45 protein-coding genes and 8 pseudogenes (1 of these 53 running past the window's edge) are annotated in these 57,671 nt (G+C 34.4%); 10 read left to right on the top strand and 43 right to left on the bottom strand.

Translation table 11 applies throughout. The features are described from left to right. Nucleotides 1-420: 420 nt before the first annotated feature. The gene (locus M014_RS0111935) at nucleotides 421-1,059 is read right to left on the bottom strand and encodes a pyridoxamine 5'-phosphate oxidase family protein (protein ID WP_026591941.1); all 639 of its coding nucleotides are present in this window, start codon (nucleotides 1,057-1,059) and stop codon (nucleotides 421-423) included. Nucleotides 1,060-1,143: 84 nt separating this feature from the next. Here M014_RS0111935 and M014_RS0111940 point away from each other — a divergent pair, with 84 nt between their 5' ends. Then, nucleotides 1,144-1,758: an NUDIX hydrolase gene (locus M014_RS0111940; protein ID WP_026591942.1), complete on the top strand. Its 615-nt coding sequence runs from the start codon at nucleotides 1,144-1,146 to the stop codon at nucleotides 1,756-1,758. Between the two features lie 74 nt (nucleotides 1,759-1,832). On the opposite strand, the gene M014_RS0111945 is transcribed toward M014_RS0111940, so the two are convergent. The 6 genes and pseudogenes from M014_RS0111945 to M014_RS0111970 form a co-directional block, all read right to left on the bottom strand. Continuing rightward, nucleotides 1,833-2,174 (bottom strand): SdpI family protein, encoded by a 342-nt coding sequence (locus M014_RS0111945; protein ID WP_026591943.1) that lies wholly within the window; start codon nucleotides 2,172-2,174, stop codon nucleotides 1,833-1,835. Between the two features lie 170 nt (nucleotides 2,175-2,344). Beyond that, nucleotides 2,345-3,190, bottom strand: a complete 846-nt coding sequence (locus M014_RS0111950; RefSeq protein WP_026591944.1) for a peptidoglycan-N-acetylglucosamine deacetylase — start codon at nucleotides 3,188-3,190, stop codon at nucleotides 2,345-2,347. Between the two features lie 125 nt (nucleotides 3,191-3,315). Continuing rightward, complete coding sequence (locus M014_RS0111955) at nucleotides 3,316-4,188, bottom strand: aminoglycoside 6-adenylyltransferase (RefSeq protein ID WP_026591945.1); 873 nt, start codon at nucleotides 4,186-4,188, stop codon at nucleotides 3,316-3,318. A 195-nt stretch (nucleotides 4,189-4,383) separates the two neighbouring features. Continuing rightward, nucleotides 4,384-4,926, bottom strand: coding sequence for a hypothetical protein (locus M014_RS27570; RefSeq protein WP_051588575.1), 543 nt, complete (start codon nucleotides 4,924-4,926; stop codon nucleotides 4,384-4,386). 29 nt (nucleotides 4,927-4,955) lie between these two features. Beyond that, a pseudogene (locus tag M014_RS0111965) lies at nucleotides 4,956-5,555 on the bottom strand (O-methyltransferase); the annotation flags it as partial. Between the two features lie 373 nt (nucleotides 5,556-5,928). After that, nucleotides 5,929-6,111 (bottom strand): hypothetical protein, encoded by a 183-nt coding sequence (locus M014_RS0111970; RefSeq protein ID WP_026591947.1) that lies wholly within the window; start codon nucleotides 6,109-6,111, stop codon nucleotides 5,929-5,931. A 713-nt stretch (nucleotides 6,112-6,824) separates the two neighbouring features. On the opposite strand from M014_RS0111970, the gene M014_RS0111975 reads away from it, so the two are divergent. Then, nucleotides 6,825-8,597 carry a VaFE repeat-containing surface-anchored protein gene (locus M014_RS0111975; protein WP_026591948.1) on the top strand — a complete coding sequence of 591 codons (1,773 nt, stop codon included), beginning with the start codon at nucleotides 6,825-6,827 and terminating at the stop codon, nucleotides 8,595-8,597. Nucleotides 8,598-8,899: 302 nt separating this feature from the next. Beyond that, on the top strand, nucleotides 8,900-9,247 hold the full coding sequence (locus M014_RS0111980; protein WP_026591949.1) for a hypothetical protein: 348 nt from the start codon (nucleotides 8,900-8,902) through the stop codon (nucleotides 9,245-9,247). A gap of 288 nt (nucleotides 9,248-9,535) precedes the next feature. Here M014_RS0111980 and M014_RS26855 read toward each other — a convergent pair. The 3 genes and pseudogenes from M014_RS26855 to M014_RS0112000 form a co-directional block, all read right to left on the bottom strand. Continuing rightward, nucleotides 9,536-10,683 (bottom strand): annotated as a pseudogene (locus tag M014_RS26855) (IS3 family transposase). A 384-nt stretch (nucleotides 10,684-11,067) separates the two neighbouring features. After that, nucleotides 11,068-11,787 carry a 3-ketoacyl-ACP reductase gene (locus M014_RS0111995; protein ID WP_026591950.1) on the bottom strand — a complete coding sequence of 240 codons (720 nt, stop codon included), beginning with the start codon at nucleotides 11,785-11,787 and terminating at the stop codon, nucleotides 11,068-11,070. Between the two features lie 244 nt (nucleotides 11,788-12,031). Continuing rightward, nucleotides 12,032-13,792 carry an ABC transporter ATP-binding protein gene (locus M014_RS0112000; protein ID WP_026591951.1) on the bottom strand — a complete coding sequence of 587 codons (1,761 nt, stop codon included), beginning with the start codon at nucleotides 13,790-13,792 and terminating at the stop codon, nucleotides 12,032-12,034. A gap of 285 nt (nucleotides 13,793-14,077) precedes the next feature. Here M014_RS0112000 and M014_RS0112005 point away from each other — a divergent pair, with 285 nt between their 5' ends. Then, entirely contained in the window at nucleotides 14,078-14,836 is a 759-nt protein-coding gene (locus M014_RS0112005) for an alpha/beta fold hydrolase (protein ID WP_026591952.1), read from the top strand. Nucleotides 14,837-14,931: 95 nt separating this feature from the next. On the opposite strand, the gene entFM is transcribed toward M014_RS0112005, so the two are convergent. Then, the gene (entFM, locus tag M014_RS0112010; protein WP_026591953.1) at nucleotides 14,932-16,242 is read right to left on the bottom strand and encodes an enterotoxin EntFM; all 1,311 of its coding nucleotides are present in this window, start codon (nucleotides 16,240-16,242) and stop codon (nucleotides 14,932-14,934) included. A gap of 431 nt (nucleotides 16,243-16,673) precedes the next feature. Beyond that, nucleotides 16,674-16,811 (bottom strand): annotated as a pseudogene (locus tag M014_RS30080) (TrmB family transcriptional regulator); the annotation flags it as partial. A gap of 214 nt (nucleotides 16,812-17,025) precedes the next feature. On the opposite strand from M014_RS30080, the gene M014_RS0112015 reads away from it, so the two are divergent. After that, entirely contained in the window at nucleotides 17,026-17,208 is a 183-nt protein-coding gene (locus M014_RS0112015) for a hypothetical protein (protein WP_026591954.1), read from the top strand. Between the two features lie 58 nt (nucleotides 17,209-17,266). On the opposite strand, the gene M014_RS0112020 is transcribed toward M014_RS0112015, so the two are convergent. The 5 genes and pseudogenes from M014_RS0112020 to M014_RS26860 all read right to left on the bottom strand — a co-directional run. After that, entirely contained in the window at nucleotides 17,267-17,866 is a 600-nt protein-coding gene (locus tag M014_RS0112020) for a nitroreductase family protein (RefSeq protein ID WP_026591955.1), read from the bottom strand. A gap of 249 nt (nucleotides 17,867-18,115) precedes the next feature. Continuing rightward, nucleotides 18,116-19,099: a D-alanyl-D-alanine carboxypeptidase family protein gene (locus tag M014_RS0112025; protein WP_026591956.1), complete on the bottom strand. Its 984-nt coding sequence runs from the start codon at nucleotides 19,097-19,099 to the stop codon at nucleotides 18,116-18,118. A gap of 417 nt (nucleotides 19,100-19,516) precedes the next feature. Further along, nucleotides 19,517-19,966 (bottom strand): DUF6376 family protein, encoded by a 450-nt coding sequence (locus M014_RS0112030; protein ID WP_026591957.1) that lies wholly within the window; start codon nucleotides 19,964-19,966, stop codon nucleotides 19,517-19,519. Nucleotides 19,967-20,422: 456 nt separating this feature from the next. Continuing rightward, on the bottom strand, nucleotides 20,423-20,653 hold the full coding sequence (locus tag M014_RS0112035; protein ID WP_026591958.1) for a hypothetical protein: 231 nt from the start codon (nucleotides 20,651-20,653) through the stop codon (nucleotides 20,423-20,425). Nucleotides 20,654-21,272: 619 nt separating this feature from the next. Next, nucleotides 21,273-22,502, bottom strand: a pseudogene (locus tag M014_RS26860) (cytochrome P450); the annotation flags it as partial. Nucleotides 22,503-22,790: 288 nt separating this feature from the next. Here M014_RS26860 and M014_RS28285 point away from each other — a divergent pair. Continuing rightward, nucleotides 22,791-23,075, top strand: coding sequence for a TetR-like C-terminal domain-containing protein (locus M014_RS28285; protein ID WP_231503937.1), 285 nt, complete (start codon nucleotides 22,791-22,793; stop codon nucleotides 23,073-23,075). A 240-nt stretch (nucleotides 23,076-23,315) separates the two neighbouring features. Here M014_RS28285 and M014_RS30620 read toward each other — a convergent pair. From M014_RS30620 to M014_RS0112080, 7 genes and pseudogenes are all read right to left on the bottom strand, one after another. After that, nucleotides 23,316-23,409 (bottom strand): annotated as a pseudogene (locus M014_RS30620) (transcriptional regulator); the annotation flags it as partial. A 111-nt stretch (nucleotides 23,410-23,520) separates the two neighbouring features. Further along, nucleotides 23,521-24,525, bottom strand: a complete 1,005-nt coding sequence (locus M014_RS0112055; protein WP_026591961.1) for a branched-chain amino acid ABC transporter permease — start codon at nucleotides 24,523-24,525, stop codon at nucleotides 23,521-23,523. 1 nt (nucleotide 24,526) lies between these two features. After that, nucleotides 24,527-25,387, bottom strand: a complete 861-nt coding sequence (locus tag M014_RS0112060; protein WP_026591962.1) for a branched-chain amino acid ABC transporter permease — start codon at nucleotides 25,385-25,387, stop codon at nucleotides 24,527-24,529. 25 nt (nucleotides 25,388-25,412) lie between these two features. Further along, nucleotides 25,413-26,117, bottom strand: a complete 705-nt coding sequence (locus M014_RS0112065; RefSeq protein WP_026591963.1) for a branched-chain amino acid ABC transporter ATP-binding protein — start codon at nucleotides 26,115-26,117, stop codon at nucleotides 25,413-25,415. Continuing rightward, entirely contained in the window at nucleotides 26,095-26,868 is a 774-nt protein-coding gene (locus M014_RS0112070; protein ID WP_026591964.1) for an ABC transporter ATP-binding protein, read from the bottom strand. Before M014_RS0112070 ends, M014_RS0112065 begins: the two co-directional genes overlap by 23 nt. A 99-nt stretch (nucleotides 26,869-26,967) precedes the next feature. Beyond that, a complete protein-coding gene (locus M014_RS0112075; RefSeq protein WP_026591965.1) occupies nucleotides 26,968-28,185 on the bottom strand; it encodes a substrate-binding domain-containing protein in 1,218 nt (405 codons plus the stop codon). A 411-nt stretch (nucleotides 28,186-28,596) separates the two neighbouring features. Further along, entirely contained in the window at nucleotides 28,597-29,523 is a 927-nt protein-coding gene (locus M014_RS0112080) for a CobW family GTP-binding protein (protein ID WP_035414962.1), read from the bottom strand. Between the two features lie 442 nt (nucleotides 29,524-29,965). On the opposite strand from M014_RS0112080, the gene M014_RS0112085 reads away from it, so the two are divergent. Beyond that, nucleotides 29,966-30,910: an L-lactate dehydrogenase gene (locus M014_RS0112085; protein ID WP_026591967.1), complete on the top strand. Its 945-nt coding sequence runs from the start codon at nucleotides 29,966-29,968 to the stop codon at nucleotides 30,908-30,910. Nucleotides 30,911-30,982: 72 nt separating this feature from the next. On the opposite strand, the gene M014_RS0112090 is transcribed toward M014_RS0112085, so the two are convergent. The 12 genes and pseudogenes from M014_RS0112090 to M014_RS0112145 form a co-directional block, all read right to left on the bottom strand. Continuing rightward, on the bottom strand, nucleotides 30,983-32,017 hold the full coding sequence (locus tag M014_RS0112090) for an AI-2E family transporter (RefSeq protein WP_026591968.1): 1,035 nt from the start codon (nucleotides 32,015-32,017) through the stop codon (nucleotides 30,983-30,985). A 271-nt stretch (nucleotides 32,018-32,288) separates the two neighbouring features. Further along, nucleotides 32,289-32,417: a hypothetical protein gene (locus M014_RS30335; protein WP_026591969.1), complete on the bottom strand. Its 129-nt coding sequence runs from the start codon at nucleotides 32,415-32,417 to the stop codon at nucleotides 32,289-32,291. Nucleotides 32,418-32,908: 491 nt separating this feature from the next. Then, on the bottom strand, nucleotides 32,909-34,267 hold the full coding sequence (locus M014_RS0112100) for an MFS transporter (RefSeq protein ID WP_026591970.1): 1,359 nt from the start codon (nucleotides 34,265-34,267) through the stop codon (nucleotides 32,909-32,911). A 107-nt stretch (nucleotides 34,268-34,374) separates the two neighbouring features. After that, the gene (locus tag M014_RS30340) at nucleotides 34,375-34,503 is read right to left on the bottom strand and encodes a hypothetical protein (protein ID WP_269321438.1); all 129 of its coding nucleotides are present in this window, start codon (nucleotides 34,501-34,503) and stop codon (nucleotides 34,375-34,377) included. Nucleotides 34,504-34,762: 259 nt separating this feature from the next. Further along, the gene (locus M014_RS0112110) at nucleotides 34,763-36,337 is read right to left on the bottom strand and encodes an AMP-binding protein (RefSeq protein ID WP_026591971.1); all 1,575 of its coding nucleotides are present in this window, start codon (nucleotides 36,335-36,337) and stop codon (nucleotides 34,763-34,765) included. A gap of 16 nt (nucleotides 36,338-36,353) precedes the next feature. Continuing rightward, nucleotides 36,354-37,535, bottom strand: a complete 1,182-nt coding sequence (locus tag M014_RS0112115; RefSeq protein WP_026591972.1) for an acetyl-CoA C-acetyltransferase — start codon at nucleotides 37,533-37,535, stop codon at nucleotides 36,354-36,356. Nucleotides 37,536-37,541: 6 nt separating this feature from the next. Then, complete coding sequence (locus M014_RS0112120; protein WP_026591973.1) at nucleotides 37,542-38,321, bottom strand: enoyl-CoA hydratase-related protein; 780 nt, start codon at nucleotides 38,319-38,321, stop codon at nucleotides 37,542-37,544. A 19-nt stretch (nucleotides 38,322-38,340) separates the two neighbouring features. Beyond that, nucleotides 38,341-39,198 carry a 3-hydroxyacyl-CoA dehydrogenase family protein gene (locus tag M014_RS0112125; protein ID WP_026591974.1) on the bottom strand — a complete coding sequence of 286 codons (858 nt, stop codon included), beginning with the start codon at nucleotides 39,196-39,198 and terminating at the stop codon, nucleotides 38,341-38,343. Between the two features lie 91 nt (nucleotides 39,199-39,289). Next, entirely contained in the window at nucleotides 39,290-41,512 is a 2,223-nt protein-coding gene (locus M014_RS0112130; protein ID WP_026591975.1) for a helix-turn-helix domain-containing protein, read from the bottom strand. 468 nt (nucleotides 41,513-41,980) lie between these two features. After that, the gene (locus M014_RS0112135; protein WP_035414964.1) at nucleotides 41,981-43,402 is read right to left on the bottom strand and encodes an MATE family efflux transporter; all 1,422 of its coding nucleotides are present in this window, start codon (nucleotides 43,400-43,402) and stop codon (nucleotides 41,981-41,983) included. A gap of 22 nt (nucleotides 43,403-43,424) precedes the next feature. Continuing rightward, nucleotides 43,425-43,701: pseudogene (locus tag M014_RS28290) on the bottom strand (aldehyde dehydrogenase family protein); the annotation flags it as partial. A 98-nt stretch (nucleotides 43,702-43,799) separates the two neighbouring features. Then, nucleotides 43,800-45,419 (bottom strand): amidohydrolase, encoded by a 1,620-nt coding sequence (locus tag M014_RS0112145; RefSeq protein WP_026591977.1) that lies wholly within the window; start codon nucleotides 45,417-45,419, stop codon nucleotides 43,800-43,802. A gap of 239 nt (nucleotides 45,420-45,658) precedes the next feature. Here M014_RS0112145 and M014_RS0112150 point away from each other — a divergent pair, with 239 nt between their 5' ends. Continuing rightward, nucleotides 45,659-46,873: a MerR family transcriptional regulator gene (locus tag M014_RS0112150; RefSeq protein WP_026591978.1), complete on the top strand. Its 1,215-nt coding sequence runs from the start codon at nucleotides 45,659-45,661 to the stop codon at nucleotides 46,871-46,873. Between the two features lie 228 nt (nucleotides 46,874-47,101). On the opposite strand, the gene M014_RS0112155 is transcribed toward M014_RS0112150, so the two are convergent. The 3 genes and pseudogenes from M014_RS0112155 to M014_RS0112165 all read right to left on the bottom strand — a co-directional run bounded on the left by M014_RS0112155 (nucleotide 47,102) and on the right by M014_RS0112165 (nucleotide 49,304). Further along, a complete protein-coding gene (locus tag M014_RS0112155) occupies nucleotides 47,102-47,752 on the bottom strand; it encodes a DsbA family oxidoreductase (RefSeq protein WP_026591979.1) in 651 nt (216 codons plus the stop codon). Between the two features lie 115 nt (nucleotides 47,753-47,867). Continuing rightward, nucleotides 47,868-48,299, bottom strand: a pseudogene (locus tag M014_RS26865) (Rrf2 family transcriptional regulator). Nucleotides 48,300-48,434: 135 nt separating this feature from the next. Beyond that, nucleotides 48,435-49,304, bottom strand: coding sequence for a LysR family transcriptional regulator (locus tag M014_RS0112165; protein ID WP_026591980.1), 870 nt, complete (start codon nucleotides 49,302-49,304; stop codon nucleotides 48,435-48,437). Nucleotides 49,305-49,401: 97 nt separating this feature from the next. Here M014_RS0112165 and M014_RS0112170 point away from each other — a divergent pair, with 97 nt between their 5' ends. Then, nucleotides 49,402-50,313 carry a DMT family transporter gene (locus M014_RS0112170; RefSeq protein ID WP_026591981.1) on the top strand — a complete coding sequence of 304 codons (912 nt, stop codon included), beginning with the start codon at nucleotides 49,402-49,404 and terminating at the stop codon, nucleotides 50,311-50,313. A gap of 97 nt (nucleotides 50,314-50,410) precedes the next feature. On the opposite strand, the pseudogene M014_RS0112175 reads toward M014_RS0112170, so the two are convergent. Beyond that, nucleotides 50,411-50,732: pseudogene (locus tag M014_RS0112175) on the bottom strand (copper resistance protein); the annotation flags it as partial. 47 nt (nucleotides 50,733-50,779) lie between these two features. Further along, nucleotides 50,780-52,132, bottom strand: a complete 1,353-nt coding sequence (gene brnQ / locus M014_RS0112180) for a branched-chain amino acid transport system II carrier protein (RefSeq protein ID WP_026591983.1) — start codon at nucleotides 52,130-52,132, stop codon at nucleotides 50,780-50,782. A gap of 487 nt (nucleotides 52,133-52,619) precedes the next feature. Between brnQ and M014_RS0112190 the strand changes: the two genes are divergently transcribed. Further along, nucleotides 52,620-53,813: a nucleoside transporter C-terminal domain-containing protein gene (locus M014_RS0112190; RefSeq protein ID WP_026591984.1), complete on the top strand. Its 1,194-nt coding sequence runs from the start codon at nucleotides 52,620-52,622 to the stop codon at nucleotides 53,811-53,813. 393 nt (nucleotides 53,814-54,206) lie between these two features. Here the strand turns inward: M014_RS0112190 and topB are convergent, their stop codons facing one another. Beyond that, the gene (topB, locus tag M014_RS0112200) at nucleotides 54,207-56,351 is read right to left on the bottom strand and encodes a DNA topoisomerase III (RefSeq protein ID WP_026591986.1); all 2,145 of its coding nucleotides are present in this window, start codon (nucleotides 56,349-56,351) and stop codon (nucleotides 54,207-54,209) included. A gap of 250 nt (nucleotides 56,352-56,601) precedes the next feature. After that, nucleotides 56,602-57,671 carry the 3' portion of an aminopeptidase P family protein gene (locus M014_RS0112205; protein ID WP_026591987.1) on the bottom strand. 214 nt of this gene lie beyond the right edge of the window, so only the last 1,070 of its 1,284 coding nucleotides appear in the window; the start codon falls outside the window, past its right edge; its stop codon occupies nucleotides 56,602-56,604.

Consider the following 57,671-nt stretch of genomic DNA (forward strand, 5'->3'; position numbering starts at 1 on the left):
AGTTCAAAGGTGGTAAGATTATTTTCCGTGTTAGGAAGCTCGCAGCCTATGGCCTCCCTCTCTGCAAACCGTAAAAATAATCTCGTGTCCTTATCGTTACTTTTCGTTCATGTCTATTTGTTAAATTATTATAATTACGACAATTCAAAAAAGCAAGCTCATTTTTGAAAAAACATTCATTTTACTATTTATACATTCTTTACTATATAACATAATTATAGCTTTACTTTATATCTTAAAATAATAATTCCGGCAATGAATGAACCTATTAAAAGATTCCCCATAAAAAAGTGTATATTACATGATAATAACCTATAGAAATATATTCTGGCGCTCAAGCCATACTGAATATCCTTGAAAAAAATGCCTTTACATTAATTATATTTACATACTTTATCCAACGATATACTATGCGATTTTTCAATACAACCTTTTTGTATAACTTTCTTCTAATGAGCGTGCAACTTCTTCTTCATTTGCGTTCACTTTAGCATGATCAACCAGCATTTTTGCCGCTGATGGTAATACTTCTTTTTCTAACCAAGAATCTGGATTCCATAATTCAGAACGTATAAATGCCTTAGCACAATGAATGAAACACTCTTCTATTTCTACAACAATTCCAAGGAGTGGATTGCGTCCATTTACCTGCATCTTTTCTAAAATCTCTTCATCGTTTGTAATAGCTGCACGCCCATTTATTCGTAATGACTCTCCAAGCCCTGGAATGAAAAAAATAAGACCCACCTTTGGATTAGATAAAATATTAAGAATAGAATCCACTCGCCGATTCCCCGGTCTTTCTGGAATTACAATTTGATGTTCATTTAAAACATATACAAATCCAGGTGCATCTCCTCTTGGCGAAGCATCACAATGTCCAAACTTATCTGAAGTGGATATTACAAGAAATGGAGATTTAGATAGAAAATCACAACAATGATGATCAAGTGATGGAATCACTTTCTTTACCGCACGCTCACTTGGATACCCTAAAATATGACGTAATTCTTCTTCCGTTGAAATGAAAGAATTTATTTTTGTTTCCCCCAATCCCATTCAATATACACTCCTTATTTTTCTTTTTTTTCCAAAATTACATATAATTATTGTATACTAAACTATACAGAAAGGGGAATATAAATGACAGAATGGTTAACGATATTTGATCCAGCAGGAAACAACATTGGAAAAAAACTACGTGATGACGTACATCGTGACGGTGATTGGCACGAAACATTCCATTGCTGGTTTGTGGAAAGAGAAAACGAAGACATTTCTTTATACTTCCAATTACGAGCTAAAAATAAGAAAGATTTCCCAGGAAAATGGGATATTACATCTGCTGGACATATTATGCATAATGAAGATGTACGAATAGGTGGTCTTCGTGAAATAGAAGAGGAATTAGGCTTATCCTTTCAAGCTACTGACTTAGAATACAAAGGCATTTTTAAAATCAATCATGAAATTCCGCACTTCATTGACCGTGAAATGTGTCATATGTATTTTCACGCTGTTACAAAATCACTTCCGTTCGCACCAGGTGATGAAGTAGAAGATGTAATGAAAATAACTGCGACTTCTTTTTTACAGCTTTTAAAAAGAGAAGTCACATCTGCAACAGGAATTTCCATTTCAAACAAAAATGCTGAACCTATTACAATAACATTTGCAGATATCTATCCATATGAACTTGAATATTATGAATTTGTCATAGAAAAAAGTCGAGACATATTAAATAACAATAATTTATGAATTCTGATTGACTCCTAGCTTATATAGCATGGGAGTCAGTATTTTTTAATAACAAGATATACGGAATATTCCCATTATTTCTCCAGCGCTTTTAATCTATTCTCCACCCGTATAAATAAGCAAATGATTAATACGATCATAAGACCTAAAATAGCAATCATTGTATGCGGATACCTAAATAGCATCCCTATTAAACTTCCTATTAATATCATTAAAAGTCCATTTTGTTTCATCACTTCCGCACTATATTGATTTCCAACATCCCATAAATCTTTATTTTTCATTGATCGCTTTGTTCGATATCCGTATACTGCGTTTATATCTGTTGGTGGATTTTTTTGCAATATGAGTGCAGCTAGTATAAATATAATACCGATTAATATGCTCATTCCTATATTTATAAGTACATATATCATCTTATCACCTCACATCTCCCTAAACTTTTCCAGTTTACCCCTTTATAATACAACAAAAAGTAATTACAAATCTATATTTTCCATAACAAAAAATACACCACTCTTGCTTAAATGATGTATAAGCTGAATACAGTATTTTATATTCATAGCTCAAACTTATTGTTTTATATTTACTTTCTCTGTTTCGACGTTTGAAACATGCTAGGAAGCGTCACAAATCGTGATCCTTTCGCTTTCAGTTCAGGAATAATTCGATCTAATGAATCTACGGATCCCTGCAAGTTCGCTCCTGGCGTCGAATGTTGTAATACAACACTTCCTGGAAACGCATTACCTAATACAGTATTTGTAATCTTTTCTGCACTTACACCTTTCCAGTCAACTGTATCTACACTCCACTGCACAATCATAAAGTTTTGCTCTGTAGCCCATCCCAGCTGTTTTTCACGTATTTCACCATAAGGTGGCCGTATAAACTTTGGCACATATCCCACCAATTTCTTCAATATCTCTTCTGTTTTTACAATTTGATTTCGGTATTCTTCATCACTCACTTTAGCTAAATTGGGGTGATTGTACGTATGATTCCCGATAATATGTCCCTCATCCGCAATTCGTTTTACTACATTAGGATACCTTTCTGCATTTTCACCTAGAAGAAAAAAAGTACCTTTCACACCATAACTTTTTAACTTATCTAATATTTGCGGGGTAAATACAGGGTCTGGCCCATCATCAAATGTAAGAGCAACTTCAGCTTTATTATAGGGACCTGAAAATGCATAAGCATATTTTTCAACCCATGAAAACGGAGTCCAAGAACCCCTCTCTTCTTCAGCACCTTGAACCTCATTCTCCATACCGATATTTACCAATTCAAGATTCAAATGAGAAGGATTTTGATAATAAAGTACATTTGAATGCGGCACATAAGAATACACATTATAGAAAGGGCTATTACGTTCTGGAGTCCATTGAAAAGGAATAAGCATTTCTGATGGATAAAAATAATACATAATAAAAACCTCCCTTACATTTTATATGCCGTTCATTCAAATTTTGTTAGAAAGATACATATTTACAAACCAAAATAAGACCGCTCCATCATTGGAACGATCTCATTCCTTCCTATCTAAAAAACTTAATAAATAGTTTTACTATCTTGCGGTAAAGACTTCACATGCTTTAAATAACTTGTCACTCTATCATCATCACCCTGTGGATATTCGTAACCACAATAGCTAGCAATTCCGATTGCAATTTCCCTAAATAAATCTCCCATTACAAAGACGGAATTCCAAATCTTTTCATAGTCTGCATTTGAGAATGTATCCATATATTGTTTCCATATGTTATTCTCAAGATATTGTTCAAAAAACTTCCCAAACTTTCCTGCGCTTACTGTAAAATTTGTTTTCATCCCAATATGCCATTCTAGCATTTGTATCAGCATATTTCTCACGGGACCTTCAAGCATCCCTTTCACATAGGATAACTCTTCTCTCCACAATCCCTTTGCGACATTCGTGCTACACCACCAAAACTCATTACAGCAATCCGCAAATTCATTTTCACTTGGTCTTTTTATAAGATAATCTGAATCACTTGCTGGTGGAAACGGCTCAATACATCCATCTTTATCTAGAAGAAGTACACTTAGGCTATCTCTATCAAGAAGCTCATTTACTAATTCTACTGGAACTAAAGTCAAATCGATTCGGTTCCCGTCTATAAACTGCATCAAATACGGAAACCTGCCATCCTCTGCGGGTGGAACTAAAGTACCTTCTTCTGGCATTTGCACAATCATTCTTTCTCCAAATCTATCGATCCAGCTATGATCAGATGTGAATGACTGTATATCTTTCACAACATATATAATATCGTAATCTTGAAAGCAATCTTTCTTCACATTTGGATTCACACGAGATCCATTCATAATAACTACACGAATACGTCCATCTTCTCTCGCTGTATTTAATATGAAATCCATCATTTCTTTTTCGCTTCTCATCTTTTTATAACCTCCAAATTTTATTAATCCACTGTACTCTATTCAATTTGGAGGAGCACGAGAAGAATTCTCTGTCTTACATACACGTTATAACATATCAAACATTTTCTTCATTTTTTCTCCTCCTAATTCTTCATACCTTTTAATTCAGCTCTTTTAAAGGTTGCTGTTGATAATTATCATAAATGTTCTTCTTTACTTCACCTTGTTAAAGTTGTATAAATCTCCATCATCAAATCCTGTTGCAAGTGCAACATCCTTAGCAAATTCCCCTGGATTATTTAGTACATATGTATTCACAAACATAATAGTTGAAGCAATCGTTAAAAATGTTCCTAATACGAGGTTGTTCTCTAACACTCTATATAAATTTTCATAAAGCGTTATACTTGGAGATGTGTCCTCTGGAAAATAATCATTATTACTTGCCCAGCCTTCATCATCGCTGTGCCATTCATTTGAGCCGGAAATATATAATTGAATGCTATTTTCAGTCTCATACAGTCCGAAATTAAAGGCTACTATATCCTCTTGTGGCTTTTCTTTATCCAGCAATTCATTTAACCATTCCTCAAATTGATTATAACTAATTTCAAGTGCAGCTTTATAACTATCAAAATTAAAGACATTTTTAATACTTGCCACATTTGCTTCTATCATATCTTTCCCATTACTTAATGTAGGTGTATTCTTAATAAAATAATTTAATAAATAATCTATTTGTTCTAAATTACTCACAAACTCACCTCTTTGTCAGAGCTCCCCTTCTATTTTTCCGTTTCCTTTATTATACGCGCAATTACAAATTCATCATATCCCTTACTCCCTACTGTTTGAATCGCTGTAGCAGTGACACGCGGTTCACTAGCAATTAATTCATAGAAACGACGTATTCCCAGCACACGTGGGTCATCACTAGAAGCATCAATTACTTCTCCTTCGCGCACTACATTATCGCCAATAATTAAACTGCCTGACTTTGAGAGTTTAAGAGCCCACTCAAAATACACTGGATTGTTTTGTTTATCCGCATCAATGAAAATAAGATCAAATGGCTCATAACCTTCCGTAGCTATTTGCTGTAACGAGTCTATTGCCATTCCTATTCGCACATGAGCCACATCACTCAATTTAGCTCTTTCAATATTAGCACGAGCAATTGCAGCGTGCTTTTCACTTGCTTCAAGCGTAATGAGACGACCACCTGTTGGTAATGCCCTTGCAAGCCATATTGTACTATATCCACCCAAAGTACTAATTTCTAAAATATTACGAGCTCCTTGAATTTGTACAAGTAATTGCAAGAACTTTCCTTGAGTTGCTGAAACATCGTGCGCCGGCAACTCAGCTTCAGCATTCACTTGAAGTTGTTTGATTACAAGAAGGTTGCGGACTAAAATTAATATAAATGCCCATTACAAATGGGCATTCTTTTTTATTATTACAAGATAGTTCTAAACTAATCAGACAATGTTTCATACTTCATTTTACCGTTAATTACAAGATAGTCATGTACTACTTGTTCATACTGTGAATTTAAAATAGAGTCACGATGTTAAAAAAAAGACGCGAAGTTTTGAAAAAAGTTGCGACGTTTCTAAAAAAGATGTGATGCTTTATCCCATTGGTTTGGACGATCAATAACAATGAACTATTTTTATCTAAGGCTATGTTAAATAATGGTGCTGATTTTTATAGTGAAGAAGTACGTGACCTCAATTATTAGGTTACGTACTTTAATCATATACTCTCTTTTGTTGTTTTGATAAACTGCATTAAAATTGCAGTACCTGTGAAATTCAGTACAATGCTTGTTCCAAGTGAAACTGCCCATAATACAGTTGGTAACGATACTGTAAATGATAACAGTAAGAATATAATACCTACTGAAACAAAAGTAAGACCCAAAGACATTTTGTTCAATCTAAACACCTCCATTGTAATTATAGTTTAACAGTATTTACCTTATAATCGCAATTAATATTTGAATATACGTTTTTTACAATGCAAAGGGCTTATCACACGAAAATGCGAGATGTTCGTAAACTCTTGCTTTTTATTTAGTGATAATAGAGTTGTTTTATTTACAATAAAGTCTATTATCACTAAATAATATTGTTTGAAAAAATGGAATAATAATCAGAACCCACGTCATATTTTAATGATTCTCGGTATAATGAAAATAAGAATATTTCGACATTAGTATAGATATGGATATGAAATAAAGTCACGATGTTTATAAGAAAGATGCGAAGTTTTGAAGAAAGGTGCGACGTTTATAAAAAGGATGCGATGCTATATCTTTTCAATTAAAGAATTCTAAATGTGTTTTGATTAAACTTTCTTATAAAAATAAGTTACTAAATATTCCAAAAAGACTTTATTTTGAATGGGATTTTTTCAAAATAAAGTCTTTGTAATTTGGATTAAACTTTATTTCAAACCAACAACCATCAAATATTTGATATGCTTCATGTCACAACAGGTTATTGATAAATCCCTATAATTTAAATTTAAAAAGACTCAATAAAATGTTAAAGTATGTAATTTTTTGTTTTATAATGGAACTGTAGTTCATTACAAATATTTTAGATATTAAAATATTTGTAATCTAAATCAAGCAGGAGGTTGGAAATATGGGGGAAAAATATGTAATTAGGATTCTAGCTTTACTCTCTGTAGTGTCTCTTTTCTTTAACTTAATGTTACCGAAGGCTAACGCAGAGGTTATAGCAAACGAAAAGATTCCATCAATCAAAACAACTGCTACTAACAAAACTGATGGTGGAAAAGAGATTCATTCAAAAGCGGATATCACTATCCAAGACAAGGTAGAATATACTAACTTAGTTGTTGGTAAAGAGTACACTTTAAAAGCTAAACTAATGAGCAAAGCTACTAAAGAACCATTAATAATTGAGGGGAAAGAAGTAACAGCTGAGACTAAGTTTACTGCAAAAGAAAAGAGTGGGTTTGTAACATTAGACATTCCTTTCGTTGGTGCTGAATTACAAGGAATGAACGTTGTTGTGTTTGAAGAACTATATCAAAATGGTGTCTTAGTGGCAAATAACACTGACATTAACGATGTAGGACATACAGTTCGATTCGTGGAACCTTTAATTAAAACAACTGCTACTAACAAAGCCGATGGTGGAAAAGAGATTCATTCAAAAATGGATATCACCATCCAAGATAAAGTCGAATACACTGACCTAATCGTAGGCAAAGAATACGTAGTAAAAAGTAAACTAATGAGCAAAGCTACTAAAAAACCATTAATAATTGAGGGGAAAGAAGTAACAGCTGAGACTAAGTTTACTGCAAAAGAAAAGAATGGGTTTGTAACATTAGACATTCCTTTCGTTGGTGCTGAATTACAAGGAATGAACGTAGTTGTGTTTGAAGAACTATATCAAGATGGTGAATTAGTGGGAATTAACATGTCCCTTGACGATATGGATCATACAGTTCGATTCGTAGAACCTGTAATTAAAACAACTGCTACTAACAAAGCTGATGGCTCTAAAGAGATTCATTCAAAAGAGGATATCACTATCCAAGACAAAGTTGAATACACTGACTTAATCGTAGGTAAAGAATACGTGGTAAAAAGTAAACTAATGAACAAAGTTACTAAAGAACCATTATTAATTGCTGGTAAAGAAGTAAAAGCTGAGACTAAGTTTACTGCAAAAGAAAAGAATGGTTTTGTAACATTAGACTTTCCTTTCGTTGGTGCTGAATTACAAGGAACAGAAGTAGTAGTGTTTGAAGAACTATATCAAGATGGAATCTTAGTGGGAATTAACGTTGACATTGAAGATATGGGTCATACAGTTCGATTCGTAGAACCTGTAATTAAAACAACTGCTACTAACAAAGCTGATGGCTCTAAAGAGTTAGACGCTACAAAATCTGTAACTATCCAAGATAAAGTTGAATACACTGACTTAATCGTAGGTAAAGAATACGTGGTAAAAAGTAAACTAATGGATAAAGCAACACACAAACCGTTACTAGTTGATGGTAAAGAAGTAACAGCAGAATCTAAGTTTACTGCAAAAGAGAAAAATGGTTCTATCACACTTGACTTCACATTTAATGCTTCTGAACTACAAGGTAAAGAAGTAGTAGTGTTTGAAGAACTATATCAAGATGGAATCTTAGTGGGAATTAACGTTGACATTGAAGATATGGGTCATACAGTGAAGTTCAAAGAGAAAAAAACAGAAAAATCACAGCCAGAGCAACCTAAAACAGAGCAACCTAAAACAGAAAAAACATCAAAAGCAGGAACATTACCAGCCACAGGTGGAAATATGTCCTATATGTGGCTCTCAGTGGGTGCTGGTCTTTTGTTACTAATCCTTGGAACTATGTTATTTATTAAACGTAGAAATGCATAATAATTAAATAGTTTTTTTACGTAGAAGGTATGGATATGAAATAAAGTCATGATGTTTATAAGAAAGATGCGATGCTATATCTTTTCAATTAAAGAATTCTAAATGTGTTTTGATCAGACTTTTTTATAAAAATTGAACATCCAGCCACAAAAAGACTCTATTTTGATCAATCTTTTTTCAAAATGGAGTCTTTTTGTGTAACACAGAATGTGGATTTGTAAGAGGGTTTTAATCAAACTTTAGTCCAAAGCTACAATAGTTAAGAAAAGGATAGGAAAATTATCAAAAGGGGAGTTGAATTTATGGCTTTAAATCACGAATTTGGCGTAATTAATGACATCAATTATCAAAAAACTTACGAGAGTTACACTCCAGATGAACATAACTGTATTTCTGTAGATGATCATATCATCGAAAATTTGCTTAAACCCTTATCGACAATGAAAACGTATTTTCATTCGTTAAAACGCCCTGAATACGGTTTAGCGTATTCGAGTATTACAATTATTCCACCTGAATCATTATCTCAATTCTTAGATGTGGTTATATCTTACAAAGATATGAGGCAATCTGTTGATCTTAACGAATTAGCTAAAAAAATTATTCAAGCAAAAGAAGAGAATAAATATATGATTCACTTTGGAATTTAATTTCTGGAATTAAACAACTTTATTATTCCTAAACATCATAGAATTGAAAAAAAACTGTGTTTTTTAAACATCTTTAATAACCATCTGCCAAAGTGATTGATAGATGGTTATTGTATTTCTAAGAATAAAATTAAACAATTTTATTATCTCTACACACTTGTAACGATTATATTAAAGGGAAGTATAAACCTGTATTTTAGGAAAAGTTATGATTCCTACTATGTGAAAGTCATTCTTTATTGAATAAACTGGATTCGAGTCAATATTTTGGACACAAAAAAATTAAATCTAAGCTACTTTTTGGGCTAGATCTTCTATTACTTGGGGTGGGGAGTTTTATAACCAAAGCTACTATGAATCCTCCTGCGGTTATACCATCCCTCGATGTATTCAAATAATGCTAAGTTTGCTTGTCCAAATGTGACATATTTTGTACGATATACTTCTTCTTTCTTTAAAATGGCATGAAATGACTCGATACAAGCGTTATCATACGGGTAGCCTTTCTTACTGAAAGACGGCTTTATTTTATAATTCGCGGGTAAGATTTGAAATTCCTGACTTGTATATTGTGTTCCTAAGTCAGTATGTAGAATGAGCCCTTTTGGTGATTTCTGTGTATAGTAAGCGCTCACTAACGCTTTTACCACAAGATTCGTTGTCATATTTCGTGAAAATGAATATCCAACAATTTTTTTAGAATACAAATCCATGACAGATGCAAGGTAACACCAACCATCTTTTTGCGTGTGAATGTAAGTAATCTCCGCTACCCATTTTTCATTTATTGTCATGGTAGAGAAGTCCTGTTCCAATAGATTTGTACGTTCCTCTATAGTTGATTTTGATAAATGTGGTTTGTATTTTTTTAAGATAACGGAAAGAATATCTTCTTTTTTCATGAGCCGTTGTACACGCTTTATGCTTACTTGTAACCCTTGTTCTAGTAGTATTTGATGAATCTTTGGCGCACCGTAACGCTCTCCACTGTCTTGATGAATTTGTATAATTTTTTTGGTTAATTCTTTATTTTCACGACTACGCTTTGACTCTGTTTTATGCTGAGATTGGTAGTAAGAACTTCTTGCTATCCCAAAAGTTTGGCACATCATATGAACAGATTGCGTTTCTATTTGACAATCAATAAATTGGTGTAATTCTGTATCTTTTATTTTCTCGCGAATATGGCCATAGCCTTTTTTTAAGATTTCATTCTCTTCTTTTAGACGAAGCGTTTCTTTTTTCATTCGTTTTAGATCTTCTAGCGTCAGTTCATCTTTATCAACTGATGTGATAGGAGAATATATTTTAATCCATTTATAAATGGTTACTTCTGATACGCCATACTCACTGCTCAATTGTTTTACAGATTGTCCCGAACAATATAATTCAACAACCATTTTTTTAAACTCTTCATTAAATTTCTTGTTTGTCATATGTACACTTCCTCCTTAAAACCCCTTGTAAGGACTTAACTAAGTTGTGTCCATATGACTATACTAACTCTATTAATTATAAAACAAAAAAGCATGACATAAGCTGTCATGCTTTTTATCATATGTTTCATAACCAAATTGGATTAGTCTACAACTTTATTGTAAAGTCCACATCTTTCTTATAACTATACGGAAGTACCTCTTCCAGAATCAGATCAGTTGGCACAAGCAGGTCCGTAATGTAATTATCAACAGCCTTCCATTTATCAAAATGATACATGTCAACACCATCCCCTTCAAATTTATTATAAGTGAAAATTCAGAATAAAAAACAAATAAAAAAAGATTTAGCCCTAAGCTAAATCTTTTTTTATTTATAACATCTTACGGATTAGTAGACCAAAGCCCAGCAGATTTAATAAATGTACGTTTATTTAATTTAAGCTGCGCCACGATAAACTCTGCAATATCTTCTGCTTGCATAACTTTATCTGGATTACCGTCTGTTAATCCTAAGTCTACTGCCATATCTGTTGCAACTGTACTTGGCGTTAAAGCTGTCACACGAATATTGTGTTTACGTACTTCCATCGCTAATGATTCTGTTAAACCAAGAACACCAAATTTAGAAGCACTGTATGCACTCGTTACTGGCGCACCTTTTTGTCCTGCTGTAGATGAGATATTAATGATGTCACCCGACTGTTGTTCAATCATACTTGGCAACGCTGCACGAGTTGCATAGTATACACCCATTAAGTTGACTTGTATAATTTTTTCCCAATCAGCAACATCTAGTTCTAAAAATTTTCCGAACTTAGAAATACCCGCATTATTAATTAAAATATCAATAGAACCTAATCCACTTTTTAATGTTTCAATAGCAGTCGTAACTTCTTCATATGAAGATACATCAGCAGTAGCAATAACAGCTTTCACGCCTTCAGCTTCCACTTCTTTCGCAACTGCTTTTAAGTTCTCTTCAGAGCGCGCTAAAAGACCAACATTTACGCCTTCTTTCGCTAAAGCAATTGCTACTGCACGACCAATCCCTCTTCCCGCTCCTGTAATTAATGCATTTTTCCCTTGTAATAATTCTGCCAAATATAACACTCCTCAATCATTCTATGTTATTTTTTATACTATGAATTCTATCTGCATCTAATCCGAAATGCAATTATGCACTTTGATGTGCGTAGGTTACTTAAAGGTAACCTATAAATAGAAGAGTGAATGACATTTTTATTTGTCTTCCACTCCTCTATTACCCTATCATTCATTATAATGAATAAGCAGTGAAGTTAAAGAAACTATCCACTGCTTCAAAATCCAATACTACAATCGCTTTTTATAGTGCTCCCTCTTTAATTTTCAGTTGCTGTGTTGCAAATTCCCGGTACATATCATGAGAACGTAACAATTCATCATGCGAACCACTTCCCGTAAGTTTCCCTTTCTCAATAAAAATAATTTTCTCTGCATCTACAACTGTAGAAAGTCTGTGTGCAATCACTAAAGTTGTTCTGCCCTTCATTAAATTATTTAAAGCTTTTTGAACAACAGATTCCGATTTACTATCAAGACTAGAAGTCGCTTCATCTAACATTAAGATTTGCGGATTTCGGAGTAATGCACGAGCAATCGCAATTCGTTGTCTTTGTCCCCCAGATAATTTCACACCACGTTCGCCAACTTCTGTATCGAACCCTTTCGGTAAATCATGAATAAATGCATCAACATAAGCCATCGCCGATACTCGTTCTATTTCCTCATCACTTATCTTTTCTTCAACTCCGTAACAAATGTTATCTCGAATCGTTCCATCAATTAATGGGCTATCCTGTGAAACATATCCAATTTGACGTCGCCACGATTGTAATGAATATGTTGAAATAGGGTTTTCACCTAATTTTATTACACCACTAGTTGGTTCATAGAAGCGTTCTAATAAAGAAAACAATGTCGTTTTCCCACTACCACTTGGGCCTACAATCGCAGTCACTTTTCCTGATTCAATTGTAAACTGAATATTTTGTAATACTTTCTCACCTTCGTTATACTCAAAATCTACATTTTCAATCAAAATTGATTGTTTTGCATTTGTCACATTAGTGCCCTCTGTATGATTTTCAACCTCATACTCTAAAATTGTATTAATACGTTCTGTTGCACCAATTGCCTTTTGAAATTGTGTAAAGAACATAGATAGCTGACTCATTGGCATAACAATTTGCACTAAATATAAAATAAATGCCACAAGCTCTCCTGTTGTTAGCACCCCGCTAGAAACTCGCATTCCACCATATCCTACAATAATAACAAGTAGCGCCATTAAAACAAATGACATAATTGGTGTAATGAATGCTTCAACTTTTCCTTCTTTCAAACCAAATTGTAGTAACTTTTGAATTCCTTTGTTACCATTTTCATATTCTCTTGATTCCGTATTTGAAGATTTCACCAAACGGATTTCTGATAATACTTGATTTAAAACGCTTGTAAAAGAGGCTGTCTCATCTTGCAATATTTTAGAGATTTTATACATTTTTCTTCCAAGTGGAACTAAAATCAAAACAGATAACGGAATAACAGTTAACAATAGAACTGTCATTTTCCAGTCTAAAACAAACAATACAATTAATGATCCAACAATTGAAATACCACCCGTTAACAAATTGGACAAGTGCTCTGAAATTAATGTTTTTACTACACCTGTGTCATTCGTCATGCGACTAATCGTATCACCAGTCTTATTTTGATCATAATAAGAAACTGGTAAAACAAGAAATTTTTTCCATAGTCTTTCTCTAATTCCAGCTACAATTTTTTGCCCAATGTAATTGAGCAAATAAATTGATAATCCTGCTGCGATTGTTTGAACAACGAAGAACGCGACTAAACTAACAATCTGAATTGTATTTATTGAAGAAATTGAAAAATTATCAACTAACCCTTTTGTAAGCATTGGAATAAACAAACTCGCCCCTGTTGAAAACAAACTCATTACTAATGCAAAAATAAGAATACCTTTCGGAGGATTTGTATCTTGAATAAGGCGTAGAAACTGCCTCCAATTCCCCTTTTCCTTCTCTTTATTTTGTGTTTCCATCTCTATTCATCTCCTTATTTCAAACTCAACGCTTATTTCTAAAATTAGAATAAGATATGAATGTAAACAATTAATCTGATTTTTGGTAATAAAACACATCAAACCTTATCTTTACAACAGATGTAACCATCTGATATTATTACCTGGTACTTAATATAAAATGAACACCCTATAGTCTATAAAAAACTATAGAATGATTACTCATATATAACTATGGAAAATATATATTTTCATAGCATACACATCTATCTAATCTTCATTCATCGAAAGGGGTATACCTATACCGTGCAAGCAAAAAAGAATTCTGAAAAGAAAACCATTATATTCATTCACGGATTAGTCGGAAATCGTCGTGCCTTCAAAAAAGAATATAAACGATTTTCTCCTTCTTACAATATTATAACGTATGATTTACTAGGTCATGGTGAAGACAAAGGACAAGCAATAGACTTTTCTTTAGACAGACTAGTACAGCAATTATCAGACCTTTATGAAAAAGAAGGTATTCAAGAGGCTCATATTTGCGCCCTAAGCTATGGTTGTTATATCGCTACTCTATTTGCTCACACGTATCCAGAGAAGGTATTAAGCCTTTGTCATATTGGTGGTCATTACAATAATCCATCCCTTTTGTATAACGTCTTTCGAAAGTTTTGGGACAAACGTGAAAATGAATATTCCACTTGGCTTTATCAATATGCAAATACAATTTTCCCAAGTGGTGTATTAAAAGCTAATCCTTTTGCTGTCATTTCAAAAAACATTTATTATCGCTTTGGATTGCAATTGCACTCATCTATTATTGCCCAATCACTCAAACACCGTCTCGAATTCGATTTGAAATCTCGACTAAGAGAACTATCACAACCTATTCTTTGGGTAATGGGAGAACACGATCATCTATATAAATCCTGTTTATTTGATTTAAAATCCATTCTTCCAAACGTTTTATATAAAGAAATTCCGTTAGCAGGTCACGCTGCAAACTTATTTCGTCCTAACTATTTTCACGATTTGTATTCTAAATTTTTACTTGATTCGTAAATACAATCATTAAAGTAAACATATAAAATAGAAAAAAAGCTTTCTAGTTTCCTAGAAAGCTTTTCCTTATAATATTTAAGAATAAGATTCTCTTATTACGCTTTTGTGTAACCAGCTAGGTGCTTACTCCAGTAAGAGCTGTTTACTGATTGAATTCTCACACCAGTTTTTTCAGTTTCTGCACTGATAAACTGTCCATTTCCTAAGTAAATACCCATATGAGTCATACCACCAGAACCAGTAGTATTGCTAAAGTATACTAAATCACCTGGTTGTGGATTGCTAGTATGTGGTTTACTGCTCCAGTAACCTGCAACAGTTTGACGTCCGCCAGAGTGTCCTGCTTGTTTTAATACGTAGTAAACGAAGCCACTGCAGTCAAAACCAGATGGTGTTGTACCACCATAAACATATGGTGAACCATTTAATGATTGTGCAATAGACACAATTGATGAGCCATTAGCAGATGGTGTTGTTGGTTTTTCTGTTTGCGGTTTTTCTGTTTGTGTATTTCCTTGCTCACCGCCAGTTGTTGGACGAGAAGGCGTAGTTACATTTGCTGTACCACCTTTTACAAACTTAACATGATCTGCACTAACATAACCTGTTTTTCCTTGGTGGTTAATTTTATACCAACCGTTTTCTCCACCAATAACTTGTAATGTTTGGCCTTGTAATACGCCACCAATTACAGCATTATATGTAGCTGGACCTGTACGTACACGTAACGCTCCAGTATCAACAACATATGAACCATCTTTTCGAATTGTCATTTCATTATTGCTTGGTTGTTGCGTTTCCGTACCTACATTTGTAGTTGTACCGCCTTTTGATACAAAGTTTTTACTTACATAGCCAGTTTCGCCATTGTAGTTAATTTTGAACCAGTCTTGTACTTCACCGACAACTTGTACAGTTTGCCCTTTGCTTACAGTACCTAGAACTGTATGAGAAGCGCTAGGACCTGTACGTACATTAAGTGAAGAAACTTTCACTGTATAGTTCCCTGTTCCTTGTTGAACAGCAGTTCCTTTTTTCTCACCAGTTGTTACAAAATCACCGCTTACATAGCCTGTTTGACCATTTACGTTTACTTTAAACCAGCCATTTTCTTGACCGATTACTTGTAACACTTGACCTTCTTGTACTTTAGCAATAATATCATGTCCTGTGCTAGCACCTGTACGTACATTCAATACATCAGCTGTCACTGTGTATTTTAGCTCAGAATTCACTTTTGGTGTTTCAGCTACTGTTGTTTGAGTTTGTGTTTGAGTTTGTGTTTGAGTTTGTCCATTGATTTCTTTTAATGCATCTTCTGATACTTGTGCATGAGCCGAATCCATTCCAGGAACTGCCATACCAGCTACAGACGCTGCTGCTAAACCTGCTATTACTTTCTTCATAAGTTGTATTTACTTCCTTTCCCTACTATCCTCTTTAAAAAAATACAAACTTAATACTTTACAATATTATAAAAGCAAAATATTCATCAAGTTCCATTTTTTAACAAGAGTTTTATTTTTCACACGTTAATCATTTTAAATGATTGACGTGAATTTTGTGTGAACTTCATGTGAACTTCATCTTCAAATACAGCTTCGCAATAATAAACTTCCTATTTATTATAAATCCAACCGAAATTTCCAGTAGTATTCTTTCTTCACATGCAGCACTAATAAAAGCATAATACCTCTGTGACGAATTTATTTTTCTACCGCTCTTTCAAAATAGCATTAACTATTTCCATACAAAGAAGTTCTTTCCATGAGCCACCTTCTTATCATTACAAAAATTTAAACATTTATCAACCATATATTATTCTAAAAAATGAAATTTATATAAAAAAGAATTTATCTCGCTCTGGAGCAATCCAAGAATCCATATTTTGATCACAATCTTTCACCAAACGATTGACTAATATATCGTGCCATATATAATTCTCTAATAAATCTATATGTACGGGATCATCTGAATTTTATTTATCATCGTAACGGTACTTCTCATTGAAAAAAATATAGGGGATTATTTAGGGATTTTATAAACCTTAAAATCTAAAATGGAATATTTAACCTAAAAATGATAAAATGAAGCTTTAACCAACCCTCACCAATCCGGTTCTTACTGCCCATTAATGCGGGATAAATTGACTACTGCATATTTAAATATTAGGAGGTTCATTTTTATCTATGGAGCACATTATTGATAATAGTTCAAAACATTATACCGAATTTCATTATGCACTCGTATACTTACTATCCTTACTAACATTCAAAAAAGTAGAACCCATTGAAAGAAAAAAGAATACATTAAAAATGGCTATAAAACAACAAAGACATGAATTAGCAAAAGAAAATCCTTATAAATTATAAAGATATTCTATAACAGGCACAGAAAAAGGATTATCAAAATTGATAATCCTTTGCTACTTTATTTATAAATTTTCACTCGAGTTTCTAACGGCTGAAATTCTTTTTCCCCTGCTGGTGCAACTGGTTTACCAAATGGCATTTGTGCAATCAGCTTCCAAGTGTCTGGAATATCCCATTCTTTTCTCACTTCTTCATCAATTAATGGATTATAATGTTGTAGCGTTGCACCAAATCCTTCAATTTCTAATGCTGTCCAAATCGCAAATTGCAGCATTCCTGATGATTGCTGGGACCAAGTCGGGAAATTTTCTTTATATAACGTAAACTTTTCTTGAAGTTCTTCTATTACTTTACTATCTTCAAAGTACAAAACTGTTCCATAACCACTTCTAAATGCATGCATTTTTTCTTCGGTTGGTGCAAAATTATTTTCTGGTACAATTTTTCGTAAGGTTTCTTTCGTAATATCCCATAGTTTGTCATGTTGCTCACCTAATAAAACAACAACCCTTGCACTTTGAGAATTAAAAGATGAAGGTGTATACTTTACGGCATGATTTACTACTTCTTGAATTTTTTCATCAGAAACAACTTGCTCTTTACTAATTGCATAAATGGATCTTCTGTCTTCAATTGCTGAATAAAAATCTTTTGCCATACTAATTCCCTCCAATTTTATTTTGAGGCTTACTAATATGTATAATGTTATATATACCTCTAACTTATCAATAATAAGTTTATAACTTTATAATATCAGCAAACAAAAACAAATTCAAACTTTCTCACTCATACTTCTTCATTTTGTGTTGTTAACACTTTTTATATTCCCCATTAAATAAAAAACAGCTTATTTTCCACTCAATTCGAGTTTCAAACAAGCTGTTTTCCTTCAAATTAGATTCCTCACTTACTTAACAATCTGGAAGCCATAAGACATTAGTTTATGCGTTTCTGTAAAACGTTTCATTTTACTTTCCGTACCCATAACAACTGTTATGATTCGTTTATCACCTTGTTTCGCAGTCCCTGTAAAACAATAACCTGCACTATCAGTGAATCCTGTTTTCAGCCCATCCATTCCTTCTATATAAAGTTCTTGGTTAGATGGATTCAACATTTCATTTGTACTTGTAACAGTCGTACTTTTAAATGCTAACTGACTTTGACGTAAATGTGTGACCTCTACTATCTCTGGATAATCTTTCACAAGATGATATGCTAACTTCGCTACATCAGCTACAGTCATCTTTGTTTCACTGCCGTCTGCTTCCTGTAGCCCAGAAGCATTTGCAAATTTAGTCGCTTCTGATAACTCCAATTGTTCGGCTGTTTTATTCATAAGTTGTGCAAACTCTTGCTCTGTCTTCGCTATATGTTCTGCTAAAGCCACCGCAGAATTATTTGCAGACTCAAGCATTAGTGCATGGTATAAATCTCTAACTGTCACTACATCCCCCGCTTGTACTGGAATTCTGGCACCTTCTGTTTGTGCTGATTTCGCACTTATTTTCACTTGATCATCCCAATGAATCTTTCCTTTATGTATATTTTCTAAAAGAATATAAGCTGTCATCATCTTTGACATGCTCGCTGGGGCAAGCACATCCTCTTCATGCTTTTTATACATAATTTGTCCATCATTTGCATCAATGATTATTGCTGCTTTTGCTTCTACTTCCGGGACATACTTTTGTGGGATTTCTTTTTCAGTTAGTCCTGCCTTTGGAAGCTCTGCTACCTGCAAAAGCGAACCATCTATCGCCATCTTTTCTTTTGCTTTTGAAACATTCGTACCGCTCTTTTCTAATATACTTCCATGGAAAAAGAACCAACATATACCTAAAAGAACAACACATAGTATCGTTACTCTTCTCCACCCTAACCTTTTCATCATGAAAACTCCTTTTACTCAACCTATTATAATTTCAAATTTAACCATAACAACAATGGCTTTAAATCGTCAAGGGCAAACAGTAGATTAATAATCTACTATACATATTCTTTTAAGATTATTGGCTAAAGATATGTTACACTATAAAATATCCAATAATAAGAATTTTCAAATCTTATCCCCACAATTTTTTCAATTGGACATAAAATGGTTGATACAATGATTCTACTTAACACTTTACAAAAAGGAGATACAATCGATATCTCCCCCATTCTTCACCAGCAACGTATACATCTCCCAAATAGTTTAATCGGCTAAAAGGTATCGTTTTTTCTAAATAATAAGTAAACTCCTTATTGTTATACCTTCAATTTAAAAAAGCCCATTTATACATAACGGACTTTTTTCAATCTATATTTACTGCCCTAAATTTTGAATCTTATCTTTCAAATCTTTAAGTTGTTGAACTGTCTGCATAAGTTCCGAGTTTTTGAATTGTTCTACATCTAATTTTCCTTCTTCTATCTTTTTCATAGTTGTATCAATTAATTCATTTAACTTTTCATTATATCCAACAATTTGCTGATGAATGTCCTTTGCTACATCAGGAGGTGTCAATTCATTAAAAGCTGGAATATCCTTTTGAATTTCTCTGAGTTTAGTTTCTAATTCTTTGCGAGCAGTACTATCATTGATTGCTTTTTCTACTAATCCCGGCGCTTCATTTGCAAACGTACTTACTTCATTCACATAGTCTGTTGCCTTTTGAGCGTAATCAATTGAATTCTTACCTTCTTCAATGACAGAACATCCCATTAAACCAATTGTAAATAAAAACACAAGTAATATAGTCTTTTTTAATTTCATATTTTACCTCCTAAATGAATACTAACCTATTGTTTCTTCTATACATCTATCAGATTTTACCGAATGAGTACCCCTACTTCAAACGTAGTTAAGTGGAGGATTATTCATAAACACATATTCCTTTCGTTATACTATCGTCTAAAAATGTTAGCTATTTTGTTTTCATTTTCCTTACCTCAAATTATATATTCTAGCAAAACTTTGCATTTTCCTTTTCTTAATCAATTTTGGAAAACATACGTGCTTTTCATGGTTAAAAAGAGGAAAAAGCACGAATACGAATCTTCACGTCATATCGTATAGAGACCCTACAAAACGTTGATCCCAATCATTTTTTATTTTTCCTCATATATCACCTACAAATAAGTTATATATGTAACTTCATTTGTATATATACATACAAATACATCTAAAAAAGACATACTTAAGACTCACTCAAGTATGTCAATTCCTTTATCATGCCGTTTCCTCTCTTACATATCCTATAGCTGTTATAACTTCAGGTGCTATATGTACACTGATGATTTCCTCAATAATACTTGTGTATCCTTCTCCTATAGCCGCTCCATACTGTAAAGAAATTTCTTTCCTCTTATAAATTGACTGAGGTATAGTCAAAATGAATTTCCTAAGATTTCTTTCATCTACAGGTTCCATAAGCAACACTATTCCATCTTCTTCAAACATATACTCATCCTTTCACATACATTCCTACTATGGCTCAGTATTGCCTTTATCCGCTTTGTTCTAAACCCACTTATAAAGCGGATAATACTCTCTCTTTTCTAAACAGAATATTCTTTCGTTCATTTGAGTTAGGACAGCACCACAACACATCCCTTCGCTGCCTTTGCAAGGTAAGTTTCATTCCATCACCTCCAATAATTTAATGATTTTTACTAGCGTTCAAACTTACGGGAACAACAAAAAAGCCTTTAGAACGGCTTAAAGATAGCTCTTTAAGCGACTATCTAAAGACTCGAATCTGTATGTCTTATATAATTACAAATAAGAAAATTCAAATCATCCTTACTATATACCGTTTGATGAAGTCTATAGCAATATTTTAAATTTGCTACTATCCAATTTTCGTAAAATAACCATACCTATTCACAACCTTTTTTCAACTAACCTGCCCAATTTTCTTTTAAAACGCTCCTCCACAATCTGGCCCGATTATGGAACAAAAAGTAAAAGGGATGATACATATTAGTCATGTGTAATATGTATCATCCCTTAATTTTTATGAATTTTCACAATTTAGATCCTGATAACGTACGATATCCGCGGTTTGTCGGCAGGACTCCTTATAAACTTTCATTGGTAGATAAGTCAAGGACTGTCCCGTAGCAGAAGGAGTTAAGTTTTTTTCTAATTCAAACCCTTCTACTGATTCGATACTAGAAAATTTTTGTAAGAATGCCTCTAATGCAATTTTCATTTCTAATCGTGCAAGAGGTGCACCTAAACAAAAATGCGGACCACTTCCGAAAGTCAGGTGCTTTTTATTGTTTGAACGATGAATATCTATAGAGAAAGGATCACTATACATGTTTTCATCCATATTAGATGCACTCATCCAAGCAACGACTACATCACCTTGTTTTAACTCAACCCCTAATAGATTATTATCTTGTTGGACCGTACGATCTCTCCTTGAAATATGAAAACGATATCGAAGCATTTCTTCAACAGCTTTTGGGACTAACCCTATATCATTTCTTAGTGTTCCATATAATGACTTGTCATCATAAAGCAATGAATAGAATGTATTTGCTATTGCGTGACTAGTTGTTTCAAGACCTGCCCCTAAAAGTAACATAGTTGTCTGTACAATTTCATTATCCGTCAATTTTTCCACATCTACTTCAGCTTGAATCAAATCCGAGATAATATCATCACAAAGGTTCGAACGTTTTTGAACTACAATAGGGTAAAGGTATTCAAAATATTCTTTCGCTGCCTTTTGTTTTTGTTGTTCAAGGTCTTCTAACCTTTCTTTGTCGTATGGGTGGAACAAAATATCAACCCATTCTTTAAACTGACCTTGACCTTGTGCAGGTACGCCGAATAAATCGGCAATTACTAGAGCAGGTAAAGGGGACGCCAAAGCTTCCACAATATTAATTGTAGTGTTTTCTTGTATATTTTCTACAAGCTCTGTTGCAATTTGTTGAATACGAGGTTCCCACTCTTTTAAACTGCGGGGAGTGAAAGCTGCTGCTAATAAGGAACGCACTTTTCGATGATCAGGAGGATCAAGGAACGTAATCATTGTTATAGGTGAAGTGCTTTCTTACTTTTTATTATCGCCGACAAAAAGACCGCTTCTAGGCCCCTGACTTGAAAAGACTTCATAATTGGTTAACACCTGTTTAACATCTTCATACTTAAACACATTCCATGTATTCGTTTCTTCGTGAAAATAAACAGAATGATTGTGAAGCATTTCTTTATACCACTTTAAAGGAAAAAACTCTTCAGTACGTGTCTGGAAATTAGGGATTTCTGTAATTGCAATGACTTCTTTACTCACTGATATTCCTCCTTAAAAATAAAAATTGTATAAGTCACTCTATAAATAATCATATTTGGAGTACATCACATTTCCAGTCTGCATAAAGATAGAAGCGATGTACTGCAAACATGTTGACTAACAAATGGTATAAATTGCTTCTTTTTTTATTCAGAAACTCAAATGGCTTTTAATTTGTACTTAATTTCTCTGTCGTTACCATCTCTACAGGATTGTTAGATTCTAATTCGGAAGCCCGTTTAACTTTCTTTATAAAGATGGTTAAAACTCGTAGACCTACTTGAATACATTACTGACAATGCTAAATTCTATAAAGTAGTTCTTGGTTCTAGACGAACACCGATTTTTACAGAACGTTTGTTAAATACACTTTCAGGCCATATAACAGAGAGAGCAGAAAGTGACTCCTTTCTCGCTACTAAAGATATTCCAAAAGATATTGCTATTTGGTACGGTTCCTCAGCTTTAATTGGAACGATTGTAAAGTGGTTACATAGGGACATGCCATATACACCGCAATTTCTCGCCAAGAGGTTGTATATGCTTTTTAAATTGAGTAATAAAGAAGTTTGAGTGGATGTGAATTTAAAATATAGTTACGATGTTTTTAAAAAAGATGTACCGTTTTGAATGAGCTGATACGAAAAGAATTCGTGTCGGCTTTTTCCATACCATTTACTAAAATCGCACTAGTTTTTCTTCTATTTCTTTTCTTCTTTCTTCTAAAAACAGAGGTAAATCTAACTTTGTCCCAAGCTCTTCAACTGTTAAATCTCCATAAATTATACATAAAAAAATTACTCTGCTGGTAATTCTTTTTTCGCTATACTTAAGAACACAGGTCATAAACGTATAGAATATTTTGTTCTTCTTCATTTAATACATCATCAAAAAATGATGATTGAAATACACGCAAAAAATCTCATAAAGTAAAACTTTATGAGATAGGTGCTTCTCCTCGATGATTGCTAATTCGCTGCTACTTTCTGCATTTCTCTTTGAATATTGAGGACAGGCTTCATGCACTATGCTCAACTTTCTTACCTTTCTCTATCCTCTTCTTCTTGGTTATATTTCTTATTTTTTTAATCGCTCCAATTAATCCTGTTGGAAAACCTAATAACACAATAATATATAATAACCCAAGGAAAATCGTCCATCGCTCAAAGATTGGATACTGCGCCGCCAGTTCTGATAAATAATACTTTAGAAATTCAATAATCCCCGCGCCTGCAATCGCCCCGATTAGTGTTCCAACTCCCCCTATCATTGCCATCAATAAAGCATTCAAAGTCATTTCAATTGAAAAAACAGATGTATTTATAAATCGTAATGTAATAACGAATAAACCACCGCTAATCGCTGCTACTACTCCCGCAACGATGCTCGCAATAATTTTATAGTGAAGAACCTTATATCCAAGTGCTTCTACTCGTTGCTCATTTTGCGAAATTGCCTTCAAAACTTTTCCGATAGAAGATTGAGTAAATAGACGAAGCAATAAAAAAATCACAAGTAGACATACGAGTGTAATGTAGTAAAATATGAACCGATCACGAAACATATCAGGTACACCGAATGTAAAGCCATCTCCCCCATGCGTGACAGCTCGCCACTTTTCAGCAAGTACAAAGAATAATTGGGAAATAGCCAGTGTTAGCATTGCATAGAAGTGGCTTTTTAACCGTAAAGAGAGTAAGCCAACTATATAACTAATTATCGCTGATAGTACAATCGCGATCGCAATGCCAATAAAAAAGCTAAGCACCGAAACCTCATATCGATCAAATAAAAGCGCCACACAATAGGCTCCTATTCCAAAAAACATACAATGACCGAATGAAACAATTCCTGTATAACCAAGGAGAAGATCAAAACTCATCGCAAATATAGCAAAGATGAAAATTTGTGTAAACAAAATGAGTAAACTTCGCGAATCATTTACAAAAGGGAACACGCTTAAACAAACCAATACAGCTATCCCAAAATATACCCCAGCCCGATTAAATGTGCTTTTCACCATTTCACCCCTTTTCATCAACGAGTCCTGTTGGCTTGACTATTAAGAAAAACAACAACATTAACATATTGATTGCAAGTGATAAATCAGGTATATAATAAGCCGTAAACGCTCCAGCCAACCCTACAATTAAAGACGCGATCGCTGAACCTTGTACGCTGCCTAACCCTCCAATAATGACAACAATAAATGCTAAAATAGCATACTGCATACCCATTTCAGCAAAAATAACTCCTGAATATGGCGCAAGAAGAAAACCGCCTAATGCCGCCATTCCAGCCCCTAATAAAAAGACAAATGAAAATATAGCTTTTACATTTATACCAAGTGCTTGAACCATTTCCTTATCCATTACACCTGCACGAATCATAAGACCTATTTTTGTTTTACGTAATAACAACATCAAGCCGATGTAAATCATGACTCCAATAACAATCACAAATAAACGATACTTAATTAATATAACTCCATCAAATGTATAGCTTCCTTGTAACCATGTTGGTAATTTAGCACTAATTGGATTCGGTCCCCAAAATACTTTTATACATTCACTAAGTACGAGCATTCCACCAAGTGTAACGAGAAGCTGACGAACATGATTTCCATAAACAGGACGAATAAGAAATCTTTCTAAAACGAAACCGAGAAACATTCCCATCAAAATCGCCCCTATTAATGCAATTACATAACTATCTGTCATATTAAATAACCACACACCTGTAAAAGCTCCCCATGCAAACAATCCACCATGAGCAAAATTGAGTACACTCATTAAACCAAAAATAAGTGACAGTCCAGATGCTAATAAGAAAATAAGCATACCTGTTGAAATGCCGTTTACAAACAAGTTCACTAACACATCCACGTTCTATACCTCCTTCGTATCAATGTTAAGAAATCCCTAAATACTTATGACACGTTTCCTTATCTTCCTTCAATTCATGCATCGGACCGTTATGAACAATTCTCCCGTTATCCATAATGTAAAAATAATCACCGATCTGGCTTGCCATCATAAAATTTTGTTCCACAAGTAAAACAGTTGTTTTCTCTTTCATTTTCAAAATTGCCGACATTAACTTTTCAATCATAATCGGCGCTAATCCTTTACTTGGCTCATCAATTAATAGCAATCCATCACTATTAATGAATGCTCTTGAAATCGCCAGCATTTGCTTTTGTCCTCCGCTCAACAACCCACTTTTTTTATTCCAATATTGCTTTAAATCTGGAAATAAATTGAGCATCCATTCTACTTTCCCTGCGACCTCTAGCCCTTTCTTCGCTCCCGCAAGGGCAAATGTTTCTTCTACCGTTAAATCATGAAAGATCCCTTGATTTTCTGGCACATAGCCCATTCCTTTTCGCGAAATCAGATGGGTAGATAAACCATTTACTTTCTCATCACAATAATAAATTTCTCCATTAGAAATCCGATGAAACCCCATAATTGAACGTAAAGTTGTTGTTTTTCCAGCGCCATTTCTTCCAAACAATACGGTAATTGTTCCTTTCTCAACCATAAAAGAAACACCTTGCAAAATATGAAACTGATCCAAATGCGTTTCTATATTATCCACTTTTAATAGTGTCACCATATAATCCCCCTAAGTACGCCGTTTGTACACGTTCATCCTTCATAATCTCTTCTGGTAACCCTTCGGCCAATAACTCGCCATGAAATAATACAATTAAATGATCAGATACATGTAAAACCATATCCATTTTGTGTTCAATAAGTACAATTGTATTCTCACGATTTTTCTTTATATTCTCTATCACTTGAAGAATAGCCGGGACTTCCTCAACAGAGATACCCGCTGTTGGTTCATCAAGTAGTAATACATCTGTTCTGAGCGCTAGCAGCATGGCCAATTCTAATTTTCTCTTTTCCCCATGTGCTAAATCTTTCGCTAGCACTTCTTCTTTTTCGTGAAGCAATACTGTCTTCAGAAGACGCCTCGCCTCTCCCGTCTGCTGCTTGAATCGTGAGAAGTTTGGAAAAAAACTATAATAATCTTGAACGAACGACTGTACACTTAAGCGTACATTTTCAATCACTGTTAATTCCGGAAAAATATTTGTAAGCTGGAAAGAGCGTCCCATACCAAGGCGGGTTCGCTCTGGAATCGATAACTTTGTAATGTCACGTTCTTTAAAATAAATCTGACCTTTTGTTGGGGGAATTTGTCCACTTAACAAGTTAAATAGAGTTGTCTTCCCTGCTCCGTTAGGTCCAATAATAGAAATAAGTTTTCCTTTTGGTATCATCAAATTTACGTCTTTAATAACATGATGTTCTCCAAATGAGACACAAAGATTTCTAGTCTCTAACAAGTTCTTCACTCTATCCCCTCCTCAAAAAATTCATATTTCAGGATAAAAAAGAGAAGTTGATGTAAAGAGAGATTCCCTCCTCCCCTTACATCTTTTTAAATATTCAGTCTATTCATTTTGCATTGGTGGTTCGGTTTCTTTCATTGTTAATTCTCGCTCTAGAACAGGTACTGGATAATCAATACCCTCTTGTTTTTGTAACGTTATAGAATAAAGCGCTTGCAAAGCTTGGTGGTCTTTCTCTCTAAATTTCATTTTTCCTTTTGGTGTTTCAAATTCCATTCCTTCCATTTTCCTAATAAGCGTAGCAACATCTGTATCTCCTTTTGTTTTCTTTAACCCTTCAACAATGGAAATTGCAGCTGACATTCCTCCAGCTGTAAACAAATCTGGAACTGTTCCATTGAAACGCTTCTTATGTTCTTCCACTAGCCAATCGTTTACTTTATTTTTCGGAAGTGTATGATAATACACTGAAAATCCTTGCATGCCTACTAATGCGTCCATCGTCTTTAATGCTGGTATATCCGGTGCGCCCGTTGAAATCTTGATCCCTTGTGCTTCTACATTCATATCTTTTAATTGCTTCCATGGTGAATTCGCACCAGCCCAAACAACAAATAAATAATCTGGTTTTGAACTAATGATGTTTTGAATATTTGCAGTAAAATCAGTAGAATTCGTATCAGCATATTGTTCATTTACAATATTCGCCCCTAGTTTCTTCGCTCCCGCTTTAAACGCAGCAATTCCTTCACGACCAAACGCGTTATCTGGAGCAAACGTTGCAATCTTTACATCTTTTTTAGCAATGGATGCAGCACCAGCAATAGCATCTTGAGATGAATTTCTGCCTGTTCTAAAAATATATTTATTCCAGTTCTTCCCCGTAATACTATCTGCAACCGCAGGTTCAACAACCATTATTTTTTCATATTCTTCCGCTAATGGTAACACTGCTAATGTATCACTTGAACTCGAAGATCCAACAAGAAAATCGACCTTTTCTTCTTCTAATAGTTTCGTAGCTTTTTTAACTGCTACATCCGCTTTTGTTTCCGTATCTTCTACAACAAACTTAATCTTCTTCCCTTCTACTTTCCCTGTCCCGCCTGTTGCATAATCTAGTCCTAGTTCAAACCCGTTTACCGTTTGTTTCCCATATGATTCAAGCGGTCCTGTTAACGAAGCTAGTACACCTACCTTAATCGTCTTCTCATCATCTGTACTTACTTTTTTCCCTGAACATCCTGCTGTTACTAACAATGAACCAAGAATACATCCCGTAAACACCATTTTTAGCCACTTACGTTTTTTTGCTGACATTGTGATCCTCCCCATACTTTACTTTCTGATAGAATCAAATCCGCCAAAGTAACCATCCGTAATCATGACTTTTTGCTATTAATAATGTAGACTATGTTGTCAATAGAAATTTCTCGAGGTACCTCTACATTCGCCAGACATTTCCAAATCCCTTCCAATACATTTGTAAATGTTCATACAATTATATGAATTATACATATCATTCCTGGAACAAATAAATTAAAATAACTGTTCTCTTCTTCTAATATTTTAGCCCTACAAAAAACTAACTTCCAAATGGTAGAGTTGTTATAGCATATGAAGGTTATGCTTTCTTTAAATAATATTAACTTTCCAATCACTATCATTTTTATACATACAAAAGCAGCGTAGAATCTATAATTCTACGCTGCTTTTCTATATCAACAAAAATTATGAAATCGAGTTACTCTCTAATCCACCTAATTCTTCTGCCAATTGTTTCTTATCTAAACTCTCACCAATAATCACCAAGTTTGTAGGAAACCCAAAGTCCTGTTCCAACAAAATCGGTACACCAAATGAGTATTGTAATAAGTGCGGATATTTCTCTCCATGAAATTTCACAAATCCTTTTACACGATAAATCTCCTGCGGTAAATTGGAAAGCCATTCATATAATTGATCTTGATTAATTAATTTCGTAAATTGATATGTCATCGTTTGTATATGTAAATGCTGCTTCATATGTAATGTTTCATGTTCTTTATCTTCTGTAAGTTCCACACCCTCTATATCCTCTAAAGATATATTACAATACTGCGTTTCATACAATTTCGCATGTTTATTTATTGCTGCTACTTCTTCTAAAACTTTTTTCTTCTCCTCATCTTTTAATAAATCTAATTTATTAATGAGGATATGACTTCCGTATTTGATTTGTTCATGTAAAAGTTGTTGAATATTTTTACTTAGTGTATCACGCTTTAACCATCTCAGTGCATCCAATACAACAACAATGGATCTCACGTCAAGATAAGGAGCTAAAATAGGTGAAAGGCATGCATCTAACACTTCAATTGGGTGAGCAACTCCTGTTGTTTCTATATAGATTACATCCGGCCTTTCTTGTTGGTATAAAGAATGTAACTGAATCTCAAGCTCATCTTTTAATGTACAACAAATACATCCTTTTAGAAGTTCTCTTAAAACATTCTCCTTCCCTATAATATCTGTATCTACCGAGTATTCTCCTATTTCATTCATTAAAACAGCGACTTTTCGATTTTTCTTTTTTTCTGCTAATAATAAATTTTGTAACAGTGTTGATTTTCCGCTACCTAAAAAGCCACCCAATATATGAATTTCTACTTTACTCATATTACCGACCATCCATTTCTGCGTTTCTATTTTTCAAAGCGTAATTATTACGATTTATATTCATTATTTTATTAAAACAGCTGCTATTTGTAAACAAAACAAGCTCATTATGTTGATTCACTTCATAAGTAACCCACTTGCTCTTGGTATTTAACCGTGTGTTAACGTCGTATGTTCTCCTATAAAATGTACGCAAGCCACTGCGATTTATAAGTCGATGTCTAGTCTTAGTTCAAGAGCTATAAATCCTCCGTAAAAGTATGGATTTTGACCCCAGCTAAAAGATACTTATGTTTCACTCCTTATAATTAATACCGATATGAACAGATTTTGAAATAATTGTATATATTTCATGAAATGTAATAAACTAGATTTGAATCTATAATAGTAATACCTATTTTTTTACATATAAAAAATTATTGAAATTGCGAGGAATTGTCATATGAAAAAAGGGATTAACCGTGTTGTATTAGTCGGAACTGGGGCAGTAGGATGTAGCTACGCTTACTGTATGATTAACCAAGGGGCTGCAGAAGAATTTGTTCTCGTTGATGTAAACGAAGCAAAAGCAGAAGGAGAAGCAATGGACTTAAGTCATGCAGTTCCCTTTGCTCCAGCACCAACAAGAGTTTGGAAAGGAAGCTATGAAGATTGTAAAGATGCAGATCTTGTTGTAATTACTGCTGGTTTACCACAAAAACCAGGTGAAACACGTTTAGATTTAGTTGAAAAAAACACTAAAATTTTCAAACAAATTGTTCGTAGTATTATGGATAGCGGATTTGATGGTATTTTCTTAATCGCTACAAACCCTGTAGATATTTTAACTTACGTAACTTGGAAGGAATCTGGCTTACCGAAAGAACGAGTAATTGGCTCGGGTACAACTCTAGATTCTGCTCGTTTCCGCTATATGCTAGGAGAATATTTTAATATTGGATCTCACAATATTCATGCTTATATTATTGGTGAGCATGGCGATACAGAGCTTCCTGTTTGGAGTCACGTATCAATTGGAATCCAAAAACTACAAACGATTCTTGAAAAAGATAATGAAGTTAGCCAAAAAGATTTAGATGAAATCTTTATAAACGTTCGCGATGCAGCCTATCACATCATTGAACGAAAAGGTGCTACATATTATGGAATCGGTATGTCACTTTTACGCGTAACAAAAGCAATTTTAAATGATGAAAATAGCGTATTAACTGTATCTGCATATCTTGAAGGGCAATATGGACAAAAAGATGTTTATATCGGTGTTCCTGCGGTCTTAAATCGTCAAGGTGTTCGTGAAATTTTAGAAGTTGATTTGAGTGAAGACGAAGAGTTAAAGTTCGATCACTCTGTTCAAGTATTAAAAGAAACTATGGCTCCTATACTGTAAAATGCACGTTGATTATGACCTTGCAAAAAGCAATCCAATTATTTTGAATTGCTTTTTGCATAGCTTAAAAATTCATTCTGTATGTGGATGAGCTTTCTCTCCATCATATACTTCAAGCACATCAAGTAAAAAGATAAAGATTGGAATCCCAATAATAAGCCCCCATATTCCTAAAAAATGCTCCGAAAAGATAAGAATCATAAATGTATAAAAAATAGGTAAATTTGTTTTCGCAGACATAAACTTCGGATTTAAGATGTAGCTTTCAATTGCATGAATAACTGTAATAAAAATTAATATGTATACGACATATGCAATTCCCCCAATATTATACGCAATGATACAAAGTGGAAATAGTGAAATAATAACACCTGCAACAGGAATGAGCCCCAGCAAAAAAATCATAACTGCTAATACAAGAAGCTGTGGAAATCCTAAAAACCAAAGTGCAATAACAGATAAAATACAATTTACAATAGCTATTAAAAACTGCGCTTCAATAACCTTTCCAAATGAACGAGCAAATTTCTGACCGAAGTATGCAATTTCCTCGTAGAAAATACTCAGCCTACTCCCTTTAAATTTAGAGGTAAAAACAATAATACGCTCCTTTTCTAACAAGAAAAATAAACTTAAAATAAGAGAAAGTAAAATTTGTAAACTTACCTTTCCGATATTCGCTAACGATTGATAAATCACATCCACACCTTGTTCAATATACTTCGATACTTCCATTTGATTAATTGCAGTAAACACATATCTTATCATTTCATTATCAGGAGGATTTTTAAAAAACAACTTAAACTGGTGAATCAATTGTGAAATCTGTATTGTCAATACAGGTAAATATTTATATACAATAGTAATAATAAACGCTACTAAAACAATGTATAAAAAAGCGATAATCACTTTCCTATTTATCTTCACATACCGATTAAGCTTTTCAGAAATAAATCTTTGAAAATGATCCATTAGAAACGTAAGGATAAAGGTAATCAATATTAAATTAATCATGCTTTTTAGCCCGTATAATATAAGGGCTAAAATGACTAATACAAGGAGCCTCTGAAACCCTCTGCTTTGAAAGAAATTTTTCATTTGAATCATTAAAAATTAATCGCCCCCTTCAATAGATAGAAATTCAATATATTTATGAAAATATTGACCGTTTATTCATTACTATCTTATAATATTTTATGAACTCCTAAAGACATTCTTTCTTACTAGTTTGAAAGAATCCACTTTTTTCTTCTTAATTGTCTGATTTTTTTATTTATAGGTGTACATTTATATCAGCATATCCTTTTAGTCATTGGCGATATTCTAAAACACATAAACAAACCATAAACGTAATTGTTTATGGCTCTATTTAATCTTTTTATCTCCGGTTCATTCGCTTTGCTAATAATTCTTTTACTTGATTATACGTTAGTCCGGAATTTTTATTTAAACGTTTCACTTCATCAATATCAGTACCTACAACTGTATATTTCTTCTCTTTATTCATCACGACACATCCTTTTGTTTAACTCACTGAGTCGAGTACTTATTATTTGTTATATTTCTTCCCTAAATAAAAAGTTCATACTCATGTCATAACAAATTAAGTAAAAAAGGTTATTTCACTCTGTTAAGGCGTGGTAAAGTGAGACTCTAATCAGTGGAGGGGTCTTCATTCCCCACTGATTATTAGTTAAACCGATTGAGCTTTTACGAGCAGCCTATTAATACGAGAAAAATACAGCCTGCACATAGGCCCCTTTTTGATAATACTTCATATCATTTGCTCGCGTTATTGCATTTTCACAAAAATAAAATGTCCCAATAGAGGTAACACTATTGGGACAACATAATGTAAAGTAGATAATCACTGGTGTATTTATTAAATTTAGTGTCGCTTTTGAGGAGAACGAAATTGTTTACTATATCATCCTACATAGCCTATATTTTTATAAATGATTTGCGCGAACTCATATGTTTATTACTCTTCCATCATCTTTACATTTTTTCTCCTAAATCTTTTTGCGACACATCTACATTCTTGCCTTCAGTTTTATAGTCGGAGTATCGTTCTTGAACAAATAGTATAGCTATCGCTCCCACTATTGCAGCTATTCCAATAACTATAAAATTCATATTCGCCGGTAAATTCATCGTTAATAATACTCCTACAAATGTAGGTGCTACAATACCTCCAATTCTCCCGAATGCCATAGTAGCTCCGATACCAGTTGAGCGCATTGAAGGCGGATAATATTGAGAAACAAAAGCATTTCCTATATTTTGAACACCAACTGATGCAGCACCGATAACACCGATCAATATATATGCAACCAATGAGCTCTTTGTAAGGCCAATAGCTGAAAGAGCTAGTGCTCCGCAAATATAAAGCGGTATCATAACCTTTTTGAATCCCCATTTATCAGTTAACCGTCCAAAAATTATGGTTCCTATTATTGCACCGACATTCATCATTGCCGTAAATGTTAAACTTGAACTTAAATCATACCCGGCTTGAATCATTAACTTTGGCAGCCATGTACTCATCGTATAGATCAATACAAAACAACTAAAGCAAGAAATCCAGAACATGATGGTACTAAGAGCCCTCTTTTTTTCAAATAATTTAACAATAGGTGATCCTTTTTCCTTCACTTGCGGTCTTTCAAATTTAACATTTTCACTCATTTTGTACTCCGAATCTAATTTACTAAGTATATTACTTATTTCTTTATCTTTACTTTTATCCAAAAGAAAGCCTACTGATTCAGGTATTGCTTTAGCTATCAATGGAAGTAACAGTAAAGGCAAGCTTGCAACCCAAAATATCGGCTTCCATCCCATTGTAGGCAGCATCGATTTACTTAATAGCGCTGCTATAATGCCTCCAACTGAATAACCACAAAAGACAAATGAAACTATAGCGGTCCTTATTCGTTTAGGAGCATATTCTGTTGTTAATGAGATAACATTAGGCATAACACCTCCAAGTCCTAATCCAGCTATAATACGTAATACCGTAAAAGCTAAAGGTCCTTCGGCAAACCCTGCTAAAGCCGTAAAAAGACTAAAGAGCGCAGTACAAAATAAAATTACTTTTTTCCTTCCTACTTTATCAGCTAAAAACCCAAACAATATAGCACCAAGGGCTGTCCCTGCAGCAGTATAACTGCCGATTGTACCTGCTGTAACGGGTGTCATTGCCCATTCTTCTATTAAAATTGGAACGACCGAACCATATATTACTGCATCATATCCATCAATAAGAATGATTAGAAAGCACCAAAAAACTAAAGAAATATGGAACGAACTAAAACGACTACGGTCAATAATTTGAGTTGTGTTGATTGCGTTCAATACGTACACCTCCGAAATCAATTTAATATTTTTCGAAAATTACAGGTGTTAAAAAACGATGAAAATTGAACACACTGACATTAGTCATCTAAAAAAGAATGTACCGATTACAGTACATAGAATTGATCATCAACTAACCCTAAGCTTCGAAGGGTCAAAGACGCTGTCAAACAAACTGGACCAGCCCCAATAACTAATACTTGTCTCTTATAATGTTGATCATCATAACTGTTCATATATATCTCTCCTTAACATTTCGAAGTTATCATGAACGATCCAATACCGTTTTTCAGCTTGAATATCCTAGTTCTACATAAAAGAGCCGGCGGGCATGATTTTAAAGTTTGATATAATCTAAGCCGGCTTTACTTGATTCATATAAATTCTAACCTTTACAAAACGCAGAATATTCAGAATTTAATCCTTAGATTTATATAAACGAAATAGCCTATCAGATTAAAACATTTCATTAATAATTAGAAAAATATTCAAGATTTACTGAAGAGAGGAATATAACTTCTCTTTAATAACATCCTGTAATACTAGTTTCTTAATTTTTCCACTTGCTGTCATCGGCAACTCTTCCATAAAGACGATTCTATCAGGGATTTTATAATTTGCGATTTTATCTTTCACGTAATCCTTCATGGAACCTTCATCTTCAACATAATTAGGCTTTAGTTTAATCACGGCGCAAGAAATTTCGCCTAAAACAGAATCAGGTAATCCAATAATAGCTACTTCGAGCACACTAGGGTGCTTATAAAAAACTTCCTCGATTTCTCTAGGATAAATATTATATCCTCCACGAATGATCATCTCCATTTTTCGCCCGACTATCCGTATGTAACCCCTTTCGTCTTTTGTCGCTAAATCACCCGTGTAAAACCATCCATCTTTATCAACAGCTTCTCTTGTTTGATCAGGCATTTGGTAATAACCTTTCATAACCCCAAAGCCTCTGCATACTAATTCGCCGACTTCTCCAGATGCTACTTCCTCTCGCTTTGCATCTACAATCTTTATTTCTGCACCAGGCGCTGCCTTCCCGACCGTTTCTGAACGAATCGAATCATCATCATCAAAACTAGTAAAGGTTAAACCAGCAGACGTTTCGGTTAACCCATAGGATACGACAATGTCGCATCCCATGACCCTTCGAATCTTGGTGACTATTTCTTCCGGACAAGGTGCGGATGCAATAATCCCTGTACGTAATGATGTTAAATCTACTTTTGTAAAGGTAGGATGATTTAACTCGAGAATAAACATGGTAGGAACACCATGATGAATTGTGATTTTTTCTAGTTCTATAATTTTTAACGCTTTTTCTGCATTGTATTTCTCCATAAATACAATTTTGGCTGCTGACGAAATAGCTGATAAAATGCCAGGTACCATTCCAAATATATGGAAAACAGGAACAGCTATTAAAAATACATCACAGCTACTACACCGCAGCCATTCTGCTGATAGTTTAGCTGTAAAGACCACATTTTCATGTGTGAGCATCGTTCCTTTTGGTCTACCGGTTGTACCTGATGTATATAAAATGGCGAAAACATCTTCCTTTGGGTCAATTACAACTTTCGGGGCTGGAGTTTTTTGTCCTAACTCAATTAATTCATTAAAAGAATAATATCCATCTTGCTTAAAACGCACTGTGAAAATGCATTCCAGTGCGTGAGACTTTTTTGTTCCATTCAAATATGGTTTGAAGAGGTCAATATGATGAAAATCCTCCATAAGAAAAACTGCTTTTGCTTGAGAATTCTCTACTATATATTCTAGCTCTGTAGTACGATAACGTGTATTACATGGAATGAGAATAGCCCCTAATCGTGCTATAGCAAAATATATCGTTACAAATTCATTCCAATTTGGTAAGCAGACAATCACTCTGTCGCCTTTTGCAATTCCCTGCTGGGACAATGCTGACGCTATATATTCAACATGATTTTTCAACTCTCCATACGTAACACGACTATATCCATCATATAACGCCTCTTTCTCTAGGAATTTTTGAGACGAATGGTTAAGTACCTCTGGTAATGATAAATTGTAGCTCATTTTTCACCCTCCCTTCTTACAGTCGCTCCCAAATAGCAGCAATCCCTTGACCTCCACCGATACAGACAGATGATGCTCCATAGTTCTTTCCCCTGCGATCAAGTTCGTAGATTAAAGATAAAGAAATTCTTGTTCCCGAAACTGCCAAAGGATGACCTAAGGCAACGGCCCCGCCATTCACATTTCCAATTTCTGGATTAAATCCTAATTCCTTTTGACAGGCCAAATATTGCGCAGAAAAGGCTTCATTGATTTCAATCAAGTCCAAATCTTCCAATTTTAGACTGGCCTTCCGCAGGGCGCCTCGGATGGCTGGTGCTGGACCGATCCCCATGAGCTCTGGTTCCACTCCGACTACATCCCAAGAAACCAATCGTGCAAGAGGCTTCAACCCTTTTTTGATTGCATATTCTTCAGAAGCTAAAACAACTGCTGCTCCGGCATCATTCATTCCACTAGCATTCCCCGGTGTAATAACCCCTCCTTCAATAAACCTAGCCTTCAATTTGCTCAGTTGTTCTATGCTCGTGTTTCTCGGATGTTCATCCGTATCAATAATCTTAGATCCCTTTTTATCCTTCACAGTAACTGGAATGATTTCTTCCTTAAAATATCCCTTCTCCATGGCGGCTAGAGCCTTTTGATGACTTAAAAAAGCATATTCATCAATTTCTTCACGAGAAAGTTTATATTTTTTCGCTAAATTTTCTGCGGTCACAGCCATAGTACAATCTCCATAAGTATCATAAAGACCGTCCCACACCCAATCTTCCATAGTAGGTGAGCCTAACGGACTCCCCCATCGCATCCCTCTAATGACATGAGGAACTTGACTCATGTTCTCAGCCCCTCCGGCTAAGACCATGTTCGCTTCTCCTGTAAGAATATATCGCGCGGCGGTTAAAATAGATTCTAGACCGCTTCCGCACAAGCGATTGACAGTTAAGGCTGGAACATGAATAGAGAGTCCCGCTTTTAACCCTACATGTCGAGCCAAATAGTGCGCATCACGGCTGGATTGTTGGACATTTCCGAACACTACTTGGTCGATTTCCTCAGGATTGACATTCGCCTTTTTTATCGCTTCCTTTGAAGCTATCGCTCCCAAATCAATGGCAGAAACATCTCGAAACGATCCGCAAAATTCTGCCAAAGGTGTACGAGCACCTTCTACTAAAACCACATCTGTCTTACTCATGAAGAATCATCTCCCTACAAAGATTGGTTTTCTTTTTTCTGTAAAGGCTGTCATCCCTTCTTTTCGATCTTCTGTGACAAATGCAGTTCCAAAACATGCGCTCTCAATTGTTAGTGCAGATTCAAGATCAACGTTGCTACCTGTATTAACAGCGGTCTTTAGCATACGCATACCAACAATTGGTTTCTGTGCCAGCTTTTCAGCCCATTCTCTAGCAGTTGATAGTAATTCTTCTGCTGGTACAACTTTGTTGACCAATTGAATTGCTAATGCTCTTTGTGCATCAAACATCTCTCCGAAATACAACAACTCTTTTGCAACTCCTTGACCTACTAACCTTTGTAAACGCTGCGTACCCCCACCTCCAGGGATAATGCCAAGGTTTACTTCAGGGAATGCAAATTTAGCTTTGTCCGAGCTTATACGTAAATCACACGTTAAAGCCAATTCAAGCCCTCCACCAAGTGCTAATCCATTAATAGCAGCGATAACGGGTTTTGATAAGTTTTCAATACTAGAAAAAGCCGCTCTTGAAATTGTATTCATTTCCATCATTCCAACTAAATCCAAGTCTAACATTTGATGAATATCCGCACCTGCCACAAATGCTTTTTCACCGCTACCTGTAAGTACGATTGCATGTACTTCGGTATTGACTTCAAGATCATGCATCAAAGAGTTCAATTCATTAAATACGTGTGTGTTTAATGGATTGAATGGCGGGCGATTTATATATACAATCGCTACTTTATTTTCAATTTCATATTGTAAAAACTCACAATTCATTTTTACTCCCCCCAATTATTCATTTGTCGTAGTCGTAGAAACCAGCCCCAGTCTTTCTCCCTAATCTTCCAGCTCTTACAAGCGATTTAAGTAGTACAGGGGGTGCAAAGCGATTATCTTTGAATTCCTCATAAAAATAATCCATTACGTGGAGACCGATATCTACACCTGCGTAATCTTGTAAAGCAAATGGACCCATTGGATAATTCAAGCCTAATGTAACCGCTTTATCAATATCTTCTGGAGATGCAACTCCCTCTTCTAAAAGTTTAATCGCTTCAATAAATTGCGGAATCATAATTCGATTTACAATAAATCCTGGTGTATCTTTTTTTACTTCTACAGTTTCCTTGTTCAGTTTCTTCGAAAATGTTTTAATTTCTTCTACTGTTTCATTACTTGTTTTATAACCACGAACCACTTCCACTAGTTTCATAATTTGTGCCGGATTAAAAAAATGCATACCAGCAACACGTTCTGGTCTCTTTGTCGCTTCAGCAATTGCTGTGATGGACATCGATGAAGTATTAGTGGCAAGAACTACGTTTTCAGGAACAATTTCATCTAACTTTGAGAAAACTTCCTTTTTCAGTTCTAAATCTTCAATGATAGCCTCAATAACAATATCAACTTCTTTCATATCTTCGAGATCTGTTGTTACTGTAATTCGTTCCATTACTTCTTCCTTTTGCTCTACTGTCATTTTCCCTTTAGAAATACTTCTGTCTATAAACTTTTCTATTTTAGCTATAGCGTGTTGAAGATATTTCTCTTCAACATCTCGTAATATGACGTTAAGCCCTGACATAGCTGCCAAATTGGCAATCCCACTTCCCATTGTGCCAGCACCGACTATGCCAACTGTTAATATACTCATCAACTTACCTCCTTATTTTTTAATTTTTCTGTATTTTCATTATAAAATAGAATAATTTAAAATAATTCCTACACAAAGTAGGAAAGAAGATTTACATTTTCAGCTTTTTGGAGGAATTCTTATAATATAAATCATATAACTTAAAAGCCATCATTAAATTCAATCTGTGTTCAGAATAATCAAGATCCACTTCTAGTAAATTTTTTATTTTCTCGATTCGATATTGAAGTGTACTCCTATGAATATAAAGCTCCTCAGACGTATCTTTAAGACTCCCATTATGATGAAGATATACTCGCAATGTTTGAAACAAATCTGCGTTTTTCCCTTCTGAATCATATAATAACGGTCCAAGATGCTTTTTTATAAATAGAGTTGCTACTGAAGAATCTTTTAAATAATGCAATACGGTATAAACGCCTAGTTCATCAAACAATGCAACCCCTCCTCTATCAAAACAATTAGATACAACATGAAGAGCTTGTATCGCCTGACGATAACAAATATAGTAATCTTGTAACTCTTTTGTTTTCCCACCTACACCTAGGAAAACTTGAACGGGCATTTTCTCCATCTCCATCCATCTCTTAATATTTCCATAAAGATTGGACCAATAATTTTTGGGATTATTTTTTTCTTTTTCTATTGGAACAAACATTATATATTCGTCTCCTTTATTTGCAAGAAGAATATCTTTGTCCACGATAGAAATCTGCATTTTTAATTGTTCCCACAGTAATGATTTTTGCGCTTGTTGTTTTAGAATATCACTATGTTTTATGTCCGTTTCATTAAACGTAATAGAAAGTGCTGAGATGCGATGCTGATCAAATAAATCCCAGTTAAATACATTAGCATGTTGAAAAATGGTTTCTCGATCCTCTATTTTTTCAACTAATAGTTTGTGGATGAAACTATCCTTGACCTGTTCTTTTGTATCTAAGACCAGTTTTTGCTTTATAAATTGAATTGAAAATACGTTTAAGGCGGAATCAATACTAATCCGCTGAAACTCATCAACTTCATCGTTCGACAGTTCAATAACAAGATAACCTAATAGATCACCTCCACCCCTAATCCGCCAAAAAACGATCTTCGTTTCATTTATATTTTTAAGAGAAAACTCTGCGTCTCTATTTTTCTCTTGAATAATTTGATATATTGCACATTCAACTATTTCTTCAATACCCATTTGCTTTCCAGAAGATAGGTGATACGAAATCGGACGTAAAAATCGATCTAATACAACCACTGATTTTGATAAAGTTTTACTTAAAGTTGTCGTAATGCCATTGAAATCATCTTGATCTACAGTTTCTTTGACAAGTGCCTGTTGAAAATCCAATAGTGAATGTAACCGCTGTTTATGCTCTTTTTCATTCATATATAAACGAACGTTTTCAAGCATAGCAGCAACATGACTAGATAATAATTCAAGGACTTCTAAATCCTCATTTGTGAATACACCTTTACTTTTCGTTTCGACATGTAACACACCAATTGTTTTAAGATTTACAACTAACGGAACCGTTAATTGAGATCCACCGGTAACTTCCAAAAACGGAAAATATTCTTTTAGCATATAATTATTTTCAGTAATAATTTTTTTAGATTGATTTATTTCTCCGTATGAAGGCGGTTGAAAAGAAAAATAATTTTCTTTTTCATGATACAAATAGATGCATGCACCCATCGCGTTAGTCTCTTTCCCTGCACGCTCTACTATTTTTTCGACCACTTCTTCTATAGATGAATCTGAAAAGAGATTTTTACTAATCCATTCTACATCTAACATGGTCTTTTTTTGAGCTTCTTTTCTTTTTGCCAGAGCTATTGCTACTGCTATATCTTTTCCAAAGTCTACAAATGGCTTGTCCATTTCCATAAATAACGGAACTGCATTCATAAAACCGATAATACAGAATCCAAAACTATTTTCCTCGTCTTTTAAAGGGACAGTAAACCATGTTTGTATTTTTTCTGCTTGCAATAATTTAACCAATTCGCATTTCGTTTCCCAATTAGACTTCTCAATTGTTAAACCCTGAATGAGAAGTTTTGGCGAGCATTCATCTATTTTTATTGGGAATGAGTCTCCAAACGTATCTGAACCGCCGCTCCATACTTTAGGAATTAAGTTCTCACCTTCTTTTAAAATAATACCAACTAAATCACAAGCTAACTTAGAACGAAATGATTCAATTAAATATTGTAACGTCTCCTCTTCCGTATCAAACTTTACAAGTTGACGTGCTGTAATACGAAGATGATTCTCAATTTTTTTTGTGAGTTTTTCCCGCTCAGTTAATTTCATAAATATGCCCCCTCTCATGTTCATTATTTTCTTATTTATTCCACTATTTGCAGTGGACTATCTTTACAGCTTCACTTCTTTTAAACTCTATAAGGAAAAGTACCGATCCTACTCTTCTTATCTTTAATGGTATTGACATATTTACGATGAAAAAAGACAGCTTCACCTCGTTGATGAAATCTGTCCAAAATGAAATTAAATATATAAGTTGTTTATAATTCATCATAACCTAGAGTGAAACATGCCATGTAGCAACTTCTAATTTCTCATATTCTTGTGATGAAATTTTTTTAACGATAAACGCCACAATTCTCCCCCCTTCAGTAACTCTTGCATCAATAAAATATTTTCTTCATTCACTACTACTTATTACTAATTCCTCTCTCATCTATCATCTGATTTATTTTCATATGATACGATTACTACATGAAATGCACAATTTTAATCTTACATACAAATTCAATTAGATTATCTTTTTTGACCTCTATATCTCTCGTTTTTGTTCATATGCTTTAATCTTTGAAACTCTTTATACATAAAGAGAAGAGCTATCAAAAATGCAAGTATATCTGCAACTGGAATAGAATACCATACACCTTCAACTCCATACATCTTAGGGAGAAGATAAAATAACGGTAACGAAAAAAGAAAAGATCGCCCTATTCCTATAAACGTCGCCTTAGCATTTTGCTCTATTGCCTCAAAATAGCCCGATATGAGCACTACAATTGCGACAAATGGAAAAGACAAGTTAAACACTCTTGTCGACCATATACTAATATCTTGTAAAGCTGCATCTCCTCCTGTAAAGAAACCAACTATCGGATCGACAAAGAAAAACAATAATACTGTCAAGAAAGCACTAGTTATGAATGTAAATATAATTCCTAACCGAGTAACTTCCCTTACCCGCTCATACAGCCTAGCACCATAATTATAGCTAATAATCGGTTGAATACCAGTTACTACCCCCATTGCGATTAAAATAAGAAAGTTAGTTATATATCCATTTTGTATGGCAAAGGCGGATATATGTAATTCTCCCCCTAATGAAGCTAACAAATTATTAATAATAATGACGGAGATAAACATAGTAAGTGAAATTGAAAATGCGGCAAATCCGGTTGCATTTACTTCCCAAATATCTCTTAACTTCATTTTCAAGTCCTTCAGCTTAGGTTTGAGCAAAGTTTTGCTAAATAGAAAATAAAAAATAAGAAGACATGGGGTCGATTGAGAAATAATATTAGCCCAAGCGGAAGCTATTATTCCATATTGAAATTTATGAAATAATAGTAGTTCCACAGCAGCTGCTAAAATGGCTCCAACAAACCAACTCCACACGCTAAGTCCCGGGCGTTCGTCAAGAATAGCAAGAATACTAAGAATAACTGCTAATACTGTAAAAGGAAACGAAAGCCACATGTAATTTCCAAACTGAATTGCATACGGTAATGCCTGATCATCCGCACCAAAAAAACGCATAAGAGGCTCATTATAAATATAACCAGCGACAGCAATCATTGTTGACAGGATGATCCCAAACCAAATCGATTGACCAACAACATTTCTTGCTTCATCGATTTTTCCAGCTCCTAATCTAAGAGCAGCCACCGCTCCCGCTCCAACTCCAACTAGCGTACCTATCGCACGAGAGAGAACCATAATAGTAAAACCAATCCCCACACCCGCTAGTTCTGTTGCCCCTATATTCCCCAAAATATTCCCATCTACAAATGAAGTAACTGCCAAAAATATGTTCCCTAATATAGCAAGCAAAATATAACGGTAAAACAAATGCGTTATTTTTTTTGTTCCTAATTCTCTCTCCACAAGTGCTTTCGGTTTAATATTTTCTATTTTTGGAATCTCCAAGTTTGTATGATCCATACATTACCTCCCTAAACTATACTTATTGATTAGAAAACCATCCAACCCGTTGTGCCTTATAGCTTAGATTAATTTGCTTTATTTCTGAAAATTCATCGAGTCCGTATGTTCCCCTACCCTCTACCAATTCCACTTTGTTTATAACCACCCAACCCAAATACTGTATGATTCGCCAAAGTAATCGCTTCTTCTTCATCTCTAAACTTTTGAACAATTAAAACTGGGCCAAAGATTTCTTCCTGGACATTTCTCATCTCTGGCCTAGTATTGATAAAGATTGTGGGTTCAACAGGGAAACCGCTTTCAAAACTACCATCTATGCGTCATAAACCTCATCGTATGCACTATCATCCCGATTTGGAATAATAGCTCCTCCGATGAACTATATTCCCTACTCCTATCCTTTTGAAAGGACTCCTTCCCTCTGGAATACAATTTCTCCATCGACCATTGTCATATTTACTACTAAATCTTTAATATTCTGCTCTTTTGTATTCAAAATACTTTTATCTAATACTATCAAATCCGCAAACTTCCCAGCGTCAAGACTTCCTTTACGATCTTCTTCAAAGCTTGCATAGGCACCATTCCATGTGTACAGACGAATCGCTTCCAAAACGCTAATCCTTTGATTTCCACCTACATCAATACCATTTTTACTTTTTCTATTTACCGCAACATGTATTCCTAATAAAGGATCGCAGGAGGTTACGGGACAATCAGAACCGGCGGCAGCGATAATATCATGATTCAAATAATCACGGAGAGGATACATATGGTTTACACGCTCACCATAATTCTTCATATAACCTTCACCAAATTCATAGAAAAATGGCGGATTTGGTATCGGAATCACACCAAGCTTTTTCATACGTTCTTGTAAGTCGGGCTCGGCAATACCAGCATGTTCAATTCGATGTCGACTGTTTGCTCTAGGATACTTTTGCTGTGCACTTTCAATACAATTCAGAACCATTTCAATCGCTTTATCTCCTTGGGCATGTGCCGTAATTTGAAATCCTTTTTGATGTGCTCTTGTTAAAATCCTATCAATCTCTTCCTGAGTATAATAAAGAATACCATAATCAGTAGAGTTACTCGTATATGGTTTTCTAGTTGCGATAGTTGGACCACTACTGCTTCCATCGGTAAATATTTTGGCAGGTCCAACTCTAAACTTATCGTCTCCTATACCTGTGACAATTCCTGCATCGATCATTTTATCAACGAACTCTTCCGAATTATGTAGTGCACATATCATTGCATATACACGAACGCGAACATCGCCAGCTTGCACTGCCTTAAAAATGTTTCTGAAATGATCAGGACCGTGCCCACCCGCATCGTGAACACTTGTAATTCCATAAGAGAGAAAGTCATCAGATGCTAGTTTAAAAGCCTTGAGTAATTCTTCCTCCGTATATTTGGCGACCTCAAACATCTTCATATTGGCACTCTCAATTAATCGCCCAGTTAATTTACCAGTGTCGTCTCGTTCAATTTGAGTATGATCCAAATTTGGTGTATCTTCATCAATACCCGCTATTTCAAGAGCTTTGCTATTTACCACGCATATATGGTTGCATGTTCTCGAAATATAAATGGGATGCTCCTGAGAAACATCATCCAATTCATCGACTGTAGGATATCTTCCCTCCAAAATTGCCATTTCGTTAAATCCAGAAGCACGAATCCATTGCCCTTTTGGTGTTTCTATTTTTTTTGCCTTGAGAGCTTCTATAAGATCTTTTATAGACTTAATATGCAACTCCTTACAATCAACCCCTAATTTATTCGTTCCATGCAGCATATGTAGATGTGAATCGATAAATCCTGGAAGAAGACTTTTCCCCTGCAAATCAATAACTTTTGTATTCTCAGTAATATAAGGTTTTACATCCTCGTTTGTACCTACGGCGATAATTAGATTCCCCTTAATAGCAATAGCTTGCTCAACATCATTTTCATGATTTACCGTTATAACCTCACCATTTATGAATATAAAATCAGCGTTCACCTGAATTCCCCCTTGACGAAATTTTCGAAAAGTTGTACTTATTAATTACTACAACATTATTTTTCATAGTAGTTTGCGAATAAATCAAATAACACTCTGTATTTTTTGATTATTCTGTTAATTATATGTATATTTATAATAACTGTCGGGTTGAACTTCATGTCAATACAAGTATTTTCACATTATTTCTTGAAAACATGGAGTTCATAACCACTTTTTTGTAGATCGGGGGGATATAGTTGAAAATCGGGTCTTTTGCTAAACTTTATAATGTTTCTGTGGATACAATTCGTTACTATATTGAACTAGGGTTATTAGTTCCAGAAAAAAAGGGGGCTCAGTTCCAATTGAATCAATCCTGTCTCGATGACATGGAGTTAATATTAGAACTAAAACATCTACAGTTCTCTTTGAAAGAAATTCAAAAATTTCTTTCATACAAACGTTTGACCATTAATATCGACATTAGTTATTATCAAAATCTCTTATCGGAGAAGAAAAATACGTTTGTAGAAGAAAAAAAGGAACTGAACCGATTTATTAAACTCATAGATGATAAGTTGCAATCCTTCGAGCAACCCGCTATTTCATGCAGCTATACCGGTGTACCAATATCCTTCATTCCATTTTTTTATTGTCCGTATTGCAAAGTCCAATTAAACATTAGTGATGCATCTATACGGGACAGTAATATTTCTGAAGCAAAATTAACCTGTTCATGTGGTTACTTTTCCTCAATACAAGATGGGATAGTAGTGACTTCAAACCTAGAGGAATCTCCCTACTGTATCCTCAATGAAGAAACAATGAAGGAATTTACCCCAAGCTTTGTCAGCTTAAGAGAAAAAGGGGACCAATGGATGATTAAGGTATTGAAGGAACAAGATTTATCAAATAAAGTCGTAATTGAAACAAATATTGATATATCTGTCTCCTTACCAAAGTACATATCATCACTTGACTCGGATACCTTTTATATTTTTTGTGGTTTCTCTTTGACTATGATTAAAAAATTGAAGTGTTTAATTGAAAAAGTCAACTCAAAACTTCGTATTGTGTATATCCAAAATACTGACTATCTTCTCCCTCTAAAACCTGGATCAATAGATGTCGTGATAGACAGTATTACTACTAACGATGTTTGTTCGCATAAAAACGTCTTCCCAATTACCTTGTTACAGACTTATATGAACGACAGATCTAAGGTCATTGGAAATTACCTGTATTATCATGAAGGTGCAACCTCTTTACTTAATTTTCGCACCCTATACCCTAATTCACACCCACATGTCTTATACCCAAATTATCTTGAGTCTAACTTAGGGAAAGAGGGATTAAAGATTCAGCAAAGGACAATCATTGGCTCGACAGATAACCCTGGTATTTTTCTTGATTATCACGAACACGGCGAAAAAGTTAATTTACTGGGTTATATTGCAAATCGTGCTATCTAGGTGTATCTATATCGTACCGTTGATTCAGAATGAAATACGATTGATTTTTATTTAAACGAAACAAGAGATTAAAAGACTGCAAAGCGATTTTTTAGAAATCTTTGCAGTCTTTTCACGTTTCAAGGCCCCAAAATTTGTTGTAGTTACTGACATATTAAAGCCTCTAGGTATATAAGTTTTATAGTTTATTTAAACAAACCGATTTGACTCTTTAATTAAATATCAGACTTAGCAATATCCATCAGTCGTACATTGCATGCCATCAAATGAATTTGTTTTTTCCTTTTGTATTTCTTTATCAATTACTCTTTCTAACATTTCTTTACTAGCAAGCCCTTGAATGACTTCGTCTCCAATCATTACTGTTGGAACAGCCATAATATTCGCCTCATCATATGCATGTTGGATTGCTTTTTGATGTTTCTCTTTATATTTACGAGTTACTAAAGCATCTTTAAATTCCGCTTCAGGAAGCCCTACTTCTACCGCTAGCTTTGTTAATACATCAATATCTTCAATGTTTTGTTCTTCTTGGAAAAACGCAGTAAATACTCGGTGATGATACTCGTTTCCAAATCCATGCTCCTTCGCAAATTGACATCCTTCAAAAGCTAAATGTGTATATGGGTGCGGAGAAACACGAGGTAAACGCATTTCAATTCCTAATTTTTTCGCAGTAGGAAGAATAAAAGAATCCCAAGAACTTAATTTATCTGGTTCTTGCCATGGATCGATTTTTGAATACGGGCTTGGACGTAATTCAAATGGCATCCATTCGATTTCTACATCTTTCTCCTTAGCTACCTCATCCAATGGACCTTTTGCCAAAAAACAAAATGGACAAATAAAATCAGAGTATACTTTCATTTTTACAGACATATGATTACACCTTACCTTCTTTTATTATTTCTAAATGTAACGGAGTTGGTTACATTTAGAAGAAAAAAATATGCATTCTCCTTTTTATAGAGCTCTGCATTCCTCAATTCTTATTTCAAGCATTTATTTTTTCTTGTAAAGATTGAAATAACTGCCCCATAGTAATACTTTTCAAGACCTCTTCCATTGCAGATTGTGCCTAAACTAAAATAACCTCTAAAACAGCTTGAATATTTGCTCCAATTGGACAATCTGGATTTGGTTGTTCATGAATATGAAATAACTTATCTTCCGCAACTACATTTACTGCATGGTACACATCTAATAATGTAACCTCAGTTAAATCCTTTAATAGTCCAGCCCCACCTGGCCCTCGATTTACATACACAAACTCAGCCCGTTTTAAGTCAGGTATTATTCTTCGAATTACAACCGGATTTGTATTTATACTCTCAGCCATACATTCAGAAGTACAAATGGGGGATGAATTGTTTTCCAAAATAGATAAAATATGAACAGCTATAGAAAAGCGGCTACTAATTTTCATTATGATCACCACCCGAACGTAATCATTATAGTTACAACAAAGAGGTACGTCAATCCTTTTTATAGACTTTTTTTGGGGCGTTATTATAGTGAAAAACAAACAGGCGTCTCATTATCATATATGAGACGCTCTTTATCATTCTGCGAATAGCCCCTGGAACTCTTCAATAAATAGTTGAACAGCTAGTGAGGATTCCCTTAATGAAGGAACAGCCAAAGCAATTTCCCTCCATACTTGAGGTGCTAATGCTTTCGTTTTGACATTTGGAGGTAAATTCATTAATGATAATTCAGCTAATATCGCTAAACCTAACCCCTCTTGAATCATATTTAAAGATGTTGTAACGGTAGACACCGCATACTCAACTCGAAGTGGTACACCTGCTTGTTTAAACATATCAATAATTGGTGGTTCGTATCCTCCCTTAAATAAAATAATTGGTTCACCTTCTAAATCATTTATTGTAATAGCTTCTTTCTCACAAAGAGGATGATCATCCCGCAAGACAACAACCATTTCTCCTTTTGTTAACGGTACAATCTCCATTTCTTTATTGGGCAAAATAACAATTCCTACATCAATTACACGTGATAATAGCCACTCTTCCACTTCTTTAAGAGTTCCTTCATAGAGAACCAGCTCTAAATTCGGATATTTTTCGCGAAAGATATTAATCATTTTAGGCAAGAAATATGCTGATGCACTTGGAAAGCTTCCGATTCGAATTGTCCCAACTTCATGCCCTTTCTCCATCGCAACCTCTTGTTCTATTTTTTCAACGCCACTTAAAATTTCCCGAAAATGAACAAGAATCCGAGTTCCTACATCAGTCAGAATTAGACCTTTTCTTTTATCACGTATAATAAGCGTTACACCGAGTTCTGATTCAACACTAGAAATAGCATGGCTCACAGCTGGTTGTGTCATATTCAAAACTCGAGCTGCCTTCGTGAAACTTCCTAGTTCAACTACCTTTACAAAAACTTGAAGTTGTGTGATGGTCATAACAAATTACTTATACTCCTTATAAAAAAGATTCATTTTATTTATCGTGTTCAATATCATATCATAATGAAATGCAATACAACAAGGGGGTATTATCATGACACAGCTTTCACGAACAAAAACGGTCATGCTCCTTTCATTTCTCGTTCTTATGTGGGGGATTAATTGGCCCTTATCTAAATTCGCCCTGCATTATACACCACCCGTATTATTTGCAGGACTTAGAACAGTAATTGGAGGATTCATTCTACTTATTTTCGCATTGCCTAAGTACAAACAATTACATTTAAAAGAAACTTGGCATTTGTACTTTATTTCAGCTTTACTCAATATTATTTTATTTTACGGTCTACAAACTGTAGGACTTCAATATATGCCTGCAGGACTTTTTTCCGCTATTGTATTTCTCCAGCCTGTCTTACTTGGAATTTTCTCTTGGATTTGGCTTGAAGAAGTAATGTATGGCTTAAAAATCTTTGGTCTTATTCTTGGATTTACAGGCGTTGCTGTTATTAGTTCTAGTGGCTTAACTGGACATATTTCTATCATCGGTATTTTTCTTGCTTTAGGATGTGCAATAGGCTGGGCGCTAGGGACCGTTTTTATAAAAAGAACTGGGAACCGTGTAAACGCTATTTGGATGGTAACCCTTCAACTCATTATCGGTGGCTTCTGCTTAATTGGGCTCGGTTCAGAATTTGAAAGTTGGTCTAGTATCGCTTGGAGCGTACCATTTGCAATCGTACTACTATTCATTTCAATCTTTGTAATTGCACTGGGGTGGCTTTCTTACTTTACACTTGTCGGAGCTGGCGAAGCGAGTAAAGTTGGAGCCTACACATTTCTTATTCCGCTCATCGCAATTATTGTAAGTTCTATTTTCCTACACGAAGCGATTACAATTAGCTTATTTATCGGACTATTGTTTATTGTCATAAGCATTTGCTTTGTAAATATAAAACCAAAATCACTCCTAACAAAAGAAGCGGCTGAGCCTAAAAGATGTTAATCAAATATAAAGAAGAAAAGACCTATAAGATGGTAAGCTCTTTCTTTATTACTTTTTAAGACGTAATACAAATATACATGTACCGAGCGATACTATAATAGAAAGAATCGATTGTCGGAATAAAGAATCTACTATTAAATAAACCGGTTACGACAATAATAATAACCGCACATATTGCCCATGGTGAAAATCTTTTAATGGCATCCCAATATAACGTCCATTTCCCATTCTTATGATCTTTAGATAAAAGAGGTATACTTGCAGAAAATCCTCCAATCCATAGCGAAGCTGCAAATAAATGTTTAAATTCCATAGTTACAGCAATCTCTTTTATACTTTAGACCATATACATGACTATTCATTGCTTTCATAATAAGTAATCCAAACCAAAAAGGTATTACGCCAATGCGTAATACCTTTCATTACTCTTCCTAAACGAATTCTACAACTTTTTTCATGCATATCACTACTTATTAGCTTTTGCTACGCTAGAATGAATTTCATTTTTCACTCTTAAATGACTAATACCGTATCCAATAAATCCACCAATAATAGCTGGGAATATCCATCCTAGGCCTACTTCTTGCATTGGAAGAAATTTAGTAAATACATGATTCACTACTTGGATATTCACTCCAGCTGCATTTAATCCATCAAATAAACTTATAATAAACGTTACTAGTAAGCTTACTTGATACACTTCCGTTCTCCCTTTAAATAATGAATGGAAGAATGTTAAAAAGATTAGTACAATCGCTAATGGATAAATCGCTGTTAATACCGGAACAGAAACTGCAATCAGTTGTGTTAATCCTACATTTGCAACAATTGCACTAAAAACAGATAAAATAACAACAATTTTTTTGTAAGATACCTTTGGAAATAGTTTATGGAAAAATGAAGAACATGCTGAAACAAGTCCTACACTAGTCGTTAAACAAGCTACTGTAATCATTAATCCTAATAGAATTCCACCATATGAACCAAAGTAGTAGTTTGACACTTTCGCTAAAACTGCCCCACCATTTTCTAAGTGCCCCAGTTTTGCTACGCTTGAAGCTCCCATATAAGAAAGCGCCGTATAAAGAATTGCTAATACTGTCGCTGCAATCATCGTTGCTTTTGCACAAACAACCATAATTTGCTTTTTCGTTTTTGCCCCTTTTTCTTTAATAGCGTTAATGATAATAATACCAAATACGAAAGATGCAAGTGTATCCATTGTTAAATATCCTTCTTGAAACCCTTTGAAGAATGCATTAGATGTATATGCTTCAACAGGTGCTTGCATATCCCCTATCGGATGAATGAAAGCAACAATTACTAAAATTCCAATGAACGTTAACTTAATTGGCGTCAAGATTTTTCCAACAATATCGACAATTTTCGCAGGATTGAGCGAAAAAAAACAAGTAATACTAAAAAATATTATTGTAAAAATAACTAAAGCCATAGAACTTAAACTTTCTGGTACAAAAGGCTTAAGACCAATTTCAAAGGAAACATTACCCGTTCTCGGTATTGCAAATAATGGACCAATTGCTAAATATAGAACTGTTGTAAATACAATTCCAAAAACAGGGTGAACACGACTTGCCAGTGATTGTAAATCCTCTTTTCCTGAAATTCCAAATGCTAATACACCAAGTAATGGTAGTCCAACCCCAGTTACTAAAAATCCCGCATTCGCTGACCAAATATTTGTTCCAGCTGATTGACCTAACATTACAGGGAAAATTAAATTTCCTGCTCCAAAAAAAAGAGCAAATAACATTAATCCGATAACTACTATGAACGAAAAAGGTACTTTATTCGACATGATACAACCTCCATTACAAAATCAATTATTTCATTTCCATTTTTAACTAATTGAAGATTCTGAATATTTAACTAGTATATATTTATTATCACTTATTATAGTCTTAAGAATAATATATTTCAATACTATTTTTTGAATTTTTTAATTAAATTCGCTTTCAGTATAAAAAATTGGAGAAATACTACAAATTTCATTCGCATTACAAAGTTATACTAAACTACTTTACTTGTAAGTGCATATCTATCTCATCTTTCTTCATGTGATAAAATTTCATTCACACTTTCAGCTTCTTTCATAATTATTTCTAATTTAATAATATTTTCCACGAATTAAAAACACCTAAAAAATAATGACTTTTCCTAAAATAGATCCCCTTCATATTTTTTACATTTCCCTCTTGTTTTTCATAATTTCTCCTCCATTAGCCTAAGTGTGGAGAATAAGAGCTTTTTTATATACAAATAATAAACCTCAAGGAGTTGTTGACATGAATTTGATATTAAATATTATAGGGATTTTCATTGTATTATTAGTAGTTTTCTTATGTTCACCTAATAAAAGAAACATAAAGTGGAAACCAATCATTATTCTGATAATCCTTGAACTTTTTATTACATGGTTTATGTTGGGCACCAAATTGGGAAGTATCATAATTAATAAAATTGCATCATTTTTCACTTGGCTCATTTCATGTGCGAATGAAGGTATTCGATTTGCGTTTCCATCAGCTATGGAAAATCAAACAGTTGACTTCTTCTTTAGCGCATTACTTCCTATCATTTTTGTTATCACTTTTTTCGATATTCTTTCTTACTTTGGAATCTTAACTTGGATTATTGATAAAGTAGGTGCAATCATTTCAAAAATTTCTCGTTTACCAAAGTTAGAAAGTTTTTTTTCCATTCAAATGATGTTTTTAGGAAACACGGAAGCTCTTGCTGTAGTTCGTGACCAATTATCTGTTTTAAAAGAAAATCGTTTGTTGACTTTTGGAATTATGAGTATGAGTAGCGTCAGCGGATCTATTCTTGGTGCCTATCTATCAATGGTGCCAGCAACATATATTTTCAGTGCAATTCCTTTAAACTGTATAAATGCATTAATTTTAGCAAATGTTTTAAATCCTATAGCAATCACTAAAGAAGAAGATATTGTTTATTCACCATCAAAAGAAGAAAAAAAAGATTTTTTCTCTACCATTTCAAACAGTATGTTAGTGGGGATGAATATGGTTATTGTTATTCTAGCCATGGTTATTGGATATGTAGCATTAACAGCATGTTTGAATGGTATTTTAAGTTTTTTTGTAACAGGTTTAACAATTCAAAAAATCTTCTCTATTATCTTTAGTCCCTTCGCATTTTTACTCGGTTTATCAGGAACTGATGCTATGTATGTCGCTGAATTAATGGGGATAAAAATTACAACTAATGAATTTGTTGCGATGATGGATTTAAAATCACGCTTACACTCTTTACATCCGCATACTATTGCAGTTGCAACAACATTTCTAGCCTCTTTTGCTAACTTTAGTACAGTTGGTATGATTTATGGGACTTACAATTCATTATTTGGTGCAGAAAAATCAGTAATTATCGGTAAGAATGTTTGGAAGCTTCTTGTTAGTGGAATGGCTGTTTCCTTATTAAGCGCTATGCTTGTGGGGCTTTTTGTATGGTAAATGAATACAGAAGATACATGACACCTTTACATATAAAATGAAATTTTAATTAATGTGGATCTTCATCCCCACTGATTATTAGCCCTCACCAATCGGACTTTTACAGGCTGTTGATTCCCACCTAACTTCTTAAAGAAAAGTGGAAGTGGCTCGTCCAGAATGTGAGGAGGATGGAGCTTCTGACGTAGAGGTGTTTTTTACCTCGCAGGAAGAAGCGAAGCCACTGGAACTGGACAATGCTTTCGCTCAGTTTTGAGGTAAGGGTCTTACTACCCGCGAATAGCGGGATGAAAATTATGTAAACTATGCAAGAAACGAGGGAATATCTACTAGACCCTTTACACACAAATACTTAGAAAAAAAGGTGTTACGATATTATCGTAACACCTTTTTTCACTTTTCAAACACAAAGTTAATTTTATTATCTTTCCACTCTAGCTTCGCATCGAATGCTTTATCGTTTTTCTTAAACCCTTTAATTAAATCTGTCTGTTCACCTTTTAATAGCTTCGTCATATTTTTTTGTGAAATTGTTTTTCCTAATATTTTTTTGGAGATAGTGAAATCACATTGAGTTGTATTATAATTTGAACAACCGTAAAAAGTCGATTTATCAATTACATCCCCATCGCATTTTTTACATCTTCCTACTTTTTTACCTATTGTAAATTTCGATCCTTTTCGTTCAATTGACTCTACATTCAATCCAGTAAAATCCCATTTCTCAGACATTTCAATCGCATCTTCAATAATTTTCGCCGATAATTTTTTCGTTTGTTCCATAAAGGTTGCTGGTGAAGCTGTACCTTCTCCAATTTCAGCTAGACGCTGTTCCCACTTTGCCGTCATTTCTGGAGAAGCTAAAATTTTATCCCCAATTGCGGTAATTAATACTTTCCCTTTATCCATTGCGTATACTTGGTTTTTCTTAACATCAATATACTTACGATCTTTCAGCATTGTGATGATGCCAGCACGAGTTGCTTCTGTACCTAAACCTTCCGTCTTCTTTAATACTTTCTCAAGCTCTTCATTATCTAAGTACTTTCCAGCCGTCTTCATTAATGTAATGAGTTGTCCTTCTGTGTAACGCTTTGGCGGCTGCGTTTTTCCTTCTTTCACCTTCACCTTTACAACTTTTCCTTGCTCACCTTCTGCTACGATTGGAAGAATGGTTTCATCATCCTTATCATCTTGGAAAATAACTTTGCGCCAGCCTTCTTGAATTTGCTGTTTCCCTTTTGAAATAAATTCAGCACGGCCATCAACAAGTGTTGTAATCGTTGTATACTCAAAGATCGCAACCTCATAATGAGCCGCAATGAGACGCCTTATAATCATATCGTAAATTTTCTTTTCATCGCCAGATAGTTTACTTGGATTTGTCACTTGTTCTGTTGGAATAATTGCATAGTGATCTGTAACCTTCTTCTCATTCACATATCGCTTATTATTCATAATGGATTCAATCGGCGCTGGTAGTAACTCTTTATATTCATCAAACTGGCTTAACTTTTGTAAGATATCAGGAAACGTCGCTGCTTCACCTTGCGTTACATAGTTAGAATCAGAACGTGGATAAGACACAATTCCTTTTTGGTATAAAGCTTGCGTTATATCAAGCGTCTTTTTCGGCGAAAATTTAAATGCTTTATTCGCTGTTGCTTGCAGTGATGATAAGTTAAATAGAAATGGGGGCTGAAACTCTTTCCGCTCTGTTTTCATTTCCTTTACTTCGGCCGGTTTATTTTGGCAAAATGCTGCGATTTTATTCGCCATATCAGGATCTTTTAAACGGGACTCATTATCTTGCTCCCATTTTCCTTCATATTTCTTTCCCTCTATATTAAAAGTTGCAAACACTTCCCAAAACGGCTCTGATTTAAAGTTCTCTATTTCTTTTTCACGTTTCACAATTAAAGCTAATGTCGGCGTCTGTACACGACCAGCCGAAAACACATCATTCATTCCTTTTTTCTTTAACAAAATACTAAAGACACGCGATGCATTCATCCCAACCACCCAGTCGGCACATGATCGTGTGTATGCTTCATAGTACGTATTGATTGTATCTGCTTCATCAAGTAAATTTTTAAATCCCTGGTAAATCGCTTGCTTCGTTAAGGAGGAAATCCATAAACGCTTCATCGGTTTTTGCACGTTACAAAGATTGATAATATTTCGTACAATTAATTCCCCCTCGCGCCCTGCATCGCCTGCATGAATAATTTCTGTCACTTGCGGATTATGTAACAACTGTTTTACAACATTAAATTGCTTATACTTTGATTTTGTAACTTCAAATTGAAAGCGTTCCGGAATCATTGGTAATGTATCAAGTGACCATTTTTTCCACTCAGCGTGATAATGTTCCGGATTACATAACTGCGTTAAATGACCAATTGCCCATGTACAGTAAGCTCCATTTGGAAATAACTCATTTGCTTCCACTTCTAAATAACCATCTTTTCGGCGATATTTAAATTGGGAAACAAGGGCCAAACCTTGATCTGGTTTCTCGGCAATAATTAATTTCATTTTATAACTCCCTATCTAAATTCCAGTATTGCTTCAATAATATCTCTTCAATTTTCATATAAACTCTTTAAAACCTTCACAAATTTTCACATATAAGTATAACCTACAACTTTGTATACTCTACTATAGACTTCTAATATTATACGCTTAATTTTAGTACCTTCACAATAGGAACTCATTATATAACATATTACTAAAAATTCTAAAACAACATGAAAAAGGCGCCACAAATTAGGCGCCTTCGTTCTTCTTATTTTGCAACAATCTGTCTATCCTTCACATTTGGATTGTGTACTCTCATGAAATCCTCAATCTCTTCAACAGTTCTTATTATATCTTTTGACAAGTTTTCATATCCATTTTCAGTAACTAAAATATCATCTTCAATACGAACTCCAATCGTTTCTTCCCCAATATACAAGCCGGGTTCCACTGTAATGACCATACCAGCTTCGAGCACTCGGTCTTTGTACGAACCTACATCATGAGTATCTAAACCAAGGAAATGGCTCACCCCATGATAATAATAGTTGGAGAGTTCGGAGTCTTCTTGGATTAAACCAATTTTCTTGCACTCTTCGGCGAGCACCTTTTTTGTATGTTCATTTAGTGCAGCAAATTTTAATCCCGGCCTCACGATCTCAATTGTTTCCCTCAGTGCTTTTAACACAATATTATAAATCTGTTTTTGGCGATCTGAAAATGTTCCACTTACAGGGAACGTATAACTGATATCAGCATTGTAGTAATCTTTCTGAGCTCCAAGGTCAAGCAGTACAAGATCGCCTTTATTAATTTTGGAATCATTGTCCTCATAATGCAGCACTGTTGCATTTTTCCCACCTGCTAAAATCGTATTGAATGCATGATTCTTAATACCAGCTGATTTTAGTGTAAAATCAAAATGAGCTTCTAATTCATATTCCATCTGGTCCTCTTTCGCATGCTTAAGTACATTGTAAATACCTTCTTTTGTAACCATAATTGCTTCTTTTATCTTTTCAATCTCTTCCTCAGTTTTAAATACGCGCAATTCAGATATATTCGGATAAACGTTCCCGATTGAAAGGTGTGGATAACGTTCCCTTACATGTTTAGCGAATGCTAATGTCCGTGTCTCTGTCCCTGCCCACTCACGACATTCTAAATCTAAATATACGTGTTTCACATGTTCTGTAAAAAACGTTCGCGCAATTGATGATTCAAAACTGTCTAAGTACACAATCGTTTTTATACCTGAAATAGCTTCTGCTTCTTCTTTTGAAATTGTTTTGCCTACCCATTTTTCAAGAACTGGATCTGCCTTCTCAATAAAAAGCA

The organism is Bacillus sp. UNC437CL72CviS29 (assembly GCF_000482345.1).
Classification (GTDB): Bacteria; Bacillota; Bacilli; order Bacillales; family Bacillaceae_G; genus Bacillus_A; species Bacillus_A arachidis.

What these genes read in the sequence shown, in the direction of transcription:
- M014_RS0111935 (WP_026591941.1), bottom strand. Translation starts at nt 1,059, where the DNA reads ATGGGATTGGGGGAAACAAAAATAAATTCTTTCATTTCAACGGAAGAA.
- M014_RS0111940 (WP_026591942.1), top strand. Translation starts at nt 1,144, where the DNA reads ATGACAGAATGGTTAACGATATTTGATCCAGCAGGAAACAACATTGGA.
- M014_RS0111945 (WP_026591943.1), bottom strand. Translation starts at nt 2,174, where the DNA reads ATGATATATGTACTTATAAATATAGGAATGAGCATATTAATCGGTATT.
- M014_RS0111950 (WP_026591944.1), bottom strand. Translation starts at nt 3,190, where the DNA reads ATGTATTATTTTTATCCATCAGAAATGCTTATTCCTTTTCAATGGACT.
- M014_RS0111955 (WP_026591945.1), bottom strand. Translation starts at nt 4,188, where the DNA reads ATGAGAAGCGAAAAAGAAATGATGGATTTCATATTAAATACAGCGAGA.
- M014_RS0111975 (WP_026591948.1), top strand. Translation starts at nt 6,825, where the DNA reads ATGGGGGAAAAATATGTAATTAGGATTCTAGCTTTACTCTCTGTAGTG.
- M014_RS0111980 (WP_026591949.1), top strand. Translation starts at nt 8,900, where the DNA reads ATGGCTTTAAATCACGAATTTGGCGTAATTAATGACATCAATTATCAA.
- M014_RS0112000 (WP_026591951.1), bottom strand. Translation starts at nt 13,792, where the DNA reads ATGGAAACACAAAATAAAGAGAAGGAAAAGGGGAATTGGAGGCAGTTT.
- entFM (WP_026591953.1), bottom strand. Translation starts at nt 16,242, where the DNA reads ATGAAGAAAGTAATAGCAGGTTTAGCAGCAGCGTCTGTAGCTGGTATG.
- M014_RS0112015 (WP_026591954.1), top strand. Translation starts at nt 17,026, where the DNA reads ATGGAGCACATTATTGATAATAGTTCAAAACATTATACCGAATTTCAT.
- M014_RS0112020 (WP_026591955.1), bottom strand. Translation starts at nt 17,866, where the DNA reads ATGGCAAAAGATTTTTATTCAGCAATTGAAGACAGAAGATCCATTTAT.
- M014_RS0112025 (WP_026591956.1), bottom strand. Translation starts at nt 19,099, where the DNA reads ATGAAAAGGTTAGGGTGGAGAAGAGTAACGATACTATGTGTTGTTCTT.
- M014_RS0112030 (WP_026591957.1), bottom strand. Translation starts at nt 19,966, where the DNA reads ATGAAATTAAAAAAGACTATATTACTTGTGTTTTTATTTACAATTGGT.
- M014_RS0112035 (WP_026591958.1), bottom strand. Translation starts at nt 20,653, where the DNA reads ATGTTTGAAGAAGATGGAATAGTGTTGCTTATGGAACCTGTAGATGAA.
- M014_RS0112055 (WP_026591961.1), bottom strand. Translation starts at nt 24,525, where the DNA reads ATGGTGAAAAGCACATTTAATCGGGCTGGGGTATATTTTGGGATAGCT.
- M014_RS0112075 (WP_026591965.1), bottom strand. Translation starts at nt 28,185, where the DNA reads ATGTCAGCAAAAAAACGTAAGTGGCTAAAAATGGTGTTTACGGGATGT.
- M014_RS0112080 (WP_035414962.1), bottom strand. Translation starts at nt 29,523, where the DNA reads ATGAGTAAAGTAGAAATTCATATATTGGGTGGCTTTTTAGGTAGCGGA.
- M014_RS0112085 (WP_026591967.1), top strand. Translation starts at nt 29,966, where the DNA reads ATGAAAAAAGGGATTAACCGTGTTGTATTAGTCGGAACTGGGGCAGTA.
- M014_RS0112090 (WP_026591968.1), bottom strand. Translation starts at nt 32,017, where the DNA reads ATGATTCAAATGAAAAATTTCTTTCAAAGCAGAGGGTTTCAGAGGCTC.
- M014_RS30335 (WP_026591969.1), bottom strand. Translation starts at nt 32,417, where the DNA reads ATGAATAAAGAGAAGAAATATACAGTTGTAGGTACTGATATTGATGAA.
- M014_RS30340 (WP_269321438.1), bottom strand. Translation starts at nt 34,503, where the DNA reads ATGAACAGTTATGATGATCAACATTATAAGAGACAAGTATTAGTTATT.
- M014_RS0112110 (WP_026591971.1), bottom strand. Translation starts at nt 36,337, where the DNA reads ATGAGCTACAATTTATCATTACCAGAGGTACTTAACCATTCGTCTCAA.
- M014_RS0112115 (WP_026591972.1), bottom strand. Translation starts at nt 37,535, where the DNA reads ATGAGTAAGACAGATGTGGTTTTAGTAGAAGGTGCTCGTACACCTTTG.
- M014_RS0112120 (WP_026591973.1), bottom strand. Translation starts at nt 38,321, where the DNA reads ATGAATTGTGAGTTTTTACAATATGAAATTGAAAATAAAGTAGCGATT.
- M014_RS0112125 (WP_026591974.1), bottom strand. Translation starts at nt 39,198, where the DNA reads ATGAGTATATTAACAGTTGGCATAGTCGGTGCTGGCACAATGGGAAGT.
- M014_RS0112130 (WP_026591975.1), bottom strand. Translation starts at nt 41,512, where the DNA reads ATGAAATTAACTGAGCGGGAAAAACTCACAAAAAAAATTGAGAATCAT.
- M014_RS0112135 (WP_035414964.1), bottom strand. Translation starts at nt 43,402, where the DNA reads ATGGATCATACAAACTTGGAGATTCCAAAAATAGAAAATATTAAACCG.
- M014_RS0112155 (WP_026591979.1), bottom strand. Translation starts at nt 47,752, where the DNA reads ATGTCTGTAAAAATGAAAGTATACTCTGATTTTATTTGTCCATTTTGT.
- M014_RS0112165 (WP_026591980.1), bottom strand. Translation starts at nt 49,304, where the DNA reads ATGACCATCACACAACTTCAAGTTTTTGTAAAGGTAGTTGAACTAGGA.
- M014_RS0112170 (WP_026591981.1), top strand. Translation starts at nt 49,402, where the DNA reads ATGACACAGCTTTCACGAACAAAAACGGTCATGCTCCTTTCATTTCTC.
- brnQ (WP_026591983.1), bottom strand. Translation starts at nt 52,132, where the DNA reads ATGTCGAATAAAGTACCTTTTTCGTTCATAGTAGTTATCGGATTAATG.
- M014_RS0112190 (WP_026591984.1), top strand. Translation starts at nt 52,620, where the DNA reads ATGAATTTGATATTAAATATTATAGGGATTTTCATTGTATTATTAGTA.
- topB (WP_026591986.1), bottom strand. Translation starts at nt 56,351, where the DNA reads ATGAAATTAATTATTGCCGAGAAACCAGATCAAGGTTTGGCCCTTGTT.